This window comes from Jannaschia pohangensis (assembly GCF_900113875.1).
GTDB lineage: Bacteria > Pseudomonadota > Alphaproteobacteria > Rhodobacterales > Rhodobacteraceae > Jannaschia > Jannaschia pohangensis.
The window spans coordinates 274,262-331,932 of the sequence record NZ_FORA01000003.1 but is presented as its reverse complement, the minus strand read 5'-3'; the positions used below and the strand labels follow the sequence as shown (position 1 = coordinate 331,932).

At 65.0% G+C, this 57,671-nt stretch carries 42 protein-coding genes (2 of these 42 running past the window's edge); 16 read left to right on the top strand and 26 right to left on the bottom strand.

The features are described from left to right. On the bottom strand, positions 1-797 hold the 5' portion of the coding sequence (locus BM002_RS12700; protein ID WP_092781576.1) for a lysine--tRNA ligase. It extends 778 nt beyond the left edge of the window; only the first 797 of its 1,575 coding nucleotides appear in the window; its start codon is at positions 795-797; the stop codon falls past the left edge of the window. Positions 798-888: 91 nt separating this feature from the next. On the opposite strand from BM002_RS12700, the gene BM002_RS12695 reads away from it, so the two are divergent. After that, positions 889-1,305 carry a tellurite resistance TerB family protein gene (locus BM002_RS12695; RefSeq protein ID WP_092781573.1) on the top strand — a complete coding sequence of 139 codons (417 nt, stop codon included), beginning with the start codon at positions 889-891 and terminating at the stop codon, positions 1,303-1,305. On the opposite strand, the gene BM002_RS12690 is transcribed toward BM002_RS12695, so the two are convergent. The 5 genes from BM002_RS12690 to trpS form a co-directional block, all read right to left on the bottom strand. Next, a complete protein-coding gene (locus tag BM002_RS12690) occupies positions 1,302-2,093 on the bottom strand; it encodes a hypothetical protein (RefSeq protein WP_092781570.1) in 792 nt (263 codons plus the stop codon). The genes BM002_RS12695 and BM002_RS12690 overlap by 4 nt on opposite strands. A gap of 32 nt (positions 2,094-2,125) precedes the next feature. Continuing rightward, positions 2,126-3,154, bottom strand: a complete 1,029-nt coding sequence (locus tag BM002_RS12685; protein WP_092782190.1) for a fatty acid desaturase — start codon at positions 3,152-3,154, stop codon at positions 2,126-2,128. A gap of 131 nt (positions 3,155-3,285) precedes the next feature. Then, positions 3,286-3,795, bottom strand: a complete 510-nt coding sequence (locus BM002_RS12680; RefSeq protein ID WP_092781567.1) for a GNAT family N-acetyltransferase — start codon at positions 3,793-3,795, stop codon at positions 3,286-3,288. Then, positions 3,792-4,310 (bottom strand): hypothetical protein, encoded by a 519-nt coding sequence (locus tag BM002_RS12675; protein ID WP_092781564.1) that lies wholly within the window; start codon positions 4,308-4,310, stop codon positions 3,792-3,794. Before BM002_RS12675 ends, BM002_RS12680 begins: the two co-directional genes overlap by 4 nt. A 212-nt stretch (positions 4,311-4,522) precedes the next feature. Next, positions 4,523-5,536: a tryptophan--tRNA ligase gene (gene trpS / locus BM002_RS12670; protein ID WP_092781561.1), complete on the bottom strand. Its 1,014-nt coding sequence runs from the start codon at positions 5,534-5,536 to the stop codon at positions 4,523-4,525. A gap of 57 nt (positions 5,537-5,593) precedes the next feature. On the opposite strand from trpS, the gene BM002_RS12665 reads away from it, so the two are divergent. Then, the gene (locus BM002_RS12665) at positions 5,594-6,304 is read left to right on the top strand and encodes a rhomboid family intramembrane serine protease (protein ID WP_092781558.1); all 711 of its coding nucleotides are present in this window, start codon (positions 5,594-5,596) and stop codon (positions 6,302-6,304) included. Here BM002_RS12665 and murJ read toward each other — a convergent pair. The 4 genes from murJ to BM002_RS12645 form a co-directional block, all read right to left on the bottom strand. Beyond that, entirely contained in the window at positions 6,295-7,872 is a 1,578-nt protein-coding gene (gene murJ, locus BM002_RS12660) for a murein biosynthesis integral membrane protein MurJ (protein ID WP_092781555.1), read from the bottom strand. The two genes, BM002_RS12665 and murJ, sit on opposite strands and share 10 nt — an antisense overlap. Positions 7,873-7,942: 70 nt before the next feature. Then, positions 7,943-8,629 (bottom strand): hypothetical protein, encoded by a 687-nt coding sequence (locus BM002_RS19140; protein WP_139212367.1) that lies wholly within the window; start codon positions 8,627-8,629, stop codon positions 7,943-7,945. Further along, positions 8,626-11,388, bottom strand: coding sequence for a [protein-PII] uridylyltransferase (locus BM002_RS12650; RefSeq protein WP_092781549.1), 2,763 nt, complete (start codon positions 11,386-11,388; stop codon positions 8,626-8,628). Before BM002_RS12650 ends, BM002_RS19140 begins: the two co-directional genes overlap by 4 nt. A 31-nt stretch (positions 11,389-11,419) precedes the next feature. Next, positions 11,420-12,613 (bottom strand): penicillin-binding protein activator, encoded by a 1,194-nt coding sequence (locus BM002_RS12645; RefSeq protein ID WP_092781546.1) that lies wholly within the window; start codon positions 12,611-12,613, stop codon positions 11,420-11,422. 102 nt (positions 12,614-12,715) lie between these two features. Here BM002_RS12645 and rsmI point away from each other — a divergent pair, with 102 nt between their 5' ends. From rsmI to gshB, 3 genes are all read left to right on the top strand, one after another. After that, the gene (gene rsmI / locus BM002_RS12640) at positions 12,716-13,570 is read left to right on the top strand and encodes a 16S rRNA (cytidine(1402)-2'-O)-methyltransferase (protein WP_092781543.1); all 855 of its coding nucleotides are present in this window, start codon (positions 12,716-12,718) and stop codon (positions 13,568-13,570) included. Then, on the top strand, positions 13,567-13,920 hold the full coding sequence (locus BM002_RS12635; protein WP_092781540.1) for a YraN family protein: 354 nt from the start codon (positions 13,567-13,569) through the stop codon (positions 13,918-13,920). The genes rsmI and BM002_RS12635 overlap by 4 nt, the downstream gene beginning before the upstream one ends. Before the next feature lie 95 nt (positions 13,921-14,015). After that, positions 14,016-14,969: a glutathione synthase gene (gene gshB, locus BM002_RS12630; protein WP_092781537.1), complete on the top strand. Its 954-nt coding sequence runs from the start codon at positions 14,016-14,018 to the stop codon at positions 14,967-14,969. On the opposite strand, the gene BM002_RS12625 is transcribed toward gshB, so the two are convergent. After that, positions 14,966-16,477 carry a YifB family Mg chelatase-like AAA ATPase gene (locus BM002_RS12625; RefSeq protein ID WP_092781534.1) on the bottom strand — a complete coding sequence of 504 codons (1,512 nt, stop codon included), beginning with the start codon at positions 16,475-16,477 and terminating at the stop codon, positions 14,966-14,968. The genes gshB and BM002_RS12625 overlap by 4 nt on opposite strands. 206 nt (positions 16,478-16,683) lie before the next feature. Further along, positions 16,684-25,332, bottom strand: a complete 8,649-nt coding sequence (locus BM002_RS12620; RefSeq protein WP_092781529.1) for an Ig-like domain-containing protein — start codon at positions 25,330-25,332, stop codon at positions 16,684-16,686. A 570-nt stretch (positions 25,333-25,902) separates the two neighbouring features. On the opposite strand from BM002_RS12620, the gene BM002_RS12615 reads away from it, so the two are divergent. Together BM002_RS12615 and BM002_RS12610 are read left to right on the top strand one after the other, a co-directional pair. Beyond that, the gene (locus BM002_RS12615) at positions 25,903-27,060 is read left to right on the top strand and encodes an acyltransferase family protein (RefSeq protein WP_342707327.1); all 1,158 of its coding nucleotides are present in this window, start codon (positions 25,903-25,905) and stop codon (positions 27,058-27,060) included. A 263-nt stretch (positions 27,061-27,323) separates the two neighbouring features. Continuing rightward, entirely contained in the window at positions 27,324-30,080 is a 2,757-nt protein-coding gene (locus BM002_RS12610) for a S8 family serine peptidase (protein WP_092781523.1), read from the top strand. A gap of 96 nt (positions 30,081-30,176) precedes the next feature. Here BM002_RS12610 and BM002_RS12605 read toward each other — a convergent pair whose 3' ends face one another. Then, positions 30,177-30,869, bottom strand: coding sequence for a sugar transferase (locus BM002_RS12605; RefSeq protein ID WP_092781520.1), 693 nt, complete (start codon positions 30,867-30,869; stop codon positions 30,177-30,179). 599 nt (positions 30,870-31,468) lie between these two features. Here BM002_RS12605 and BM002_RS12600 point away from each other — a divergent pair. Further along, positions 31,469-32,659, top strand: coding sequence for a polysaccharide pyruvyl transferase family protein (locus BM002_RS12600; protein WP_092781517.1), 1,191 nt, complete (start codon positions 31,469-31,471; stop codon positions 32,657-32,659). Here BM002_RS12600 and BM002_RS12595 read toward each other — a convergent pair. The 3 genes from BM002_RS12595 to BM002_RS12585 are packed head-to-tail and all read right to left on the bottom strand — an operon-like array spanning position 32,647 to position 36,854. After that, a complete protein-coding gene (locus BM002_RS12595; RefSeq protein WP_092782187.1) occupies positions 32,647-33,867 on the bottom strand; it encodes a glycosyltransferase family 4 protein in 1,221 nt (406 codons plus the stop codon). The genes BM002_RS12600 and BM002_RS12595 overlap by 13 nt on opposite strands. Before the next feature lie 11 nt (positions 33,868-33,878). Further along, positions 33,879-35,540: a glycosyl hydrolase gene (locus BM002_RS12590; RefSeq protein ID WP_092781514.1), complete on the bottom strand. Its 1,662-nt coding sequence runs from the start codon at positions 35,538-35,540 to the stop codon at positions 33,879-33,881. A gap of 12 nt (positions 35,541-35,552) precedes the next feature. Next, a complete protein-coding gene (locus BM002_RS12585) occupies positions 35,553-36,854 on the bottom strand; it encodes an FAD-dependent oxidoreductase (RefSeq protein WP_092781511.1) in 1,302 nt (433 codons plus the stop codon). 157 nt (positions 36,855-37,011) lie between these two features. Here BM002_RS12585 and BM002_RS12580 point away from each other — a divergent pair, with 157 nt between their 5' ends. The 3 genes from BM002_RS12580 (at position 37,012) to BM002_RS12570 (ending at position 39,745) form a co-directional block, all read left to right on the top strand. Continuing rightward, entirely contained in the window at positions 37,012-37,986 is a 975-nt protein-coding gene (locus BM002_RS12580; protein ID WP_245749239.1) for a glycosyltransferase family 2 protein, read from the top strand. A 22-nt stretch (positions 37,987-38,008) separates the two neighbouring features. Beyond that, the gene (locus BM002_RS12575) at positions 38,009-38,914 is read left to right on the top strand and encodes a sulfotransferase family protein (RefSeq protein WP_092781508.1); all 906 of its coding nucleotides are present in this window, start codon (positions 38,009-38,011) and stop codon (positions 38,912-38,914) included. A gap of 240 nt (positions 38,915-39,154) precedes the next feature. Continuing rightward, entirely contained in the window at positions 39,155-39,745 is a 591-nt protein-coding gene (locus BM002_RS12570; protein ID WP_092781505.1) for a calcium-binding protein, read from the top strand. 66 nt (positions 39,746-39,811) lie between these two features. Here the strand turns inward: BM002_RS12570 and BM002_RS12565 are convergent, their stop codons facing one another. From BM002_RS12565 to BM002_RS12555, 3 genes are read right to left on the bottom strand one after another with little or no spacing between them, the layout of a single operon-like run. Beyond that, entirely contained in the window at positions 39,812-40,885 is a 1,074-nt protein-coding gene (locus tag BM002_RS12565) for a glycosyltransferase family 4 protein (protein ID WP_092781502.1), read from the bottom strand. Then, positions 40,882-41,724, bottom strand: a complete 843-nt coding sequence (locus BM002_RS12560; RefSeq protein WP_092781499.1) for a sulfotransferase family 2 domain-containing protein — start codon at positions 41,722-41,724, stop codon at positions 40,882-40,884. The genes BM002_RS12565 and BM002_RS12560 overlap by 4 nt, the downstream gene beginning before the upstream one ends. A 17-nt stretch (positions 41,725-41,741) precedes the next feature. Then, the gene (locus tag BM002_RS12555; protein ID WP_245749238.1) at positions 41,742-43,202 is read right to left on the bottom strand and encodes an oligosaccharide flippase family protein; all 1,461 of its coding nucleotides are present in this window, start codon (positions 43,200-43,202) and stop codon (positions 41,742-41,744) included. 213 nt (positions 43,203-43,415) lie between these two features. On the opposite strand from BM002_RS12555, the gene BM002_RS12550 reads away from it, so the two are divergent. Then, a complete protein-coding gene (locus tag BM002_RS12550; RefSeq protein WP_139212366.1) occupies positions 43,416-44,837 on the top strand; it encodes a hypothetical protein in 1,422 nt (473 codons plus the stop codon). Positions 44,838-44,846: 9 nt separating this feature from the next. Here BM002_RS12550 and BM002_RS12545 read toward each other — a convergent pair whose 3' ends face one another. The 4 genes from BM002_RS12545 to BM002_RS12530 form a co-directional block, all read right to left on the bottom strand. Next, positions 44,847-46,904 carry a sialate O-acetylesterase gene (locus BM002_RS12545; protein WP_092781490.1) on the bottom strand — a complete coding sequence of 686 codons (2,058 nt, stop codon included), beginning with the start codon at positions 46,902-46,904 and terminating at the stop codon, positions 44,847-44,849. Positions 46,905-46,908: 4 nt separating this feature from the next. Further along, positions 46,909-47,421 (bottom strand): hypothetical protein, encoded by a 513-nt coding sequence (locus tag BM002_RS12540; protein ID WP_139212365.1) that lies wholly within the window; start codon positions 47,419-47,421, stop codon positions 46,909-46,911. Next, positions 47,418-47,702, bottom strand: a complete 285-nt coding sequence (locus BM002_RS12535) for a hypothetical protein (RefSeq protein ID WP_092781484.1) — start codon at positions 47,700-47,702, stop codon at positions 47,418-47,420. The genes BM002_RS12540 and BM002_RS12535 overlap by 4 nt, the downstream gene beginning before the upstream one ends. A gap of 209 nt (positions 47,703-47,911) precedes the next feature. Continuing rightward, the gene (locus BM002_RS12530) at positions 47,912-48,691 is read right to left on the bottom strand and encodes an alpha/beta fold hydrolase (RefSeq protein ID WP_092781481.1); all 780 of its coding nucleotides are present in this window, start codon (positions 48,689-48,691) and stop codon (positions 47,912-47,914) included. Between the two features lie 187 nt (positions 48,692-48,878). On the opposite strand from BM002_RS12530, the gene BM002_RS12525 reads away from it, so the two are divergent. The 3 genes from BM002_RS12525 to BM002_RS12515 are packed head-to-tail and all read left to right on the top strand — an operon-like array spanning position 48,879 to position 51,935. Continuing rightward, positions 48,879-49,712 (top strand): sulfotransferase, encoded by an 834-nt coding sequence (locus BM002_RS12525; protein ID WP_175484891.1) that lies wholly within the window; start codon positions 48,879-48,881, stop codon positions 49,710-49,712. Between the two features lie 17 nt (positions 49,713-49,729). Further along, positions 49,730-51,157: a mannose-1-phosphate guanylyltransferase/mannose-6-phosphate isomerase gene (locus BM002_RS12520; protein WP_092781478.1), complete on the top strand. Its 1,428-nt coding sequence runs from the start codon at positions 49,730-49,732 to the stop codon at positions 51,155-51,157. Positions 51,158-51,200: 43 nt separating this feature from the next. Next, the gene (locus tag BM002_RS12515) at positions 51,201-51,935 is read left to right on the top strand and encodes a metallophosphoesterase (RefSeq protein ID WP_245749237.1); all 735 of its coding nucleotides are present in this window, start codon (positions 51,201-51,203) and stop codon (positions 51,933-51,935) included. On the opposite strand, the gene BM002_RS12510 is transcribed toward BM002_RS12515, so the two are convergent. The 3 genes from BM002_RS12510 to BM002_RS12500 are packed head-to-tail and all read right to left on the bottom strand — an operon-like array spanning position 51,889 to position 56,417. Further along, positions 51,889-53,037: a glycosyltransferase gene (locus tag BM002_RS12510; RefSeq protein ID WP_092781475.1), complete on the bottom strand. Its 1,149-nt coding sequence runs from the start codon at positions 53,035-53,037 to the stop codon at positions 51,889-51,891. The genes BM002_RS12515 and BM002_RS12510 overlap by 47 nt on opposite strands. Beyond that, positions 53,030-54,241: a polysaccharide biosynthesis/export family protein gene (locus BM002_RS12505; protein ID WP_175484890.1), complete on the bottom strand. Its 1,212-nt coding sequence runs from the start codon at positions 54,239-54,241 to the stop codon at positions 53,030-53,032. The genes BM002_RS12510 and BM002_RS12505 overlap by 8 nt, the downstream gene beginning before the upstream one ends. A 10-nt stretch (positions 54,242-54,251) precedes the next feature. Next, complete coding sequence (locus tag BM002_RS12500; protein ID WP_092781468.1) at positions 54,252-56,417, bottom strand: GumC family protein; 2,166 nt, start codon at positions 56,415-56,417, stop codon at positions 54,252-54,254. A gap of 295 nt (positions 56,418-56,712) precedes the next feature. Between BM002_RS12500 and BM002_RS12495 the strand changes: the two genes are divergently transcribed. Then, positions 56,713-57,671, top strand: partial view of a calcium-binding protein gene (locus BM002_RS12495; RefSeq protein WP_139212364.1) — the 5' portion only. 25 nt of this gene lie beyond the right edge of the window; only the first 959 of its 984 coding nucleotides appear in the window; it begins with the start codon at positions 56,713-56,715; the stop codon falls past the right edge of the window.

Sequence of the window (57,671 nt, the reverse complement as noted above, 5' to 3'; positions counted from 1 at the left end):
CGACAGATCCCGCCATAGATCGGCGTATTCGTCGCGTGATCCTTGCCGTAGATCTCGAAATCCACGCCCAGCGCGGCCCAACGCGCCCCGAAATCGGGCTTCCACTGGAACTTCACGTTCCCGCCCGTCACCGGCACCGTCCATTCGCGCCCGTCCTCGTCGTCGAAGGTTACCGTGCCCGCCTTCGCATCCACATGCTTCATCGGCACGTAAAGGACGCGCCCCGTCTCGGGATGGATCGGCAGGAAGATGGAATAGGTCTGCTGCCGCTCCTCGCGCAGCGACTTCAGCATGATCGCCATCAGGTCGTCATACCGCTCCGCCGCGCGCAGCAGCGTCTCGTCGAACTGGCCCGAACGATAGAAATCGGTCGCGGAAATGAACTCGTACTCGAACCCGAAGGTGTCGAGGAACTTGCGCAACCGCGCATTGTTGTGATGCCCGAAACTCTCGTGCGTCCCGAAAGGGTCCGGTACGCTGGTCAGCGGCTTTTGCATATGCGCGCGCAACGCCTCCGGGTCAGGCACGTTGTCGGGCACCTTGCGCATCCCGTCCAGATCGTCCGAAAAACAGATCAGCCGCGTGGGAATGTCCGAAATCACCTCGAACGCGCGCCGGATCATGGTGGTGCGCGCCACTTCCCCGAAGGTCCCGATATGCGGCAATCCCGACGGCCCATAGCCCGTCTCGAACAGGACATGGTCCTTCGATTGCCCCTCCACCCGCTTCAACAATTTGCGGGCCTCTTCGAACGGCCAGGCCTTCGATGTCAGGGCGGCGTCGCGCAAACGTGTCATGATGCGGGGTCCTTCATGGGATGGAAGCGGCCTTCCCCCTATTGCGGCAGTGCCGGGTCGTCAATAAATCCCATCACGTAAGGAGTTCCCGATGACCGATGCCGCCTTTTCCGCCCAGGACGCCCTCGTCGCCCTGATGATCACCGTTTCGGCGTCCGACGCCACCATCCGCACGTCCGAGCTGCTGACGATCCAGTCCATCGTCAACCACCTGCCGATCTTCGCGGGCTTCGACGAGGATCGGATGGAACAGATCGCCCAGACCGTCTTCGACCTGCTGGAGGAGGAGGACGGGCTCGACGCCATCCTCGGCCTGATCCGCGACGCCATCCCCGAAACGCATTACGAAACCGCCTATGCGCTGGCCTGCGATGTCGCCGCCGCCGACGGCAAGGTTTTCCAGACCGAGTTGGAGCTGCTGCGCGAAATCCGCTACGATTTCAACCTCGATCCCCTGCACGCCGCCGCCATCGAACGCGGCGCCCGCGCGCGCCACCTCAAGCTCTAGTCCAGCGTCAGTGTCAGCCCGGTAACTGCCTCGAAATCGGCGCGCAGCCGGGCTGCTTCCTGCGGGGTGGGAATATATCCGAAGGACGATTCCGTGAGGGACGTCGTAATCCGCTGCAACGGGAAATTGTAGCAATAGAACCCGACGCTGACCGGCTCCGCCTCCGACAGGCCAAAGAACCGCGCCGCATGGAAATCGACCGTCAGGCAGATACTGTCCAATTCGTTCGTCGCCGCCACCAGGATCGCGCGATAGGACCCCGACAATCGGCCGTCGCGGTCCGTGGCGATATCGTAGTCGTCTGCCGAAAGGCCCGGGGGGCCAAAGGGGATGGTCGTCATCCGTTGCGACGAATAGTCCGGCATCGCCGCGTCCGGAACGGTGTCGCGGGGACGCGCCGGGTCGAACACGCAATGCTCTCCCTCTGCGGGGCATTGATAGACTTCGCCATAAAGCGTTCCGCTCGCATCGCTCGGGGTGACCACGACCGTCAATCCGGGCGGCACCTCTTCCGGGTATGAGGCGAAAAAAGCGTCCAGCCCCTCGACGACGCCCCCGTCCAGCGGGGCGACGACGTGGACATTGCTCACGGGATAATTCGCTCGGTAGAGCTGCCGCAATTCGGGCGCGGGAAGGGCGCGGATCATGTCGGCGAGCGTATTCGTCCCGGCCAGATCAGGTACCTTCGGGTCGCCCGCATCCTGGGCCAGCGCAGCCGATGCGGACAGGTCCAGCAGCGCGACCAACAACAATCCGGTTCCGACCGTGCGCAGCAACTTTGGCGACATCGAGCCCTCCTCAGTCAGTCGGCCAAACACCCTCAAGCCACCTTAGCATCTCGGAACGACAGCAGCCGCTTGCTCTTCTCGTCCCACAGATGCAGCCGCGCATTGGTCAGGCTCTCGCGAATGGTCATGCGGTTGCCCTCCGACAGGACTGCGTGATCGCGCAGCACTTCGGGCAAGCGATAGAACGGAATGCGACTATAGAGATGGTGGACATGGTGGATGCCGATGTTCCCGCTCAGCCATTGCAGAACGGCGGGCAAAACGTAATGCGAACTGCCGCGCAGCGCCGCCTCGTGCAGGTCCCAATCCGGCTCCCTGTCCCACAGCGTCGCCTCGAACTGGTGCTGCACATAGAACAGCCAGACCCCCGCCGCCGCCGCCAGCAACGTCATCGGCACAAAGATCAGCAGCACGGGCATCAGCCCGCCGAAATAGATGATCGCCACCAGCACGGCCACGATGGCCGCATTGGTGTACATTGCACTCGCCCAATACCGGGCCTGCGCCATCAGGCCCAACGGCACCCGGTTTTGCAGGAAGAACAGGTATCCCGGCCCCAGGCCGAACAGCACGATGGGATGTCGATAGAGGCGATACACGAACCGCCCCCAGGCGCTCAGCTCGCGGTATTCCGCCACGGTCAGCGTATGCACATCGCCGATCCCGCGCCGCGACAGGTTGCCCGATGCGCCGTGATGGATGGCATGGGTCCGCCGCCACACGTCATAGGGCGTCAAAGTGACGACCCCCAGAACCCGGCCCACCCAATCGCTCAGCGTGCGGTTGTCGAAAAACGCCCCATGCCCGCAATCGTGCTGGATCACGAAAAGCCGCAACAGGAACGCCGCGTTGACCGTCGAAATCGCCAGGGTCAGCCACAGGCTCACCGACAGCGACGCCCAGGCCAGCGCCCAGAGAATGATGAAAGGCAGTACCGTCGCCGCCAATTCGAACGAACTCCGCCAGGCGTTCGGGGCGCGATATCCGGACAGGACCTTGATCCAGTCGCGCGCATGTTGCTTGTCGGTCGTCTGCCGATCCAGTCCGCTCGTGTCGCCCATGTACCCGCTCGTTTTGTTGTTGCGGCATTGATAGCGATAATCGCCCCCCGGGCAACGATCATCGCTGTCCAAGTGACGACTTGCCGCGATCCGTCGCCCCAACGGTTCAGGAACGCCACACTCCGGGGCCATTATGGCAGAAGAAGGGTGTATACATTGTTGAGATAGGCCTGATCGTCGATCCGGAATTCCGTCTGGCCGACCTGCACGAAGCCGCGCCGCAGGTAGAACGCGATAGCGGGCGCGTTCTCGGCGTTGGTCGCCAGCCAGACCGAGGTCACGCCCTGCGCCCGACACTGCGCCATCGCCGCGTGCAGCAAACGCGTGCCCACCCCCGTCCCATGGTGGCGCGGCTGAACATAGAAAGTGGCGATTTCCGTGTCGCACGCCCCCTGCACCGGGTCAGGCGTCCCGGTCGACAGGCGGATGAACCCGTCGATTCCGTCGACGTTCTCTGACACCAGAAGCACCTGAGCCGGGTCGGACAGCAGGGCCTCGGTTCTGGCCGCCGTGAACTCCGACAGGACGAAATCGGCGAAATGGGCGTTGATGCCCCGGCGCAGATAGGTCCCGACCCAGACTTCGATGGACAGCGCCGCGATGCTCGATGCATCCGCCAGCGTCGCAGCGCGCACCGTCACGCCCGGACCTCTGCCCGCACCGCCCGGAGCAGCATGCCGACCACCTGCAACACCTCGGCCCGGTCGTCCGCCAGTGCCACAGGCCGGATCGTTGGGGGGCGGTCTCCGCCAGACCAGATCAGGCGGTCGTCCTCCTTGATCCCGGTCATGCCGGGAACAAACTCCGTGTTCACGGCCCGCCCATTCATCCGCTCGAAGTACCAGTCGCGGATTCCGTCATAGGGCAGGCACCCAAAGCCGATGAAGCGCAGAACCTCGCCCCGATTGGGGAAATCCGTCTTCGATCCGGCATCGATATCGGCCAGCACTTCGCAGGCCTGCCCGAACTGCACGGGGGGCATGTCGATCGCGAAATTCCCGGCCGTCGCCAGAAGGTCCAGCTTCACGTGCCCGCAGGCCCACCGCGTCGCCACATCCGCCCAGGCTGCATCGCGCTGCGGATCGCGGAAGGGCAGGCGTGATGCTTCGGTCATCCGGTCGATCTCGGCCCGCCAGCCGGCGGTGCGCGGTGGCATGGGCAACCCGATGGGTGATTCCGTCACGGCCCATTACCCCCGAACGCCTGCCTGTTGCATCCGCGCCCCCCGGCGCGCGCAGGGGGGTGTACAGCCGTATGTACAGGGGGTGTACCGGGGGTGTACGCCGGGTGCCCCCGCCAGACCCCTGCAAAACAAGGGCCGCGCCGTCCGCCCGGCACCCTTCGGCAACACATCCGCAATCATTTCACTCAGCGCACCATACCCACGATGTCATAGACTCGTTCCAGGATCGGAACCGTGATCTCCCGCGCCCTCTCGGCCCCTCGCGACAGGATCCGGTCGATCTCGGACGTGTCCTGCATCAGACGGCTCATCTCGCCCGAAATCGGGGACAGCTTCTCGACCGCCAGATCGGCCAGTTCCTGCTTGAAATAGCCGAACATCTTACCCTCCTGCTCGGCCAGCACGTCGTCCACCGACCGACCCGCCAGCGCGGCATAGATGTTCACGAGGTTGCGCGCATCCGGCCGCCCCTCCAGCCCCGCGGCACTGCCGGGCAGGGGGTCGGGGTCGGTCTTGGCCTTGCGGAACTTCTTGGCAATGGCGTCGGCATCGTCGGTCAGGTTGATGCGGCTGGCATCCACCGGGTCGGACTTCGACATCTTCTTGGTGCCGTCCCGCAACGACATCACCCGCGTCGCCGCCCCCTCGATCACCGGCTCGGTAATGGGAAAGAAATCAACGCCATAGTCGTGATTGAACTTGGTTGCCACATCCCGCGTCAGCTCCAGATGCTGCTTCTGGTCGTCGCCCACGGGCACGTGGGTCGCGTGATAGACAAGGATGTCGGCGGCCATCAGCGCGGGATAGGCGAACAGGCCCAGCGACGCGCCCTCGGCGTTCTCGCCTGACTTGTCCTTCCACTGGGTCATCCGACCCATCCATCCCATCCGCGCCACGCAGTTGAAGATCCAGCCCAGCTGCGCATGCTCCGGCACCTGGCTCTGGTTGATCAGGATGCTCTTCTCGGGGTCGATCCCGCTGGCCAGGAAACCGGCGCACAGCTCCCGCGTGTTGTGGCGCAACGTCGCCGGGTCCTGCCAGACGGTGATGGCGTGCAGGTCGACCATGCAATAGATCGTCTCGTGCGTGCCCGCGTTCTGCATGTCCACGAATTTCGTGATCGCCCCCAGATAGTTGCCCAGGGTCAGCCCGCCCGACGGCTGGATGCCGGAAAAGACGCGCGGTGTGAACTCAGCCATATCGGCCTCCGTAGGTCTGGCGTTGCCGTGGCGCATCGCTTAGCCACCGGGGCCAGCATGGTCAACGAGAGAGACCCGATGGATCCGCGCAACCAGAGCCCCTTCAACGTCCTGCCGCCCACGGTTGTGGCCCTTGCAATCATCATCCTGGGGATCGAGCTGATCTTTCAGGCGGGCGCCCTTGGTCTGGCCGGCGGGCAGCAGGGTCCCGGCTGGCGCATCACGACGCTGGAGCAATGGTCCGTGTCCGAGGTTGTCTGGGACTGGATGTTCGACACCCGCAGCGCGCCGCTCGACCAATTGGCTAGGTTCTTGACCTACCCCTTGCTCCACGGCAGCTTGATCGAAGCCGGGTTTGTGGCCGTCTTCGTCCTCGCCTTCGGCAACGCCATCGCGCCCGTCTATGACACATGGCGTTTTCTTTTGATCTTTTTCGGCGCCTCCATCGACGGCGCGCTGGCCTATCTGATCTTCTTCGACAGTCCGGTGCCGCTGTTTGGCGGGTTTCCGGGCGCTTACGGCCTGATCGGTGCGTTCACCTATCTGACGCTGCGCGGGCTGACCCGGGCCGATCCGTCCAAGGCCTTCGTGTTGTTGGGTTTTCTGATCGCGATCCAGCCGGTCTTCGCCATCGTCACCCTTTCGGGTCTGTCCTTCGTGCCCCGCTGGATCGCGGAAATCGCAGGCGCCGCAACGGGTTACGCGCTGGCGATGATCCTGTTTCCGGGGGCCATCGCGGGCTTCCGCGACCGCATGCGTCAGCGCTGACGCCGCACGGCCCCGCGCAATTCCGCCATCCGCACGGCTCCGAACATCTGGGCAAAGCCGAAATAGCTGACCATCCCGACCAGCACCAGGATGGCCAGCGCCAACCCCCGCCAGGCGCTGTCGAACATCGGGCCCAGGATCAGCATCGTGATGAAAAGCACGCCCCCCATCACCGCCGAGGCGAGCACGATCCGCCACGCCCGCTTGCGCGCGCGGTCGTCCAGCCGGGCCACATCGCCCAAACCCCTGACCCCGCGCCACAGCAGCACGACCATCGCCCAGGCCGCCAGCGTCGTCCCAAGCGCCGCCGCGGCCCACCCGATATAGAACGACAGGCCCACCGCCACGGCGGCATTCACGATCAGCGAAACGATGGCAAACCGCAGCGGACTGCGCGTGTCCTCCCGCGCAAAATACAGGGGTTGCAGGACTTTCTGGAGCACGAAGGCCGGGAGGCCCAAGGCATAGATCATCAGCGCGATCGCGGTGAAAGCCGTGTCGTCCGCATCGAAGGCCCCCCGCTCGAACAGAACCGACACCAGCGGCCCGGGCACCACCAGAAGGGCCACCGCCGAAGGCAGCGTCAGCAGCAGGCTGAACTCGAAGGCGCGGGAATAGGCGTCGCGCTGACCGATCCGGTCATCCGCCCGCACCCTCCGGCTCAGGTCCGGCAGAAGGACGACTCCGATGGCGATCCCCACCACGCCAAGCGGCAATTGGTACAGGCGGTCCGCATAGTTGAGCCAGGCAATCGCCCCGTCGAAATAGCTGGCGACCTGACGCCCGACCAGCAGGTTGATCTGGACCACCCCACCCGCCAGCGCGGCAGGCACCGCAATCACCATCAGGCGCTTCAGATCCGCCGTCATATGCGGCCTGCGACGTGGGAACAGGCGATGCCCCGCCCGCGCCGCCGCCCACCAGACCAGCCCCAATTGTGCCGCTCCGCCCACGGGCACCGACCAGATCAGCGCCTTGCCGACGACCAGTTCGGGCACCGGCGTGGCCATTGGCATCAGGCCCGGGAACAACCAGACCAAGACCATCGCCGCGATGAACACCATGTTGAGCAAGGCCGGCGCCGCCGCCGCCGCCAGGAACCGGCCATTGGAATTGAGCACGCCCGACACCAGCGCGGCCAACGATATCAGGAGGATATAGGGGAAGGCGATCCGCCCGTAGGTCACCGCCAACCCGAAGCGCGCGTCCTCGGCAAAGCCCGACGCCATGGCAAAGACCAGCGCGGGCATGAACACGATCCCGATGACCGAGAACAATGTCAGGATCATCACCATCCCCGCCACTGCATCGCGCGCGAAGGCGTCCGCCTCCTCGCCCTCCGCTTCCAGCTTCTTGGCATAGAGCGGCACGAATGCCATGTTGAACGCGCCCTCGGCAAAGAAGCGGCGGAACATGTTGGGCAGGGAGAAGGCCACGAAGAACGCCTCTGCCGCCACGCCCGTGCCCAGGAACCGCGCGATCAGGATGTCGCGGGCAAACCCCAGAAGCCGCGACAAGAGCGTCCAGCCGCCGACTGTTAGGAAACCTTTGATCAGACGTGGAGCCATCTGGCGTCTCCGTTTGGCGTCCGGGCGTTCGGCCCGGCCTGCGCGTCAGTGGTCCGTCCGGTCCCGCGCGTCAATGTCGTGTCACCACATCGCAGCGTCTCAGCCCCCACCCCCGGGTCAGCTTGGCGGCATTCAGCGCACCCGCCACCCGGTCGGTCAGGAACAGCGCCCCACTCAGGCGATCATCCAACCACATCTCTGCCCCGCCCTCCGCCGGCGGCACGACGACAAGCGGCTCCATCGTGCTGGAAACATAAACCATATGAATGTCCTGCCCATCCGGCGTCCTGTCGACAGGTCTTGGTCCGAGATTGGGGGACTCATCCATCAGGACTTCACGGCGGCAGGACAGAACCTGCATGACATAGAGGTCGGCCCCGTCCCAAAGCGGCTTCGTGCGCGCGGCGTTCAGGACTTCGATCCGGTGAAACCGGAGGGGACCGGGATCGAGTTCTTCCAGAAGAGCCCGCGTTTCACCTGTGACGACCATTCGACTAAAAAGCAGCATGAACGGCTGTGGACCGGCAGGTGTCTTTAGGCCCGTACAAAGCGCAAACCGGGTGCCCAGCTGTGCAGGCTCCACTGGTTGACCAGACCGATAGGCCAAAAAGTTCGCCTTATTTGCAATGGCAAACTGTCGTTTCTCCTCCGACGACATCGATTCCAGATCTTCGTCATGCCATCCGATCGGCCAAATAGGCTTGGGCGAGCGTGTACTCACGCTGCTGCTGGCGAACCAGACGTCGGCCACGGTCATGCCCCCGCGCGTTCCGCCGCGCGGCTGACGGCGGCGCGAAGCTTGGTGTCGAGCGCGTCCTGCTTGGCTTTGGACCAGAGCTTAAGCCCGAACAGGTCCTTGACATAGAAGGTATCGACCACCTGTGCGCCATAGGTCGCGATGACGGCCTGTGCGATGTAGACATTCGACTGCGCCAACGTCTGCGTCAGGTCGAAGAGCAGGCCAGGACGGTCGCGGGTGTCGACTTCGATAATCGTGTAGATTTCCGAGCCTTCGTTGTCGAAGCTGATGTTCGTGGGCACCTCGAAACGCCGCTCGCGCTTCTTGATTTCCTGACCTTCCAGCGCGTCGCGGGTGACGACTTCACCGCGCAATGTCTTTTCGATCATGTTGCGCAGGCGCGGCAGGCGCGACGGCTCATAGGGGTGCCCGTCCCCGTCCTGAAGCCAGAAGACCGAAGTCGCGAAGCCATCCTTGGAGGTATAGGTCCGCGCGTCGACGATATTGGCCCCCACAAGGCTGAGCGCACCCGCCAGCCGGGCGAAGATGCCGGGATGATCCTGACAGGCCATGATGACGCGGGTGGCGTCGCGGTCCTCGTCTGCCTCCAGCTCCATGCGAACCTCGCCGCCCCCCAGATCCTTGAGCAGATGGGCGAACCGCACCTGTGCCGCCGTCGGGATTCCCTGCCAATAGGGGCCGTAGTGGCGACCGATCTCGGCGCGGCGCGCGCCTTCGGTCCAATCGGGCAGCGCCTCGCGGAACAGCTTCTTGGCCTTGGCCTCGCGGGTGTCCCGGTTGACGTCCTCCAGACCGTTCTGCAGCGCATCCGCCGTCGCCCTATGCAACGCGCGGATCATCTGCGCCTTCCAGTTGTTCCAGATGTTTGGCCCCACCCCCCGGATGTCGCAGACCGTCACGACCGTCAGCAGATCCAGCCGCTCGCGCGTCTTCACCGCCTTTGCGAAACCGCGCACGGTGCGGGGGTCGGCAATATCGCGCTTCTGGGCCATGTCCGACATCAGAAGGTGATGGCGGACCAGCCATTCGACGGTCTCCACCTCCTTGGGTTTCAACCCCAGGCGGGGTGCCACGGTCCGCGCGATCCGGGCCCCCAGGACGGAGTGATCCTCGGGGCGGCCCTTCCCGATGTCATGCAGCAGCAGCGCCACATAGAGCACCCTGCGGTTCACGCCCTGGGCCAGGATGTCCGAACACAGTGGCAGGCTTTCGATCAGCTCGCCCCGCTCGATTTGCGCCAGATTGGAGATCACCTGGATGATATGCTCGTCGACGGTATAGGAATGGTAGAGGTTGAACTGCATCATCGCGACGATAGGCGCGAACTCCGGGATGAAGGCCGACAGCATCTCCAGCTCGTTCATCCGCCGCAGGGCGCGTTCGGGGTTTCCATGCTTCAGAAGCAGCCCGAGGAACAACTTGGCCGCCTCCGGATCCTCGCGCATGTCACGGTCCACCAGGTGCCGGTTCGCCGCCAGCAGGCGCATCGCATGGGGATGCAGCAGCAGCCCGGTGCGCAACGCCTCCTCGAAGATGCCCAGAAGGTTCAGCGGGGTGCCCAGGAACGCCGCCTCGTCGGCCACGTCCAGACGCCCCTGCCGCTCGATATATGGCTCGCGGACCTTGCGGCGACGCTTGAACAGACCGAGAAGCCCCGGTTCCTGCTTGGTGTTGTCCGCCTCGAGCGCGACCAGAAGGATGCGCGTCAATTCCCCCACACGGGTCGCATGCCGGAAATAGGCCTGCATGAAATGCTCGACCGCCCGCCGTCCGCCACTGTCGCGATAGCCCATTCGTTCGGCCACCTCGACCTGCATGTCGAAGGTCAGCATGTCCGCCGCGCGGCCCGTGGCCAGATGCAGGTGACACCGAACGCACCACAGGAATCGCTCCGCCGCCTCGAAGGCCTCGAATTCCTCGGCCTCGAAGACGCCCAGTTTCAGAAGGTCGGCGGCGGAATGGCTCCGATAGCGATACTTGGCGATCCAATAGAGCGTTTGCAGGTCGCGCAGGCCGCCCTTCGCCTCCTTGACGTTCGGCTCCAGGATATAGCGCTGGCCGCCCTGCTTGTGGTGCCGGTCGGCCCGTTCCTTGAGCTTCGCTTCGATGAAATCGGGCACCGTCTTGCGGAACAGGTCGGACCAGAGTTTGTCGCCAAGTTTGCGGCCCAGACCCGCGTCGCCGCAGATGAGCCGACGCTCCAGCAGGGCGGTGCGGATCGTGTAGTCATCCGCCGCATAACGCATGCAATCGGAAATGCTGCGCGTGGCATGGCCGACCTTCAGCTTCAGATCCCACAGGATATAGAGCATCGTTTCGACCACGCTCTCGACCCAAGGGGTGACCTTCCAAGGGGTCAGGAACAACAGGTCCACATCGGAATGGGGGGCCATCTCCCCGCGTCCATAGCCGCCCACACCCAGAACGGCGAAATGCTCGCCTTCGGTCGGGTTCGGGCAGGGATGCAGCAGGCGCGTCGCCACCATCCAGGCGCATTGCACCAGGCGGTCGGTGAGGAAGGCATAGGAATGGGTGACCCGCCGGGCGCGGGTCGGGTCGGCCTCAAACCCTTCGCGGATTGCCGCGCGACCGGATGTCTGCGCCCCGGACAAGACGGCGACCGCGGCGCGCCGCACCGCCATCGGATCGGACAGGGGCAGATCGCGCACGGCCCCTTCGAGCGCCGCCAAAGTGGCGACGCCATCGAAAATGTCGTCCGCCGATGCGATCAGCGTTTCGGCCGGCGCATCGCTCAGGTCGCTGTGGGGAAAAAGGGGCGCGAGGGTTTTAGGACCCGGCGCCGCCGAAGCTCTTGGGGGCAGGGCTGACCACCTGTATCTGTCGATTCACGATCTGTGCGACGGCCAACGCCCGATCAACGGTGCCGTCGCCGCGCAGTCGGAATACCCCGCCCGTTCCGGCAAAGCCAGCGCTGCTTGTCAGAGACGTCCGGCCAACGGTGCCGCCCCGGCGGGAAATGGCGCCGATGGCCGCCATGCCGTCATAGGCGAGGTTGGCCAGGGGATGCGGCTCGCTCCCATAGGCGCCGACGTAGCGGCTGCGGAACTGGGCCAGTGGACCGGGGTCCGGAAGTGCGAAATAGCCGCCCTGAAGACCCGGCTGTTGCAGCGTCTCGGCGGGAATATCCCACCGGGTCAGACCCAGAAAACGGAATGCATCGCCCGTGATCCCGCTCTCACTGAGCAATTGCGCCATGACCGGCAGGTCACCCGTGGGCGTGCCGGTCAGGAAGATGGCGTTCGAACTGGTGGAGCGCGCCTGCGACACGATCCCGGGAACGGCGGCAGAGATGCCCGCCTGGCTGAACTCATAAGGCACGCTGCCGGTGATCTGAGCGCCCGATCCGGCGGCGGCGGACACCACCGCAGCATTGGCGATCTGGCCGTTGGCGTCGCTGGAATGGGTCACGAGAACGCGGTTGCGTCCCTGGCTGGCGGCATAGCGCAGCACGCGGCGGGCCGTATTCTCGAAGGTGTTGCCCAGAACCCAGACGTTGCCGCCCGCGATCGAGGTGTTGTTGGAAAAGCTGAGAACCGGAACGCCCGAGCCGGAAACCGCAACACCCGCCGCCGCCGCATTGTCTGCGTAGAGCGGGCCGAGGATGACCTGCGCGCCCTCGGCCACGGCGCGCGAGGCCGCGGCACTGGCGCCGCCGGGGGTGCCTTGCGTCGGATAGACGGTCAGCGTGACGACGCCCTGTCCAAGGTCGGCCGCGGCAAGGCGCGCCGCATTCTCGAGGCTGCGCGCCAGGGTCGCATCGGTGGCCTGCGCCGATCCGAGCGGCACCAGAAGGGCCACCTTGGTCGGGCCGGAGCCGCCCCGTCCGTCGCCGCCCGAGCCACCGCCCGGAAGCGCCACGTTACAGGCCGCAAGCGCAACGGACGTGGCCACGATCGTCATGGCCTTGCGGGCCGGGCGCGCGAATGAAACGAGGGTGGCGCAGAGGCTGCGAATGGACATGGCTGAGAACTCTCCCGGACTTGGGCCAATGGGCCCGAAATTTGGGGTGAAACTAGTCTGCGCATCGGTCAGAGTAAACGACCGAAGAAGAGGGGTCGCGAAATGGCAGACATCGGCAGGATCGAACCTGGGCTCCATCTGGTAGCGGTTCCCATCGGCACGGCCCGGGACATCACGTTGCGCGCCCTCGACATCCTGGCGGGGGCCGATGTTCTGGCGGCCGAAGACACCCGGTCGCTGCGGCGGCTGATGGACATTCACGGCATCGCCCTGGGTCAACGCCCGCTTGTTCCCTATCATGACCACAACGGCGCTGCCGCCCGGCCTCGCCTGCTGGCCGCGCTGCGCGATGGCAAGTCGGTCGCCTATATGTCCGAGGCGGGCACGCCGCTGGTCGCGGACCCGGGGTTTCATCTGGGGGTCGAGGCGCGGGCGGCGGGCCTGACGGTGCGCGCGGCCCCCGGGGCCAGCGCGGTGCTGGCCGCGCTCTGCGTCGCGGGCCTGCCGACGGATCGCTTCTTCTTTGCCGGTTTCCTGCCGCCCAAACCCGCTGCCCGCCGGACCGAACTTGCCGCGCTGGCGGCCGTGCCGGGGACGCTGGTCCTCTACGAATCGCCCAAGCGGCTGGCCGCGATGCTGGCCGATGCCGCTGAGCTTCTGGGCCCGCGCGAGGCGGCAGTGTGCCGCGAGCTGACCAAGAAATTCGAGGAGGTCCGGCGGGGGACGTTGGAGGCGCTGGCGGCCGCCTACGCAGACGATACGCCCAAGGGCGAAATCGTCGTCCTCATCGACCGCTCGGCCCGGCAGGCCGCTGACGAAGATACCATCCGCGCCGCCCTGACCCAGGCGATGGAGGCCGACTCCCTAAAATCCGCGGTAAAATTCGTTTCCGAAACCTACGACCTGCCGCGTAAGCAGGTCTATGAAATGGCCCTTGCGATGAAAGACGGTGGATGAGCGGATCGATGTCCTATCACGCGGGTCTTGCCGCCGAGGATGCCGTTGCCCGGCACTATGTGCGGCTTGGCCATCGGGTGATCGCCCGACGCTGGCGCGGCATGGGCGGCGAAATCGACGTCATCGTCCAGTCGGGCGATGACACCGTTTTCGTCGAAGTGAAGCAAAGCGATACCCATGCCGCCGCCGCCACTCGCGTCAGCCCGCGACAGATCGGTCGCCTTTTCGATTGCGCCGGTGAGTTCATGGGCACGCTTCCGGACGGAATGAATGCGTCCGTCCGTTTCGACGTGGCGCTTGTCGACGGGACGGGCCGGATCGAGGTTCTGGAAAACGCGCTCATGACCTGATCGCCGGTGGCAAGGGGGTTCCGCATCTGCGCACATTGCCCCGGTCACCCGGTTGCGGCATGCAGGTCGGACGCATGTCCTGCCGAGGAGTCACCATGGCCGCTTCCAAATCCCTTCGCGTCGGTTTCCAGATGGACCCCGTCGAAGCCATCAACATCGACGGCGACAGCAGCTTTCGCATCGGGCTGGAGGCACAGGCGCGGGGCCATTCGCTGGTCTACTGGACGCCGGACAAGCTGGCCTATGTCGAAGGCCGGGTCGTGGCACGGGGCCAGGCGATGGAGCTGCGCCGCGAGAAGGGCAATCACGTCACCCTTGGCGCGATGCAGGACATCGATCTCGCCGACCTCGACGTTGTCTGGCTGCGTCAGGATCCGCCCTTCGACATGGGCTACATCACGACCACGCATATCCTCGACATGATCCACCCGAAGACCCTCGTGGTGAACGACCCGACCTGGGTCCGGTCCTGGCCCGAAAAGCTGATGGTCCTCGATTTTCCGGACCTGACGCCGCCAACGGCCATCGCTCGCGACTTGGGCACCTTGAAGGCGTTCAAGGCCCGCCACGGCGATGTCATCCTGAAGCCGCTCTATGGAAACGGCGGGGCCGGTGTGTTCCGCCTGACGCCCGAAGACCGGAACCTGAATTCGTTGCATGAACTGTTCTCGGCCATCAACCGCGAGCCGCTCATCATGCAGAAATTCCTGCCCGCCGTATCCGCCGGCGACAAGCGCGTGATCCTGATCGATGGAGAGCCCGTGGGCGCGATCAACCGTGTCCCTGCCGAGGGCGAGACGCGGTCGAACATGCACGTCGGAGGCCGACCCGAAAAGGTCGCGCTGACCGACAGGGACCGCGAAATCTGCGCGCGGATCGGGCCGCGCCTGCGGGATGCGGGCCAGATCTTCGTCGGTATCGACGTGATCGGCGACTGGCTGACCGAGATCAATGTGACCTCGCCCACAGGTTTGCAGGAGCTGGAGCGGTTCGACGGCACCAACGCGAGCGCACTGATCTGGGAAGCGATCGAGGCGCGGCGGGCTTAGCCGGCAGGTGTGACCAGCCGGTAGGCCAGGGCCTCGGCGATATGGGGCCGCCGCACCGCGTCGGACCCCTCCAGGTCGGCGATGGTGCGCGCGACCTTGAGGACGCGGTGATAGCCACGCGCCGTCAGACGGAATTTCTCGGTCGCCCGCAGCAGGATGTCTTCGCCTTCCGCATCGGTGGCCGCGACCTCGTGCAGGTAGTCGCCGCTGACGTCGGCATTGACGGTGATGTCGGGTCGATCGGCATAGCGTTTGGCCTGCACCTCCCGCGCTTTCGCCACGCGCTCGGCGACGGCAGCGGAGGAGTCACCCGACGCCTCCCGCGTCAGGTCCTTCACTTCGACGGCGGGCACTTCCAGCCGCAGATCGAAGCGATCCATGAGCGGGCCCGACACCTTGCCCAGGTATTCCGCCCCGCAATTGGGTGCCCGCGAACAGGCCTGTGCCGGATCGAAGAGCATCCCGCAGCGACAGGGGTTGGCCGCCGCCACGAGCAAGAACCGGCAGGGATAGCGGACATGGGCATTGGCCCGGGCGATGGTCACCTCGCCGGTCTCGATGGGTTGGCGCAGGGTTTCCAGAACGGCGCGGGGAAACTCGGGGAATTCATCCATGAAGAGCACGCCGTTATGCGCCAGGCTTATCTGACCCGGCCCCGCCCGCTTGCCGCCGCCGACGATGGCGGCCACCGACGCGGTGTGATGCGGTTCCTGGAACGGGCGGCGGTGCAGTATGCCGCCTTCCTCCAACGTGCCCGCCAGAGAATGGATCATCGAGGTTTCGAGCGATTCCATGGCCGTAAGCGGCGGCATCAGGCCGGGCAGGCGCGCGGCCAGCATCGATTTTCCCGCCCCGGGTGGCCCGAGCAGGAACAGGTGGTGACGCCCCGCGGCCGCGATTTCCATGGCTCGCTTGGCCTTTTCCTGCCCGCGCACGTCGCGCAGGCACAGACCGCCTTCGGGGGCCGCCACCCGGCCAGCCCGCGCTTCGGTCAGGGGGCGGTTGCCGGTCAGATGGTCCATCAACTCCTTGAGGGTCGCTGCGGCATAGACGGACGCCGCCCCGACCCAGGCCGCTTCGGGGCCGCAGGCTTCGGGGCAGAGGAGGTCGGCGTCGAGGCTGGCCGCCGTCATCGCCGCGGGCAGGGCACCCGCCACCGCGACCAGCCCGCCGTCCAGCGACATCTCTCCCAGGCTGACGACCCGCGCGACGGCACTGGCCGGGACCAGTTCGAGCGCGGCCAGAAGCGACAGCGCAATCGGCAGATCGAAATGCGCGCCTTCCTTGGGCAGGTCGGCAGGCGAGAGGTTGACGGTCACCTTCTTGGACGGCAGCGCGATGCCCAGTTCCGACAGGGCGGTGCGGATCCGGTCCTTCGCCTCGGACACCGCCTTGTCCGGCAAGCCCACGATGGAGAAGCCGGGCAACCCCGGCGAGACGGCGCATTGCACATCGACGGGCCGTGCCTCCAACCCTTCGAAGGCAACTGTGATCGTCCGTGCCAGCATCTCTGAATCGCCCGTCTCATCCCCGTGAAATGGTTAACGATCCAGGGGGTTCCGCTCGCCGGGCCCAAGGCCCGCGATCCGGTGAATCGCCGTTCGCCATCCTTGCCCGATGCAGGGGGAAATGAAAATGGAAAGGGCGGGGCCCTTCGGGGCGCCCCGCGCGGTCGACGGCCCGACGGGCGACCCGGGGGGCCGCCCGCCCGTGGTCACCCGATGCTGATCGGGTCGTCGAAGGTGACGGCCGAGACGTCGGTGATCCCTTCGAGGATGACGAGGTCGCGGTCGCTGTTCAGGAGGATCCGCAGATCGCCGTCCTGCACCGTGATCCGCAGAACGTCGTCGGAACTGATCCCGCGCAGGACTTCGCCCGCCTCGTAGTCTTCAATGAAGAGCACGTCGCGCGACCCGTTCACCAGAAGCGCCGAGAGATCGAAGGTGTCGATGCCGCCGCCGCCGCTGACCCGGTCATAAAGGCCGCCGAAGAAGACGAACACATCCGCATCTTCGGTGCCCGACAGGTCGTTGGCGACGCCGGGCACATCGCTGATTGCCCCATCGTCGAAGTTGACCAGGGCCACATCGTTAACCCCGTTGAGGAAGATGACGTCGCCATCCTGCACCAGATCAAGGCGCAGGCCATCTGCCGTCTGGGTGATCGCCGCCACTTCGCTTTCCGACAGACCCTCCAGCAGTTCACCGATCTCATAGTCGTTGATCGTCAGGCTGTCGGCGGTGCCGTTGGTCTGCAGAGCCGAGACGCCGAAGACATCGGTGCCGCCAAGGGCGTCGATGGTGTCGCCGATGCCGCCCGCGATCTCGAAGATGTCGGCGTCTTCGGTGCCGGTCAGAGCATCGGCCTGCCCCCCGACGTCGGTGATCACGGCGGTATCGAAGGTGATCTGCGAGATGTCTGTGATCCCCTCGAAGATGATGACATCGCGGTCGCCGTTCAGCAGAAGACGCAACTCTCCGTTGCGCACGGTGACCCGCAGCACGTCGTCGACCGTGATCCCGGTGATGACTTCGCCTTCCTCGTAATCGGTGATCCGGGTCACGTCCCGCACTCCGTTCGTCAGGAGCGCGCCCAGATCGAAGCTATCATTGCCCGCGCCGCCGGTGACCCGGTCGATCACGCCACCCAGGATGACGAAGCTGTCGTCGCCCGCCGTGCCGGTGACGATATCGCCCTGACCCGCCACATCGGTGATGACGCCGCCGCCGCCCTCGAAGACATCCGAAACCGTGATCTCGATGTCCTGGCTCACGGTGACGAAGCCGTCGGAAACCTCGACGGTCACGACATAGACGTTGTCGCCATCCGCATCGCCCGGCATCTCGAAATCGGGGGCCGCGACGAAGGTGATGTTGCCGCTGGCGTCGATGCTCAGCAGCGCGCTGTCGTCGCCGGAGAGACCGTAGGTCAGCGCCGCGTTCGCGTCCGCGTCGGTGGCGAGCACCTGCCCCACATCCGTCGTGTTTTCGGCCAGCGTGAAGGCGGCGGCGGAGCCGATCACCGGCGCATCGTTCTCGCCCGTGATGGTCACCGTCACCTGCCCCTGGTCGGTCAGGACGCCGTCGGTGATGACATAGGTGAAGGTCTCGGTCGTGGTCTCGCCTTCGGCAAGGGCGCTGAACTGGCCATTCGGGTCATAGTCGAAGGTGCCGTCCCCATTGTCGACCAATGTTCCCAGCAGCCCGGTGTCATCGAAGGACACGACGGTGACGGGCGTGCCGTCGGGGTCGCTGTCGTTGCCCAGAACGGTGACGTTCGTCAGCGTGCCGGTTTCGGTGACAGAGACGGCATCGTCACCCGCCACGGGTGCGCGGTTGCCCGAAGCCTCGACGGTGATGGTCAGGGTGCCGGTGTCGACGGCCCCCGCGTCATCAATGATGTCGTAGCTGATCGTCACCTCGCCCACGAAGCCTGCGGTCGGCGTGAACTCGACCTGCCCGTTGGCCAGGACCGTGGCACTTCCCGCACCGGCGGTCGTGACGGAAGCGCCGATGACCGTCGGCGCGCCGCCGTCCACATCGGTGTCGTTGGCGGCGACATCGACCGTGATCGGTGTGTCGAAGGCCGTGGTTGCGGTGTCGGCGACGGCGACGGGGGCATCATTGACGCCGTCCACCCGGAAGGTGGCCGTGCCGATGTCGGTGCCGCCCTGGCCGTCCGAAACGGTGTAGGTCAGCGTGACCACCGGGCTGGATTCACCTTCAGCCAGCGCCTCGAACGCGCCGTTCGGGTCGAATGTCCCGGTGCCGTCGGCCGAGATCGTCAGGATCCCGCCACCCGGCAGCGTGACGGGGGTGTCGAAGGGGATCGGCGCGCCGGTTGCGTCGCGGACTTCGGTCAGGGTCAGCGTGTCGTCATCGCTGTCGCTGTCATTGCCCAGAAGGTCGACGGTCACCGCGGCTTCTTCGGTGGCCACGATGCTGTCGTCTCCGGCCGCCGGGGCGGCGTCGTCATTCTCAATCATATGGGTGGCGGTATTTTCGGTGATCGCATGGTCGGCGCGGTCCAGTCCGGTGATGGTGACCGTGATGGTCTCATCGGGCTCCAGCAATGTGTCGCCGTTGACAGTGACCGTGAAGGTCGCCTCCGAGGCACCCGCCGGAATGGTGACCGAGGTCGGAACGCCGCTGGCGTCCGCGCCATCGGCGGTGCCGCTCCGGGCCAGATCGACCGTGACGGCCTGACTGGTGTCGCCAGTGCGCGTGACGGTGAAGGTGACGCTGGTGGTGCCGCTGTCGCCTTCGGGGGCGTCCGGGTCGGCCGAGATCGAGACCTGGGCTGCCGCCGCCTCGTTCACATCCGTCACGGTGACGGTCATGTCGCGGGTGACGGTTTCCGCGCCATCGCTGACCGAGACCTGGACGTCATAGGCGTTGTCGCCGTCAGCATCGGTCGGGATCTCGAAGTCCGGCGCATCGACGAAGCGCAGCTCGCCGCTCGAGGCATCCACCTCGAAGAGCGCGGCATCGGCCCCGCCCGATATGGCGAAGGTAATTTCGTCGGTCGCATCGGGGTCATCCCCCGTCAGCGTGGTCACGGCGGTCGTGTTCTCGAGCACGCTTGGCGTCGCATCGAAGCCGGTGAAGACCGGGCCATCGTTGGTGCCGGTGACGGTCACGGTGACCGTCTCGACCGAGGATGTCGCGCCCTGGGCATCGGTCGCCTGGATTTCGACCGTGACCTCGCGGGTCTGGCCCGCAGCAAGATCCTGGAAGTCGGTGCCTGGATCGAAGGTGAGCGTCGTTCCCGTGATCGTGGCGGTGCCTTCGCCGGGCTGCGTGACGACCGCATAGCTGAGGGTCGCGCCATCGTCTTCGTTGTCGGCATCATCGCCCAATGCGGACAGGTCCACATTGACCGAGGGTCCGTCCTCAACCGCCGCTGCCGTCGTCCCGACGAGGGTCGGCCCGTCGTTCGCACCGGTGACGGTCACGGTGACGGTCTCGACCGAGGACACGGCACCCTGGGCGTCGGTGGCCTGGATCTCGACGGTGACCTCGCGGGTTTCGCCTTCGTTCAGGTCCTGGAAATCGGTGCCCGGATCGAAGGTGAGCGTCGTTCCCGTGATCGTGGCGGTGCCTTCGCCGGGCTGCGTGACGAGCGTATAGCTGAGGGTGGAGCCATCGTCTTCGTTGTCGGCATCATCGCCCAATGCGGACAGGTCCACATCGACCGAGGGTCCGTCCTCAACCGCCGCTGCCGTCGTCCCGACGAGGGTCGGCCCATCGTTGGTGCCGGTGACGGTCACGGTGACGGTCTCGACCGAGGACACGGCGCCCTGGGCGTCGGTAGCCTGGATTTCGACGGTAACCTCGCGGGTTTCGCCTTCGTTCAGGTCTTGGAAGTCGGTGCCCGGATCGAAGGTGAGCGTCGTTCCCGTGATCGAGGCGGTGCCTTCGGACGGATCGGTCACCACGGCATAGCTGAGGGTGGAGCCATCGTCCTCATTGTCGGCATCATCGCCGAGGACGGACAGGTCCACGTCGACCGTGGGGCCGTCCTCAACCGCCGCAGCGAGCGCGCCGGTCAGGGTGGGCCCGTCGTTCGTGCCGGTGACGGTGATCGTGGCGGTGCCGCCGGTGGTCACGGCGCCGAAGGCATCCTGCACATCGAAGGTGACGGTGATCTCGCGGGTCTCGCCCACGTTCAGGTCCTGGAAGCTGGCGTCGCCCGCATCGACGGTCAGCGTCGCGCCCTCGACCGTGACGCCGGCCGGCAGGGTGCCGAGGTTGACGACCGACAGGACGTCCTGATCGTCCACATCGGAGGCCTGCGACAGCAGGTCGAGGATCAGCGTCGCGCCATCTTCGGTCGCCGCTCCGGTGACGTCGCCCGCGATGACCGGGGCGTCGTTGACGGCGGTGACGGTGATGTCGACCGCGCCTTCGTCGGTGTCGCCGGTCAGGGTGCTCTCGACGGTATAGGTGAAGCTCTCGACCGCCGATTGGCCGAGCAGTTCGCTCAGCGCCTGAATGCCCGAGGCGGCGGTGCCGTCATAGGTGAAGGAGCCGTCGGATTGCACCGTCAGGGTCGCGCCCGAGGCAAAGCTCGCCGTCTCGCCCACGGAATAGGTCACGCCCTCGACAGTGAAGTCGATGACGATCAGGTTGGTATTGCCGAGCGACGCCTGGGCGTCGATCTCGATATCGGTGAAGCCGAAGGGGGCATTGCTGTCGAGGACGTTGCCCGCCTGGGTCTGATCCTCGGTGATGGTCCAGCTTTCGTCGAGGGCATAGACCCCGTCCTCCAGGATCACGTCCGAGATGTCGAAGTCGGAAATATCGAGGCCGACCAGCACCATGGAGCCGCCCGAGGTGAACGTCAGGACGGTATTGCCGTTGCCGTCATCCGAGGCCGTCAGGAAGGCCAGGATGGCCGCGTCGCGCGACAGCCCGCGCAGGTCCACCCTGTCTGCGCCATCGGCGAAATCGGTGATGGTGTCGTCGCCGTTGGCGACGCTGGCCACGATGGTGTCGTTGCCGGTTCCGGTCGTGATCGTGTCATCGCCACCCAGACCGTCGATGATATTGTTGGCGGCCGCGTTGGTCCCGCTGATGCCGGTCAGGTCATCGGCAAAGTCTGAGCCGGTCAGATTCTCGAACCGCGTGATGATGTCGCCCTCGGCAAATCCGCCCGACGCCGTGTTTGCGCCGATGTCGACGGTCACCCCGGCGTCGGAGCCCGCATAGGACAGCGTGTCCTGCAACCCAAAGCCGCCATCGAGGTTGTCGACCCCGGACGATGCGATGACGCGCACATTGAGGTTGCTCACAAAATTGTCGAATTCCACGGTCTGATCGCCCGTCCGGGTGATGCCCGACAGATCGACCGTCATTTCGAACGGGTCGGCAGAGGTGCCGCCGTTGTTGGTGCTGATGTAGATATTCTCGTTTTCACCCAAGGTCAGATTGCCGAAATCGGCCGTGTTCGTCCCGTCCGCGATCAACCGCAGGCTGGCATCCGCGAACGAGCCGGTCCGCGTGTCGAGGATCGTGAGGGCGCCCAGGTCGGCAATTTCATCGGCGTCGATACGAAGGGTGCCCGCGGTAGTGATCGTGGTGCTTTCGATGCCCTCGAAATCGGTGCCATCGAACGTCCCGGCAGCCAGGTTGAGCTGGTCGTCGCCGCCGCCGCCATCGATGGTGCCGTCGCGCAGCGTGACGCTCGAGAAGGTCAGCGTATCGTCGCCCAGACCCCCGGTAACAGTCGATCCGTCGCCCTGAACGCTGATGACAGAGATTTCGTCGTTGCCGTCGCCGCCATCGATGTCTGTCGCGACAAAGGCCCCGTCTGAGGAGAAGGCTGTGGACTGGCTGATGGTATCGTTGCCTGCGCCGCCCGATATGATGCCCGCGGTATTGATGCCGATCAGCGAGTCGTCGCCTGCACCGCCGTCAAGTGTCGCAAAGCCGGACGTCGCGCGCAGCGTGTCGTTGCCCGCGCCGCCCGACAGATCGTCTTGGCCGCCGTTGCCGGTGATGCTGTCCTCGCCTGCGGTGCCGACGACGGTCTCGTTGGCGATCCCGCCCGTGTAGCTGAGCAGGGAGTTCACGACGCCCCGGGTGATGCCCGAGAAGTCGACGGTCACATCCTGCCCGACGGTCTGGCCCAGCTGGGTGATCTGCACGCGGATTTCGTCGCCGATCTCGGAGACGCCGCCGGTTCCGACGGTGATCGGTCCGGTCAGGCCCGCGTAGTTCAGCGTGAGATTGGCGTCAAAACTGGTGCTGCCGACGGTCGCGATTGTGTTGGTGAACGTGAGCGCGCCCAGATCGTCCAGTTCATCCGCGTCGATGCGGTTGGTGGAGCCCCCCGTGATGACGGTCCGTTCGATCCCCTCGAAATCGGCACCATCGAGAGTGCTTCCATTCAGGTTCAGCAGATCGTCGCCGTCGCCACCATCAATGATGCCGTCGACAACAGTCGCGAAGGTGATCGCGATCGTATCGTCGCCCAGACCCCCGGCAATTGTCGATCCGACCCCCTGGGTGCTGCTGACGTTGATTTCGTCATTGCCATCGCCGCCGTCGATATCCACCGCGATAACGGCGCCGCTTTCGGAACGGCCCGTAGATTGGGTGATGGTGTCATTGCCCGCCCCTCCCGACAGAACGCCGGATGAGCCGCTGGCCAACAGGACGTCGTCGCCCGCGCCGCCGTCGAGCGTGGACACGCCGCTGGCGCTGCGCAGCGTATCATTACCCTCTCCGCCCGAGATGTCGTCTTGGCCGCCGCCGCCGGAAAGGCTGTCGTCGCCTGCGCTGCCGATAATGGTCTCATTGGCGAGCCCGCCGTTGTAGCCGAGGAAGGAGTTCACCACGCCCCGGGTGATGGCGGAAAAATCAAGGGTGACGTCCTGACCCGCCGTCTGGCCGATTTGCGTGATCTGCACGCGCAGTTCATCGCCGATTTCCGCAACGCCGCCGGTGCCCACAGCGATGGGGCCGGTCAGCCCCGCATAGTTCAGTTGGATATTGGCATCGTTGTTGGTGTTGCCAGGGGTCGCGAAAGTATCGGTGAAGGTGATGTCGCCCAGATCGTCCAGTTCATCCGCGTCGATCCGCAGGAAGCTCTGGCTGGTGAGTGTCGTGCTCTCGATCCCTTCGAAGTCGACGCCATCGAAGGTGCTGTTGCTCAGGATCAACTGATCGTTGCCTGCGCCGCCGTCGATGGTTCCGTCGCGCATCGTGGCGCTGTTGAAGGACAGCGTGTCATCCCCCAGACCGCCGGTCACGGTGGAGCCGTCGCCCTGAATGCTGCTCACGGTGATGTCGTCGTTGCCGTCGCCGCCGTCGACTTCGGTCGCGACATAGGTGCCGCTTTCGAGCCGGCCCGTGGACTGGCTGATCGTATCGTTGCCCGCCCCACCAAGAAGCCGTCCCGACGACGTTGTCGCGACCAGCGAGTCGTCGCCCGCACCGCCGTCGAGCGTGGCCAGTCCGTTCCCCGCACGCAACGTGTCATTGCCCGCGCCGCCCGACAGGTCGTCCTGACCGCTGCCGCCCGACAGACTGTCGTCGCCTGCGCTGCCGATGATCGTCTCGTTGGCGACCCCGCCGTTGTAGCCCAGGAAGGAGTTCACCGTTCCCCGGGTGACGGCCGAAAAGTCGAGGGTGACATCCTGGCCGGCGGTCTGTCCGATCTGAGAGATGAGCACGCGGAGTTCGTCACCCACGGCGGTGACCCCGCCGGTTCCCACGATGATCGGCCCGGTCAGACCCGCAAAGTTCAGCTGTACGTTGGCGTCGTTGTTCAGGCTGCCACTGCCGAAGACATCGGTAAAGCTGATGGTGCCCAGATCGACCAGCTCATCCGCGTCGATGCGAATGGTGGCCGACGTCGTGACGGTCGTGCTCTCGATCCCCTCGAAGTCGGTCCCTTCGTTGAAGGAATTGCTGATTAGCAGGACATCGGTTCCGTCGCCGCCGTCCACAAAGCCGTCGCGCAGCGTCCCGCCGTTCAGGGTGATCGTATCGTCGCCCAGACCCCCCGTGACCGTGGTGCCATCTCCCTGGCTGCCGATGACCGATATGGCATCATTGCCGTCGCCGCCGTCGATGTCGGTCGCGATGAAACCGCCGCTTTCGAAACGGCTCTGCGACTGGAAGATGATGTCGTTGCCTGCCCCGCCCGAAAGGACGCCCGACGTTCCGCTGGCGACAAGGGAATCGTCGCCCGCACCGCCGTCGAGGGTGGAATTGCCACCCGTGGAGCGCAGCGTATCGTTGCCCGCGCCGCCAGACAGGTCGTCATCGCCGTTGTTGCCCACGATGCTATCGTCGCCCGCAGTGCCGGTGATCGTCTCACTTGCATTGCCGCCGACATAGCTGAAGAACGAATTGACCGTGCCCCGCACAACGCCCGAAAAGTCGATGGTGACGGCCTGGCCGAGGGTCTGCCCACCCTGCGTGACGAGCACATTGATATTGTCGCCGATAACACCGAAACCCGACGCGTCGACGGTGATCGCGGGTCCCGCATTGGTATAATCCAGCGACAGCCGGTTGTCGGCTAGCGTCGGCGCCGTCGGGAAAAAGTCGCCAAAGGTAATCGCACCCAGATCGCCCAGTTCGGCCGCATCGATGTTCACGGTGCTGGAGCCGGTGAATTCAGTCGCCTCGATGCCCTCGATATCGACGCCGATCAGATTGGCCGAGTTGAGCAGCAGCGTATCGAAGCCCCCCTGACCATCGATCAGGCCCGCCGTGGTCCCGGGCAGGTTGAACGTGACAAAGAAGAGGTCGATGGTGTCATCCCCGGCCGTGGTCGGGTTGGATGTCGCCCCGCTGATCTGGGTGATACCACCAATGATTTCACGATCGTCACGGGTCAGGTCGGCCATGGTACTCTCCGGAGAAATGGTAAAAAATGTAGGCAACTTTGGTTAACCTTCCCTAACCCTAGGTCAAAATAAAGCCACAATTTGCCAAAGAACCTGTTCACAAGGGGTTACCCCCTCGGCGGAGGGGGGCCGTTTTCCGCGTTCCCGAACAATCTGCTGGACCTTCGCCTTCTGTTCCCATTCTCCAACCGAATCAGTTGGCGATCCGGGAACGGCGTCGTCGATGGTCGCCCGGTTGAGGGGCCGTTCTCTGGATGCGCCAGTCCGCCGGATCCCTGTCTTAGACCCGGTCCGCACGCGCCCACCCGAATTCTGGGGGCGGCTCTGCAGGGGCCGGAACCGCGACACACGTTGTCTGGCTGACACGAGATCTGTGGAAGGCGTTCCGATCTGTGCGCGCGCCGACCGCACAGCGAAATCAGGCCGCCGGTCAGGCTTCCCGGTCATTGCCGACCCAAAGCTTGTGAAAAACGTGCCGAGACGGACGCCCCCACATCGCTTGTCGGCGAAAGGCCGATAGTGGCAGTGTAATGCCATGACCGATGCGATCCTCATCCGAAAGCCAGGGACCTGACCGAGATATCCGTTTCCGCCGCCCGGGCTCCCGAGCCGACTGAGCGCCGCGACGGCGTCCTGGGGATCGATCTGCTCCGTCTGTTCGCGGCCATTGCGGTCATGGTGTTTCACCTTGGCTTCAAATCTTTTTCCGACCCTGGCAGCGAGGTTCTGGCCCTGACGGGACAGGAGCCGGGCTGGCCGGGTGGGTGGCCCTGGACCTGGTGGGGATGGGTCGGGGTGCAGATCTTCTTTGTCATCTCGGGACTGGTGATCGGCTTTTCGGCCATGTCGGCGCGGGCAACGGCGGGCCGCTTCCTCCGCAAGCGGATCCTGCGTCTCGTGCCTGCGGTCCTGATCGCGGCCTGCGTTGCGCTGGCAGTCGAGATCACGATATTCGGCACACCTGTAACGCAGGCCGGCATCGCCTGGATCCGGACCGTCCTGTTCTTCCCGACAGGCCCCTGGATCATGGGGCAATTCTGGACCTTGGGGATCGAAGTCTTCTTTTATGCTCTGGTCTTGATCTTCATCGTCGTGAAGCGCACCGCGCTTTTGCCGATGGTCGGGCTGGCGCTGATCTTGCTCTGCGGTCTCTATTGGGTTGTGCGGAGCCTGGGGGACGGGAGCGATCCCCTGGGTTTTGGCCGGGGTACGCAGCTTATTCTGCTTCAGCATGGGATCTATTTCGGCATCGGCATCCTGTTGTCGGACACTGCGCGAAGGGGTTGGCAGTGGTGGCACGGTGTGGGCATCGCGCTTGGCTGCGCCATAGCCGGGGTACAGATCCGCCAGGCGGCCGACGGGGAGGCCGGGGCGGCTGGTCTTGCAGGACTTTGGCCGATAGCCTTCGGGTTCTTTCTGCTGGCCATCGGCCTTGTGATTGTCGCGCTGCACTGGAACGACCGGATTGTTGCGCGTCTCGGGGCGTCGGCTGGCACAGTTCGGATGGCCGGTTTGATGACGTATCCGCTCTATCTGCTCCACAACCACACCGGAAAACCGACCATGGCCTGGGCCATTGACCTTGGGGCGGGCCCGGTTCTTGCAACCGGATTGGCCATGGCGGTGACGGTCCTGGTGTCCCTCTGGGTGGCAGCCCGGCTGGAACCGGCGCTTCGCACAAGGATGGATGCGGCCTGGGACAAATTGGCGTCGAAACGCTCCGTCTGAGACGGTTTCGTGACGTCACTGTTGATCAGACCCTGAACATTTTCGAGAAATCCGAAAATCAGTGCCGAATTAAGGCTAAATTAGTCATTTTCGACCAATTGTGCGCTGCATATTGCCATCAAGAGTTCCCGGCACCGCCTAGGCGCTGCCACTTTACCGTCCGAAAAACAGTCTGAAAACCTCCTCCCTTCACTCAGGGGAGTGCCCTTTCGACTGCCAACCTGACCTGTCCGGCGAAATCCGGGCAGCCCCGGAGACATGACATGCCGATTCCTACCGATTCGACGCATTCCGTCGAGTTTCTTCTGTCCGACCCCCGTACCCGCAACTCGTGGTTTCTCGAAAACGGTCGCTACTCCGATCTGCGCCTTGATGTGGAAAGCGTCTGGCTCGACTATTCCGGCGAGGGCGTCACGGTCGGCGTGATCGACTCCCAGATCGATTTCCTTCACGAGGACCTTGTGGCGGCCTATGACCACAGCCTCGATTTCAACTTCTCTCAGCGCAGCGATACGCCCGATCTTGGCGACCGGCGCTATCTTGATGACCACGGCACTCTCGTGGCGGGCGTGATCGCCGCAGAAGGGGGCAATGGCGTCGGAGGTGTCGGGATTGCCCATGGTGCCACCTTGGTCGGGCTTGCCATGAGCTATGCGGACTCCGATGTCGTTGAACAGGCCATCGCTGCCCTGCGCGCCGGGGCCGACCTCGACGTGCTCAACGGAAGCTGGAGCTTCACGACCAATTTCGAAGACAACTTCCGGCGGGGCGCCTTCTCCGATCTTGCGGACGCGTTGGAATTCACCGCCACCACCGGCCGTGACGGCCTTGGCACCGCCATGGTCTTCTCGGCGGGCAACGTCGGGACACGCGGGTCCTCGAACTACCACAACGTCCAGAATTCGCCCTATGTCATCGCCGTCGGCGCCGTCTCTCAGGATGGTTCCGCCGCAAGCTTCACCAGCATCGGGGCCAACGTTCTCGTCTCGGCCCCGGGCGTGGATATCGCAACCACCACCGTCAATGACCGCTATGACGCCCCGGATGGCACATCCTTCTCGGCCCCCATCGTCAGCGCGGTAATTGCCCTGATGCTGGAGGCGAACCCCGACCTCGGCTATCGCGACATCCAACAGATCCTTGCGATTTCTGCCAGCCGCGAAGGTCTGGGCGAGGGCGCTGCCATGGGCGACGGCTGGCGCACGAACGGCGCCGACAACGTCAACGGCGGCGGCATGCACTACAACGACGCTTTCGGCTTCGGGATGGTCAATGCCCATGATGCCGTTCGTCTGGCGGAAACCTGGAACCAGCAGCAGACCGCCGAAAACCGCGCCAGCGTCGAGGTGACAGGCCGTGTGTCGGAGACGATGGTCGCGGGTGAAAACGACGTCGTCACCTTCGAAATCGAGGTCGAAACGGCGATCCGCGCCGAACATGTTCAATTGGCCATCGATCTGCGGTGGCTGAACACGGCCGATATCGACGTCTATCTGATCAGCCCCGACGGGACCTCCGTTCGTCTGATCTATGACCTGCCCGCAGAGGGGCGCGCGGGATCGGCAACCAACTTCACCTTCACCTCCGTGGCGTCCATGGGCGAGATGGCGACCGGGACCTGGCGTGTCGAGATCCACAATCGCGACCCCGAAGCCGCGGATCGGGACGGCAACCCGATGACCGGTCTTGTCGACGACTATCGCCTCACCGTGCTTGGCAATGACCGCGACCTGAACGACGACACCTATTTCTTCAGCGATCAGTTCTCCGAGATCGTGGCGGCCACGGATACGGCACGCCAGAGCCTGCGGGACCGCGACGGCGGCACCGACACGATCAACGCCGCGATGGTCACCAGCGACACGCGGATCGACCTGACGGCCATGACCGTCACGATGATCGACGGTCTGGCCATCAACCTGATCGCGGGGCAGATCGAGAATGCGGTGACCGGCGACGGCGACGACATCCTGATCGGCGACGACGGCGACAACTTGCTATACTCCGGGCGCGGCGACGATATCGTTATCGCGAGTTTCGGCGCGGACATCGTCGATGGCGGGGCCGGGATCGACATCTACCAGATCAACGCACCGCTCAGTTCGGTTCAGATTTTCCTGTCGGAGACGGGTGACTTCCTGATCAGCCTTCTGAACAGTCTCTTTGCCACAGTGGCGAACTTCGAGTTCTTCCATTTCGCCGATATCGAGATTAGCGCCGCCGACCTGCGCGCCAGCGTCGAGACGGGAACGCCTGCGCCGACGGATCCCGTGGACCCGGAGCCGGACCCCGAACCGGAACCGCAGCCTGAGCCCGAACCGCAGCCTGAGCCCGAACCGGAGCCCGAGCCGGAACCTGAACCGCAGCCCGAGCCGGAACCTGAACCCGAGCCGGAACCTGAGCCTGAACCGGAACCCGAGTTTGGCAACGTCTACATTGGCGACCGGGGGGACGATACCTACCGCGGTACTGCCGAAAACGATCGCATCGTCGGCGGCTCCGGCCATGACACGCTGGGTGGTCGTAGTGGTGAAGATCTTATCGATGGCGGTGCGGGCAACGACAACCTGGTGGGAGGCGATGACAATGACGTCGTCATCGGTGGCAGTGGACACGATACGTTGTCCGGCGATGCCGGCGATGACATCCTGAGTGGAGACAGCGGCTATGATGTGCTCCGCGGAGGCGATGGTGACGACACCCTGGACGGCGGCATGGGGCGCGATACGCTTTCCGGCGGCGACGGGGCGGATACCTTCGTCTTCAATGTGAACGACATCAACGCCATCGACACGATCCGCGATTTCGACGTGAGCGAGGGCGACCGGATCGTCGTCAGGGGACTGGCCGAGAATTCCGATGCCGATATCCGCGTGGTTCAGGATGGTCGCCATGCCCGTCTCGAACTGCATGACGGCGACGATATCCAGGTCGTGGCGTTCATCCAGAACGGCGGCCGGATCGAAAACCTGGGGATCACCACCTTGACCGACGATGGCGATACATTCGTCTACGGCTAGGGTCGCCCCGGTCGCTTTTCAAAACAAGGGCCGCCGCAGTTCTCACTGCGGCGGCCCGAACTCGTTACAGAAAACCAAACCTATCGGCCAGCGGCGCTATTGACCCGTACGCCGCAGCATCACGCCGGCGGTCCGCGCGATGATCGAGATGTCATTCAGCAAGTTGTGGTTGCGGAAATAGGCCACGTCCATCGCAACGCGGGTATCGTAGTCCACCTCGCCGCGGCCAGACACCTGCCAGACCCCCGTGATACCCGGCTTCACCGAAAGATAGCAGTGCTTGTATGTCCGGTACTTGCCCAGTTCTTCGGCCGTCACGGGCCGGGGTCCGACAAAGCTCATTTCACCGCAGAGCACATTCCAGATCTGCGGCAACTCATCGAGGCTGGTCCGCCGCAGGAATCTGCCGAGCGGCGTGATCCGGGGATCATCGGCCAGCTTGAAATCCCGGGCCCATTCAGCAGCAGCATCGGGGTTCTCGGCGAGATGTTTGGCCAGCGCGCTCTTCGCATCCACCACCATGGAGCGGATTTTCCAGCACCGGAATTCTGCGCCATCCTTTCCGATCCGTCTGTGGCCGAAGAACCCCGGCCCACCGTCAAGACGGGTCAGGATATACAGAACCGCAATCACCGGAACCAGAATCGGCAGCAAGACGATTGCGAAGGCCACGTCGAATGCGCGCTTGAGCGGCGACGCGATCCCCGCGTTGCGATCATATCCGGCAATTGGACGAGTTGATAAAGCGCCCTCGGCAGACGAGGACGACCAGACATCGGCAGTTTTCATCGAATTTTACCCTTACACACCCCCGAGGCCTACGAAGACCCCGCAAAACCAAGACTGGCATACGCTTCCAGCGGCCTTCCGTAAAGGAAAGTGGCGGAAGTTTGTCACGGACTCGTGACAAGCAATGGTTTTTCGTGAATTTTTAATCGTTTTGCACCTGCAGCAGAACGATAAATAGGCAGCCTTTTCCTCAATCCGACATCGCGAGAATCGGCCGATTCTGACGAGAATCGCTTCAATTGGCTGTTTTTCAATAAAGATTACCGAATCGCCCCCTCATGCGAGGGGGTAACTGCAGAGGAGACGAGAGCCCCCCGAGAGCTCGGACGATGATGACAAAAGAAGCATGCTGCACATGCAACCGCCGCCAGGGGCCGAACAGACTGGTTCCGGCACCGCGTCAGGGGAAGACTTTTGCGCAGTCGCCGTCGAAGCCGCGCCTCGGGACGCCCTGCATCGGTCCGATCCCAAATTGTGCTCGCCAGTCGGTCTTTACCTCGATGTTTCGATAGCCCTATGAACGGACGAACTCGTGTGGCGAAGGTCGTGTCCGGCTTGGCCGATATCCTGTCCCGCTCGCTGTTTGAAAGACCCGCGCCATGACGAACGCCCCCGCCGTCGCCTGCATGAACGTCAAGTTCAGTCCCAATCTGGGCGACGGGCTTCTGTCGGAATGTCTGGAGCAGGCGCTGATCGCGGCCGGGGCCGACCCCGGGACACGCTCAGTCGATCTTGCCGGGCGCAGCACCTACGGCGATGCGATGGCGATGCGGGGGACGGCCCTTGCGGTCCTCGACGCGCTGCCCGGTCCGGTCCGGCGTCAGGCCGTCCGCCTGCCGCTGCGCCTGCAATCGATGCGCAAGTGGGGGCCGCATTATGACCGGGAACTGGACGCCATGGGGGCCACGGCCATGGTGATCGGGGGCGGCAACCTGATCGCCGATCTCGACCTGAACTTTCCCACGAAGTTGGATCTGGCCATGAGACATGCCGCCGCCCGCGCCCTTCCCGTGGTGATCTTCGGGTGCGGCATGGGGTCGTCGTTCACCGACGAGGGCCTGCGCCGCCTGCTCCGGGCGTTTTCACGCCCGAACCTGCGCGCGGTCTTCCTGCGCGATGCAGCGTCGGTAGCGACATGGGACCGGTTGATCGGGGCCAAAACCGGTTTGATGGCGCAGGTCGTGCGCGATCCGGGTCTGCTGAGCGCCACGGCTCATCCCGCACCCCCGCGCTCCGCGCGCGACACGCCTGTCATCGGTCTCGGCCTGATGAGCCACGTGGCGATCCGCTATCATTCGAAGGCGCAGGTGACCGAGGTCGGCCTGCGCGCCTGGTATCTCGACGTGGCCCGTGCACTGCGTGCGGCGGGCGCACAGGTGCGTGCCTTCACCAACGGCAGCCCGGAGGATGTGGCCACCGCCGAACAGATGCGCGCCGACCTCTTGGCGATGGATGTGCCATTGGACCGGCCGACGACCCCGACCGAACTGTCGACCCTGGTGGCGGATTGCGATGCCATCGCAGCCTATCGCATGCATGCGGTCATCGCGGCCTATTCCCACGGCGTGCCGGCGCTGGCCCTTGCCTGGGATGCCAAGGTCGCCAGTTTCATGGCCTCGGTCGGACGCGACGACTGGCTGGCCGACCCCGCGACATTGCCCGCCGATGCGGCGGCGCGGCGCATCATGACGGCGGCCGAAGAGGGGCTTGATATGGATGTCCACGCCACGGTTCTGGCCGAGGCGCAGGCCGATGTCGCCCGCGCCTTCGCGGTGCTTCAGTCCGCCTGAAGCGCGCCGCGCCAAAGCTCAATCTGCCCGTCGATCCAGGCGTCCGGTGTGGTGCAGACCGGCGTTTCCGCGTCAAAGCCCCTGCGGCTCATGTCTGCGATGACGTCGGGCGGGGTGTCCATCACGGCGCGCAGGCCATCGGCAAAGGCCACCGGGTCGCGCGCATTCACAGACCAGCCAAGCCCTGTTTCCGCCAGTTCCCGGGCCAGAAGCGCGCTGTGCGAAACCATCGCGGGCAGGCCCGACATCACGGCTTCGGCGGCAACCAGCCCGAAGGGTTCGGGATAACGGGACGGCATCACGAGTGCGCGCGCCGTGGCCATCTCGGCGGCCAGGCCAGCGCGGTCCATCCAGCCGGTGAAGCGCACGCCGGGGTGGGCGGCGCGCAGCGGCTCCAGCAGGGGACCATCGCCCACCACGGTCAGGGGCGCTCCCGCTCTGGCGGCGGCGGCGACCAGATCCTCGATCCCCTTTTCCGCCTCGACCCGCCCGGCAAACAGAAGGCGCGTCCCGGCCTCGGCCCGCACCCGCGTCTCGGTCAGCCTTTCGGCGGGGTTGCGCAGCGGATACAAGAGGTGGCCCGGATAGCCGACCTTCTCCAGATAGGGTCGCATTCCCGGATGGATCATCAGAATGCCACCCCAGGGCGCGTCCGTCGGCATCGTCCGCCGCAGAATGGCCTGCCGCGTCACGCGCCAGGCTTTCTGGGCGCGGCTGCGCTTGTCGCAATTGCTGGCAAGGCAGGCAGGCGACAGGGGGCGCAGCTCGCAGGGGCGCATCGCCGGATAGTTCATGTAACCGCCGTTCGGGCAGGCCAAAAAGAAGTCATGGGCATGGATAAAGACCCGCGCCGCCACCGGGCGCAGCGCCGAAAACAGAGACGGCGTCAGGGCCTTGGACCAGGAATGGACGTGATAGACCGTCTGCGCGTCGTCCTGCCGGGCAATGAAGTCGGCGATACCATCGCGCATCGCTGGATCATAAAGGCCCAGCGTCGCGGCCCGGAGCGGATGGGATTTCATCAGGGGCAGGCCACCTAGGTTCACATGGGTTGCCCCCGTGGCGGCAAGATCGGGGTTGTCCAACGCGTCGCCCGCGATGAAGGTGACCGGGATGCCCCGCTCCCGCAGAAGCCGCGCCTGCAGCAGTGACAGGCCCGTGGCCCCGCCGCGCGCGATGCTGGCGTCGTTCAGGATGACAACTTTCATGTTCGCCCCCGTCATTCGTGCCGCAGGGTGATGCGATAGCCGATCACATCCCCCCGGGGCGTTCCATTGGGGCCGACCGCGATGTCCAGCGTCTGACCTTCGGCAAGGGCGATGCCGTTGCGGGTGATGTCGAAAGGGTCCTTGCCCGATGCCTCGGCCAGAACCTCGCCATCGAGCGAGATGGTAACGGCGATGCCGTCGGCGCTTCGGTCCGGCACGTCGAAGCGCGCCTCAAGGGTCAGAACCTGGTCGACCGGCGCGACATAGCGGTGCAGGATCTCGACCGGGTCGGCGGGACCGCCGCCGGGCACCAGTGTCTCCGCGGTCAGGCGCAGGGGGCGCAGGGCAGGGACGCCCAGATAGGGGAACCAGGGCGTGCCCGAAGCCTCTTGCCCCGGCAGGGTGACCAGATCAATCCGCGTGCCGCCGCGTCGCGCGAACCGGTCGAAGCCGTCGCTCGGAGCCGGGTCGCCGTTCGCGGCCGGATAGGCGAACTGGTGATAGCTGTCGGCGGCGATGTCTGTTCGGGCGGCGATGGCCTCGGCCCCATCGGCGTGCAGCAGGACCAGGGGTTCCTTTTCGCTCAGGGTTGCGGGGGCGGTGACCACCGCGCCTTCGGCATCCAGAACGGTGACCCCCTCGGGCAGGTCGAGGCCGCGCGGCGCGCCCCAGACAATGGTCACGTCGCCGCCGAAGCGGCAGGCATAGGTGAAGGGGTCGGGCGCGGCATCCCTGACGGGCCGACCCTCCATCCGCTCGGCGATCAGGCGGAAGGCCCGACCCGCCGATGTCACCCGTCCGCCGTCCGCCACCAGCGGCACCAAGCCGTCTCCTCGCTCATTGAACGGATACCAGACGGCCCGCGTCACCCCGCCAAGCGCCATCTGGCAATAGTTGCGCAGGAAATGCCCCGCGGCGCGGGCCGGATCGGGATGGCCGAATTCCGTCACCTCGATCGGCAGGCGCGCGGCATCCGGATGGCGACGCAGCACGGCCAACTGCCGGACGAGTTGCTCGGCCGGGGTGGTGTAGGGGTGGATGGCCAGCGCGTCCATGTGCTCGGCTCCGCCCGCGTCCAGCACTTCCCAGAGCCAGCCCGCCGGGATCGAATGGGTCGCCCCGCCGAGGATGCGCAGATCGGGGCGGACCGCGCGAACCTGTGTCGCCGCACTTGCCAGAAGCGGCACATAGGCGCGGGCACGTTCCAGCGGCGACATCTCGGCCAGGGGGCCGCGCACAAAGTTCACCCCGTTGAATTCATTTCCGATTTCCAGATGGTCGAGGTTGGGGAAACGGGTCGCCACCTGCGCCGCGAAACCGCCGAAGGCGTCGATTGCGGCGGGGGTATGCGGCGTGTCCCCGTCATCAAAGAGCGGATTGCCCCAATTGAGCACGATGCCCGCCGCGATCCCCATTTGCGCCATCTGGTCGGGGAAGGTCAGCCGCGCACCGTCAAAGCGGATATCCCCCGCCCGTTGCTCGGCCCGGGTCCAGCTGAGCCCGTCGCGCAGGTCGCGCACACCCAGGGCGGTTGCAAGACGAGTCAATCGCGGCGTGATGCCCTGGCCCATGTTCGACGCCGCCCCCAGACGCGGCCCGGTCACTTCCTGGCCAGAGGCGGGGGCGGCCAACAGCAGGGCGAGGGCAAGGCAGGCAAGGCGCATGGCGTTCATGGTCTTTCGGGCTCAGGTCGGGGCGTCGGCCAGCACTTCGGCCACCCGCCGGATGACGCCGCTGGAAGTCGGAAGATACTCGAATCGGCCCTGGCGTCCCACCGGAAGCACCGCCGCAGCCGTGACCCGGTCAAGAACCGCCTGCGCCCGCGCCTTCTGCCCGCGGGCATAAAGCGGATAGGCCCCGGGTAGCAGGCCATGCCCCTCGAGCCGCAGATCCTTGCCGAGACCGCAGTCGTCGAAATGCGCCACCGTCTGGGCAAAGGCATCGGCTGGATCGGGAGAGGCGCCGGGCGGCAGGGTCACTTCGACGGTAAAGAATGCCCGGTCGATGTCGGGCGTGGGATAGATGCGGGAGTAGATCGTCGCACGTTTCCAGCGACCCTTGCTGTGGAAGTTGTAGAGGACGTTGCCCGTTTCGGGATGCAATGTCTCGGCCGAGACGAAAAGTGACATCAGGTCCAGCGAGACGAGCCCCGAGTCCACTCCGAAAAGCATCCGATGCAACGCATCGAGCGGCATGGCCCCGACCACCGCATCGGCCCGGAACGCGCCGCCCGATGTCTCCACCCGCGTCCCCGTTGTGTCGCGGGACAATCCGGTGACGGGGGTATTCAACTCGAATTGCACGCCGCGCGCCCGTAGGGCGGCAACAATCGGATCGAAGATCGCGCCATAGCCGGACCGGGGTCGCACGAGAAGGGACGGACGGGACTGCGGTATCGTGTCCTGCTTGCGGAGCATCCGGGTGGCTGTTCGGGTCAGTGCCGCAAACTCGGTAGATTTGGCGACAAAGGCCATCCGGTGCAGAAAGAACTCCTCGTCGATCTGATCGGCGGGGACGTGGTGAAAGCGAGTGACGTAGTCACGCAACCCGGTCTCGCGGTAGATCGTATCGCCCAGACGACGGCGGCAGATCGTCTCCAGCGAGCCATCTCGCTGCACCGCGAACCGCTGCACCAGCAGATCGCGCAGCGCCCGCAGCTTTCGCCCGGCGGGCCAAGTCATCACGTCTTCCGGCTGGATCGGATAGTGTCGCAGGCTGCCGTCGGGCGTCAGGCGGCGCTGCTGTCGTTGCACGGTCGGACACATGTCTGCCTTCGCCCCCGGCAGATCGAAGAGCCGGGCCCCCGCCTCATAGAAGATGCTCCCGAAATCGAAGGTGTAGGGGCCGATGGTCTTGCTTCGGTGCGCGCCTCCGACCCGGTCGCCCATTTCCAGCACCGTGACCCGTGCGCCCGCCGCCGACAGCCGGTCCGCCGCCGCCAGTCCCGCAATTCCGGCGCCCAGAACAACAACGTCCGAGCAGGTCACGTGTCCTTCCCGGAAATGGAAACGGCCAGACAGGTACGCCCGAGCGCCCCGCGATTTGCATACGCAGCATTCATTGTACCGTACCCTTACCCCGCGCGAAGGCTAGCGCGTGCAGGCCTTTCCGACAATAGGTTTCACCCAGGCCTGTCGGTGTTGATTGACACGCTTGTCCGCCGTCGCCATCGTGGAGCCGCCCGATTGCGCCGCGCTGCAGAAAGTTTTCATGTCGAATCCAGCATCCCGATTGGCCGTTGTCATCTGCTCTGCCGGTCGCCCCGATTGTCTGGCCGATCTGGTCCCGTTTCTGGACAATCAGAGCCGCCCCGCCGACCGGGTGATATTTTCGGTGCCGGGGCCGGAACACATCGGGTTCGATCCCGCTCCGCGCTTTGGCCACGGCACGCGGGCCGAGGTGATCCACCCCCCCAAGGGCCTGCCGAGACAGCGTAATGCCGGGCTGGATGCGCTCGCCGGGGATGCCGACATTGTGGTCTTCTTCGACGACGACTTCCTGCCCTCGCGCCACGCATTGGCCGGGATCGAACTGGCCTTTGCCGCCCGGGGGGACGTCGGGGGCATGACGGGTCATCTGATCGCAGACGGCATCAACGGGCCGGGTTTCGATCACACGGAGGCCGCCGAGATGGTTGCCCGGTGGGACAGCGATCATCCCGAACCGACCGAGGGCCGCGTCCTGCGTCGCAACCTGGCGGGGCTTTATGGGTGCAACATGGCCTACCGGGTGTCCAGCATCGGGGATGCGCGGTTTGACGAGGCGTTGCCGCTCTATGGCTGGCAGGAGGACATCGACTTTGCCGCCCGGATCAGCGGCGCCCGGATCAAGACCGATGCCTTTGCCGGTGTTCACCGCGGGGCCAAATCGGGCCGGGAAACCGCCGGTCAGCGCCTCGGCTACAGCCAGATCGCGAACACGTGGTATCTGTGGCGCAAGGGCACGATGACCGCGCGCTTTGCCTTGCGGCTTGCCACGCGCAACATGGCGGCGAATCATCTGCGGATGCTGCGACCCGAGCCTTGGATCGACCGGCGCGCCCGGGCGATCGGCAATTGGCGCGCCCTTTTCGATGTGGCCCGGGGTCGCGCCGACCCTGGACGAATCCTGACCTTGTGACTCGTATCCCGAAGGTGACTCGATGACGAACGACAGCCCCGCCGTCTCCCGACCCGAACTGATGCCGAACCTCTTTGTCATTGGCGCCTCAAAATCTGGGTCGAGCGCGCTCCACGCCTATCTGCGGCTGCATCCCGAAATCCGGATGAGCGACGAAAAGGAGCCCTGTTTCTTCGTCGATCAAGGCGATCTGGAGGCCGCGTGGCCGGTCATGGCGCACCGGCCCTGCTCCCATGATTGGGAGGCCTATCTGGATCTTTGGGCGGGTGGCGAGGGCGCACGCTACCGTGGCGAAGGCAGCGTCTATTATTCCCAGGCCCCGCATCGGTCGGGCGTGGCGGGGCGGATCGCGGCCGCCTGTCCCGACGCCCGGATCATCTACATCGTCCGAGAGCCCGTGGAGCGCGCCATAGGTCACTATTGGCAGCGCGCCAAGGAATTCCAGGAACCCCTGCCGCTGGATGAGGCGATCCGCGACAATCCGATCTACCGCGACACGTCGAACTATGCGCTGCAATTGGACGAATACCTGTCTCATTTCCCCGCCGCGCAAATCAAGGTCGTGGTGGCGGAGCGGCTGCGCGCCCGCCGCCGCGAGACGCTGGACGATCTTGTGGACTGGCTTGGGCTGACGCCGTTTTCGCCCGGGGAGGAGGATCTGCGCGCGCGCCATCAGTCGCCGCCGACAAGCCGCAGGGCGCGGTTGCCGGGTGTCAAGATGATCCGGGACTCCAAGGCCTGGCAGGCGGCTCGCGGCTTTCTGCCCAAGGCCGCCGTGGACAGCCTGCGGGCCCTTGGAAGTCAAAGCTTCCGCAAGGACGAGGTGGATGACACGGCCGCCCGCGCGGCATTGGCCGCCAGCCTTTCGGCGGAAACACACCGATTCCTTGCCATGACAAATGAATCGATCCCCGAGTGGGAGAAATAAGACTCAGTTGCCGATTTTTTTGGCATTTCGCTATTACGCATTGATTTCGATGGCGATATTGCCCGACGTCCAGCCTAGCAAGGGGCCGCAAAGGCTGGTTCATCGGCAATCTACGGCCGATCTTCGTTGACATTCTGTTAATTTGAAGGCAATTCTCCGCCATCGGCAAGAAATTGCCAAGCGATAGAATCCTGCCATCAAACGACCACGCAGACCGAGCCTGGAACTGGAGTAACAAGTATGAGTACACCCATTCAATCCGACCGCGCCATCGGCGATGACGGCGACAATGAAATTCTGACCGGCAACGGTTCTGACCTGGTCCGCGCGGGGCTTGGAAACGACACTGTCAAGGCCGGCGGCGGCGATGACAATGTCTATGCCGAAGGTGGCGACGACAACGTGCAAGGCGGCACCGGTCGCGACAAGCTCGACGGCGGAGAAGGTAACGACTACATCGACGGCGGTGCGGGCGCTGACCGGCTTTACGGCGGCGAGGGCGATGACACCCTGCGCGGTGGTCAGGGCGACGACGTTCTCTACGGCGATATTCGCGGTGATCGCACCGGTGGCGCGACGGGCGCCGATGCCTTCCAGTTCGACAGTGACGACGGCAATGACAAGGTGTTCGACTTCGTATCCGGCGTCGACCGTATCGAGCTTCTCGATGACGAAGTCTTCAGCTTCGAATACACCGCCAGCGGTAATACGATCATGACCTACGGTGACACGACGGTCACATTCTACGACTCGACGGTCACGGCCGCAGATGTGGTTTACCTCGAAGGCGCACCGCAGATCGAACAGATTGTGGTAGAAGAAGCCTTCTGATCGCATCCGCGACGATAGTTTGGGAAGCGGGGGCCTTCGGGCCCCCGTTTTCATGTCTGGCCACGCTCAGAGCAGGGGCGCGATCACCGACCACAGCCGATCTCCGGCGGCTTGCCAGCCGAGCTCGGCGGCGCGGGACCGCCCCTGTGCGACGAGTTGTCCATGGGCGTCGGGATCGCCGAGCAGGTGGCGGATCGCCCTGACCCAGTCGTCGGTGTTCTCCGGGTCCACCAATTCGGCAGCCGCGCCGCAAACCTCGGGCATGGCGCCGGCCCGCGCCGCCACCACCGGACATCCGCAATGCATGGCCTCTACCGGGGGCAGGCCGAACCCCTCGGTCAGGGACGGGAAGGCAAAGACGGCCGCCCCCTCGTAGAGCGCGCGCAATTCGCCGTCAGAGACGAAGCCGGTAAAGATCGTGCCCTCGGGCGGGGTCCAGCCTTTGGCACGATAAGCCGCCTCGGGCGCGCCGCCCGCTACCACCAGCCGCACATCGGCCAAGGCGGGGTCGGACATGGCGGCAAAGACCCGGCGGATGTTCTTGTAGCCCTTGGTTGATCCCAAGGACAGAACATAGCGTTTCCCGTCAAGGCCATAGCGCGCCAGTGTGCCTGCGTCGGCAGGCGTGTCTAGGATATGGTCGGTTCCGTTGTGAACCACGTCGATCTTGTCGCGGGTGCCGATGCCATGGTCGGCCAGCGACCTGCGGGAAAAGCCGGACACCGTCAGGATCCGCCGTGCCCGCCGCCCGATCCAGGGCGAGAGCGCGCGGTAGCCGCTGGCCTGCCGACCCGAATAATCCTCGGGGTGCAGGAAGGTCTGGGCGTCGTGGATCATCACCACCGAATTGCCGTGCAGCAAGGGGGCGAGGTTGCAGAAATTCACCAGCAGCGCGCCGCGCGCCAGGCCGGGAAGGGTCAGCATTTCCCACCCCTGCCGGACGCCGAACCGGCCCGGACAAACCTCGGGGGCGAGCGTCGGAAAGGCCGGGTCAACCGGCACGTCGCGGGGTGCCACGAGGCGCACATCGGCGACGCCTGCGGCCCGGTCCATCAGCAAACTGGCGTAATGGGCGGCGGTGCGATGCACCCCGTTGAGCGGCTCACCCAGGAATTTCCCGTTGATGACGATGCGTTTCATGCCCGGGCCTCGCTGGCGGACAGGGCTTCGGCGTGGAGCGCCGCGTCGCATGCATAATGGTCGGCGATGAATGCCTCGACATCCGCCCCCAGATCGACCCCGGCATAGCTGCCCCTTGCGTTGTCGAAGACCGGGCTGCGGGTCCAGAGCGGATAGATCGCCTTCTTGACCGCCCGCGGCATCAGCCAGCGACCGGCAAACCGTGCGGCAGGCTGCAAACCCCGTGCCCAAGCCTTCGGCTGGCGGCGGACATGGGTCTTTTCGACCGTCAGCGACAGGCCGAGAGCCTCTTCCAACCAACGCTCCAAAGCAGCGGAAGCATCCATGGGGAAAATCGCGGTGACCTGCCGCCCGCCGTCCAGATCGGTGAAATCCGTCTGACGGCCAAAGTGGATGTACTGCGCCTCGATGATCGGTCCGTCCTGCCGGGCAAGCCATTCGCAAACGCGGGCGGCCTCGGCGGCAACGCGCGGGTCATCGACGGTCAGGGCGCCCGCATCCTCGAATTCGCGGAGACGTTGCAGCAGAGCCGACAGGAATCGGTCGCGCGGCGCCCGCGTCAGACAGAAGGACCGGCAGGCCGTAAAGGCCGCCCAGGAGGCTGTGAAATGCGTCCGCATGGTGGCCAGGGGGATATGCGCGGGATGGATGGGCCCAAGGTCGGGGTGGTCCCAAGCAGCCTGAATCGCGTCTTCCACCTCGGCTTCGGGGATATTCAGGTCAGCGGCAAGTGGGCGGTGATCGGCAGGGCCAAGTCGGCTCAGGGCGGCGCGCACACTCTTGCCCGCGTTCTTGGGGATATGCAGAAAGCAAAGCCGGTGGTCAGGCAGGTATTCCATGGGTCGGCCTCCTTGGTTCAGCCCGAAAACACGCGGAGAGTGAACACCCCGGATCGCGCGGCGATAACCGTCGTCGGTGCGGCCAATACCAGTGACCAGATCAGCCCGACCGTCAGACGCGCGCCCGGACCATCGGCAAGGGCCTCGGCGACGTAAGGCCAGCTCCAATTGAGCACGAGGCCGTAAACCAACACCAGCGCGGTGGCCACCATCAACGTCCGCACGGCACGCCCGATGGCGACGCCGCCAATCCGCCGGATCACGACAAGGCCGCTCGCAATCATCCCCACACCAATGGCCGCCTGGGACCAGGCCAAAGTCTCCAGGCCGAACTGCGCGGCCACAAAGACCGAAGCGACAGTGATCACGGCCCAGACCAGGTTGAAGACCATCACGACACTTGTTCGCCCCAAGGCCGAGAAAACCGGCTCGATCATCAGGGCGCTATTCACGACGGCGCGGGTCGCCATGGCATAGGTCACGGCCACGGCTGCCAGGTAGGCTGGATCGAAGAGCGTTTCGATCATCGGGCCGGCAAAAACGATCAGGACGGCGGCGGTGCCCCCGGTCAGGAAGGCTGTGGTCCCGGTAAAGCGGGCCAAAATGGGGGCAAGGTCATGCTGAGCCCGTCCGCCCGCGCCGAACTGGGTCAGCGCGAAACTGCGCAGCGGTTGGCCCATGACATCCACCGCCCCGCCGGCGATGCGGGTTCCGAAGCGGTAAAGCCCCGCCTCGGCCGTGGTATAGATCGCCCCGAGCAGCAGATCTCCGGCATAGCGCGACAGGAAACTCATCAATCGCGCGCCGTAGAGCCCCCCGGAAAACCCCGCCGCCTCCCGGGCCAGAGTCCGGTCGAAGGTCATCGCGGGCCGGTCTCGGGTGAGCACCGCAAAGAGCAGCAGGCCCGACACGATTCGCAGATAGCGAAAGGCGACCAGCGCATAGAGCGATTGCCAGGCCCAAAGCAGGATCACGCCGCCCACCAGGGCCGTCAGGTTCTGCACGAACATGATGACGAAATGCCGTTCGATCCGCTGTCGCCGCAGCAGCACCGCCGAGGCCCAGGCCACCGCCCCCGCAACGGGCTGTGCAAGGGCCAGAAGAATCAGGACCGGCGCCAGTTCGGGCGCGTCGAAGATCCACGAGATCGGCACTGCGAGGACGACCAGCACCAGCGCCGCGGCCGTCGCCAAACCGCAGATCAGCCAGAAGCTGACCGATAGGACGCTGCGGTCATCGGCCCGCGAATTGATGACGAACTGATAGAACCCCGTGTAGGTCAGCGTCTGGATCAACAGGACGAAAACGACGCCGAGGGCATAGACGCCGTAATCGGCCGGCGCCAAAAAACGCGCCGCCAGAAGCGTGATGACGAACGTCGAAATCTGCTGGAGGGAGCGCGACAGGAAGGCAAAAGCCGCCATGCCGCTCCGCTTCATGCGGCTGCCCCCCGCCCGATGGCCGTCCGTATCGTTCAATGCGCGGATCCTCGTCACATTTACCGGTCTTCAACCTCGGGGCGAGAGGAAGAGGTCTCACCCAAGGAGTCCTGCGCGTGTTGACGCTTGCGGTCAAGGCGCGGGGGGCGAGTTGCGCATTCATCCCGTCTCGACCAGTGTCATAGTGATCGTTTCGCTGGAGTGCGCCACCCGATGCAATTCGTACAGAGCTCAATTCCTGTGCTTCTGGCCATGGCCGTGCTTCTCGTGGCCTGGCGACGCTTCGGTCTTGCGATCTTCCTCGGATCGGCCCCGTTCGGGATGTTGGCCGCGTTCAACCTGCCCGCTGTCGGGGGGACCACGATCATCGCCATCGACCTGGCGGTGCTTGCGATGCTCGCGGTCATGCTGACCCTGCCCCGGGGGCTGCCCATGACCTTGGGTGTCGTTGCCCCGGGGGGGCCGGGTGTCCTGCTCATGGCCTTCCTGGGTCTCGCGGCCATCGCCACCATCTTCCTGCCACGCGTCTTCGCCGGCGATATCGAGGTGTTCAGCATCGGCCGCGTCGCCAATCAGATCGGCATCGTGTCGCGCCCGCTGCAACCGGGTGGGGGCAACCTGTCGCAATTGCTGAGAATGATCCTCTCGGTCTTCGCGTTCATCGCGCTGGCCGCCTATGCCCTGCGCCGTCCTGATCCGGGGCCGATCCTGCAAGCGGTCAAAGTGATGACGGCCGTCCATGTGGGACTTGGTTTGGCCGACATCCTGACCAATGCGGCCAATGTGGAATGGATGATGTCGATCTTCCGGACGGCGAATTATTCGCTGACGCTCGGGCAGCAGATGGCGGGCCTGAACCGGATGATCGGCGGTTTTCCCGAAGCCTCCGCCTATGGTTACATGTCGCTCGGTCTCTTCGGCTTCTGGATGAGCTACTGGACGCGGACCCGCAGCACCGGCACCGGCGCGGGGATCTGGCTGGCGGCCTCGACCTTCGTGTTGCTGCGCGGCACATCGTCCTCGGCCTATGTCGGCGCCGTGCTTTTCATGTCGGTCTTTGTGGCTGTCCGCCTCGCGAGGATGCACGGCGGGTCACTGCGCCCCCGAACAATCGTCATCGTGATGAGCGTCCTGGCCCTGCTGCCCCTGGGCGCGATGGTGGCATTCACGCTCTATCAACTCGTCCCCGCCGTCACCGAATTCGTCGACCGATCGCTCCTCGACAAGCTTTCGACGACTTCGGGCGTGGAGCGGATGAGCTGGAACGTTCAGGCCATGGGAAACTTTCTCGATACCAACCTGATGGGCGCGGGGCTCGGTTCGGTCCGTGCGTCGCAATGGCTGATCGCGACATTGGCCACGACGGGTTTGGCCGGAACGGCGGTTTTCGTGTGGTTTCTGACGCGCCTCTTTCGCCTGCCGCACGGGCATCTCCCCGAGGCGACGGCCGATCTGGTCGTGTCGCTGAAGTTCGGCTGCCTGGCCTTTCTCGCGCGGGCCCTCGTGACAAAGGCGACCCCCAATCTGGAGATCGCCTTCTTTGCCTTCGCCGGGTTGGCCGCAGGTCTCTGTCTGGCCCATGCCAAGCTGAGGGCATCTGTTCGCACCGTCGCTGAGGTCGCGTCGGGGATCCCTGCCTTTCGATCGGCGAGACCCCCGAGGACATCCGGCTGACCCTGGGGGTCAGACCGCAAAGGCGGCGTGGAGCGTCTGCATGGTCGTCGCCAGATCCTGCATCTCGGCAGGGCTAAGCGCGGCCCCCGCCGCAAAGGCACCAAGGAAACTGGCAGTGGCCGAGTGGATCCCCGAGGTCAGGTTCCCGATTCCGGGATTGCCCAAGGCAAGTGCCGTTCCCGTGGGTGCAACACTGGCCGTGGCGGACGACGCGATGACCGACCCGTCAGGACCGTGCAGGGACAGTGCCGTGGGCCCACTTCGGACGATGGCACGCAGGCCCGGAGCCGTCGACAGGCCCGAGGCATTCGTATTGGCCGCGCTGTTGAGCAGATACCGTGCGGCACCCCCGGTCGTGGCCCGCAGGTAGATGCCGTTGCCGCCGTTCAAATCACCGCGGGTATCCTGCGACAGGGCCGAATAGAAAACACCCACGGCGCAATCGTCCTGCGGCAATTGGGTCGAGGGGTCGACCTTGAGGTCCAGACCGGTGTTCGAACTTGCCTGGGGCGACCAACCTGCCGCTGCCGTCCATTGATAGGGCGGATCGTTAGGGGCCACACTCGTCAGGCTCGTGGCCTGGTCGATCAGATCCAGAGACGACGATACCGCATCCCCAAGGCGCCCATAGAGGCGGAGCATCTTGGGCCACCAGGTCGTCGCCGTGGCCGTCGCAAAGAATGCATCCAGCGCCGCGGCCTGTTGGCCGCTCAGGCTGATGCCGCCATTGGCTGCAGCCGTGTTGATGAACGCTTGGGTTTCGGGCCCGTATGACGGAACAGATGCAAATGTTGTCACCGACCAGTCGACGGCAAGCCCGCCCACGTCGAGGCTGACAATGTTGGTCTGGCCCTCGGTCGCCGATGCCGTCGTGCGGATCTGAAGGCGATGAAACTTGTCGATATGGCCCGCCGAACTGGTCCAGTCCTGAACCACGAAATCGGCGTCCAAGGCATTAAGCGCCCGCCACTGACCCCCTGAAATGGAGACAGGCGCGCGCCGTTCGAGGCCCGCGATGGTCACGGGCGCCGCGGCGATCACATCGCCCGGGGTCACATCGGTTGCGTTCGGGATGGCAAACGGCACCGGGGTGGTCCGGGTGATGGGTCCGAAGGTCGCGTCATAAGTCCCGGTCCAGGCCGCATGGGCACGCAGGCCCTTGCCTTCGGTCCAGGGCTCTCCAGGATGGATGCTGTCGAAGTTCGAAAGATCGAAATCCGTATCGACCACCGTGCCGTTGCCGTCGGCAACCACTCCTGCGATCGTCGCTTCGCGCACGGCGCTCGCGTTGATGAACCCCTGGGAATTGTCGGTGATGCTTGCGCCCTCATAGCCAAGGGGGCGGATGCGCTCGGCGACGAAAAAGGCCGTGGCCGAAACCCGCGCCCGGAACGCGGTCAGGAAGGCTGTCCAGTTCGCCGCATAGGCCGTCGAGAAATCGATGCGGTTCGCATCGGCCTCGCCCTGATTCCAGAGCATGACCTCATCGCCGAACGTGCCCGCAAGGGTCCGCGCGCGGGCAACCTTGGCCTCGAGAAAGGCAAAATTGTCGCCGCTGGTGCCGGGCGCCCACTGAATGGCCAGATTCTGACCGTTCTGGCTTTCCTTGACCACATAGACGGGCCGCATGTCCCCCGCCTGCCGCATCTGCCAGATGAACTCCGCTTCCGAACCCCAGGCCGTCCCGCTGTTGTCGGGGTCGGCATTGGCGGTGATGTCGTAGGGCTGAAAGTCGCCGGCCGCGATCTGCGCCGAGATATTCGCGCCGGGGCCTCGCACGAAGATGAACACATCCGCAAAGACCGGGCCGGTGGTGTACTTGGCGGCCGGAATTGCCCCCGAATTGCCCGCCGTGCGGCTGTTTGACTGGCCCGCGACCATCAGCAGAAGCGGGTCCTCGCTGGCCACCGCGTCTGTCACCTCCGCAGGGTCGGGCGCCCAGGACAGACGCCCCACTTGCCAGCTTCCGGCTGCGAGGCCGGTGATGGTCTGCGGCAGGGCAGTGTCTTCGTGGAGCGTCGCGTTCGACAGGTCGGTGTCGCCCGACGGACGAATGATGATCGGCATGGGTCTACCCCGTGATTTGAATGGAAAGTGTGCCGCCCGTCACAAGCGGCGGGACCAGGTCGGGGCGCGACATGATCGCAATTCCGCCGGCCTCTCCCGAGATGTCGAAGGTCGGGGCACCACCCGTCGGCGTGGCCGTCTGCGTCGCACTGGCCAGACCGGCGCCCGCCGCGTTTACGGCGCGCAGGCTGACCCCGACCGGGTCGCCATCCGTCAGGCCTTCGATCTCGACCGTACCGGGTGACGTCAGGCCAAGGTCAAGCCAGGGACCGTCATCGATGCGCCAAGCGTAGCCGGTGATCGGGCTCCCGCGACCATCGGCAGCCACAAGCAGCGTCAGCAGGAGCGTCCCCCCCGTGCCCGCATCCGTCAACGACCAGTCAGACGGAGAAAGACGACTCGGCGTGGACGGCCCTGCGGGCGGCAAAGCCCCGCCCGAGACATTCAGGATCTGCGTCCGCCCGGCAGGCAGCCGCAGTTTCCCGACGAGGAATGGCGTGCCGAGCGTGCGGGTCACGGAAGCGTCTCCGCGGTAACGGCGACGGCCTGTGTGGCGGTGCCTTGCACCCAGAGGATCCTGCCTGCGGGCACATTGATCCCCTCCGCGCCCGACCGGTAGCCGCTGGCTGCGGGCAAGCTGTAGCCGCGCAACGTCGCGTCGGGGCCGGACGCATCCGACAGCGCCCAATGCAGGACATTGCGCGAATCGAGGTTCTCAATGAAAACGCGGCCCGGTCCTGCGACCGGGTCCCAATCGCCGCTACAGGCATGGTTGAAGGTTTCGTCGTTTGTCGGCATCTGCGCCTCCTCTAGGGGTTGTGCGGAGACGACCGCACGAGGAGGGGCCATGCAGAGAGCGCGCAAGCGCCCCGCTGGCGGTCGAATTTCAGGACTCGGGGGATGTTTCGAGGTTGAAGCTAGGCATGAGCACTGCCCCGGCCAAGCGCAAAGACGCGGCACCGCACGGGGACGCTTCGTATTCAGACTTTGTTAAGAAACGCGCAGAATCAGGTCGCTTGAAACCTGACGCCACCTTCGGTCAACACAGCGCCCACATCCCGTCCTGAAAGACAGGCGTCGATCACCGGATAGAGCAGGCCGCGTGTCTTAAGATAGCCTGCCAGTTCATGGCCACCCTGTTCGATCCGGAAAAGATCCAATCCACCGACGTCTTTGGGAAAAGCCTCGAATTGGGCGCTGTCGAGCAGGTGATCTCCAAAAAAAACGTGATGTCGGCAATCAGCCGTGAAGGCACCGGACAGGTCTGGATGGACGAAGGCTCTGATCTTCTCGCGATATTCGACCCACCTTTTCTCCCATGGGACAAGGGCCGGATCGACGGACCACTGCGGGACGAAGGCGAGCGCATGGCGGGCGCCAAATCGCGTCGCCGCGAGGATCGCAAGGAACCCGCCCATGGAATTGCCAAGCGTGATGATCCGCCGCCCGTCGCCAAGGCGTGCTACGATCTTGTCCAATCGGCTCCAACCCAAGCTATTTCCCCAGGTGCGATTCTTGTCGATCACGAAAATCTTCTCTGCATCCCCGCCGGACCGGGTGAATTCCGGCGTCTGCAGGTCAATGCCTCCCATGGCACGACCTATGCCGGTGAAGGAAACGATACAGTCTTTACCAGTGCCGGGACGCCGCAAGACCGTCATATCCGCGTCGTCGTAGATGATCTCATTGTCGGGATCGTCCCGAAGCGGCGAATCCCCGGCTTTCATCTTGCGACCGGTCAGAAGCGACTGGATCCGCTTTCGGTTGATCAAATCGTTGATGGCCATTGAAGAATCCTCCTTGTGTCAGGGGAAGCATCAGCCAGCCGTCTCGAACGACCGCCTGTCGCTCGACTTTTCATCAAATATTCCTTTATTTTTCGTTAATGCGACGTCGCCATGGTCTCCGCCTTGCCGCCCCTCGTCCCTCGGCCCATGATCGTGCCGACCCGGACGCCGAAGGACGACACTATTCATGCGCGAGCGATTGAAGGGCCTTCTCGGGGGGGCCGCCCGGACCCTGAACCCCCAATGCCGATTTCCGCGCGCCCTCTTCGTTCTTGCCCATATGCGCTGCGGCTCGACGGCGCTCTCGAACATCCTGTGCTCGCGTCCCGACATCAGCGGCTATGGCGAGGCGCATGTGCGCTATGATCATCCGGATGCCCTGGGTCGCCTGGTGGTAAACCAGATCCGCCGCGGCGCCTGGACGCCGCAGGCCCACTACCTCTTCGACAAGATCCTGCACGACCGGCATGATTTGGATCCAGACCCGGGTTTCTATGATGCCCGCGCCATCTTTGTGGCCCGTGAACCGGCGGCCGCCATCCGATCCATCCGCAAACTCTATGCAGGATTGGGCCGGACCGACGAATACCGCAGCGATGTGGAAACCGCGCGCTACTATATCGACCGTCTCGCCACCCTGAGCGGCCATTGGGACCGCTTCGCACCGGGGGCGCGGGTCGGTCTGACACATGCCGCGCTCCTGGCTGATCCCGATGCCGCGTTGGCCCGTATCGGCACGGCTCTGGGGCTGACGCCACCGCTGGAAAACCGCTACCGAAGCCCCGCCGCGTCGCAACGCGGCGGCGGTGGCGACCCGACGGCCAGTGGCCAGTTTACGCGGATCGAACCTGCGACCCCGGACTCCCAAGCCGACCGGGCCATCCCCCTGGACATCCCGGACGCCCTGCGCACCGAAGCCGAAACCGCCTACGCGGCCTTCGAAAAGATGACCGGCGTTGACAAGGTTGCGTCCCCGGCGTCCACGGCGCAGTCTGGTCCCGTTCCTTCCCAGTACGATTAACGACGGTAGATCGATCCATGCCCCTGCTTTATCCCGTTCTCCTTGCCGGCGGATCCGGCACTCGCCTCTGGCCGCTGTCGCGCAAGAGCTATCCCAAGCAGTTTTCGCGCCTCACCGGCGACGAGACCCTGTTTCAAAGCTCCGTGCGCCGCTTCAAGGCCCCGGGATACGCGCCGCCGCTTGTGCTCACCAACGAGGATTTTCGCTTCATCGTGATCGAGCAGTTGGCCGCAAGCCACACCGATGCCTCCGGCATTCTGATCGAACCCGAGGGACGCAACACCGCGCCTGCAATCCTGGCCGCCGCGATCTGGCTGTTGGCGCGCGACCCCGATGCGGTCATGATCGTGGCCCCGTCGGATCACGTGATCCCCGACGATACTGAGTTCCGGGCCGCCATCGACGCAGCCCTGCCGCGTGCGCTGGCGGGCGATCTGCTGACCTTCGGCATCCGTCCCGACCGCCCCGAAACGGGTTACGGCTATCTCGAACTCGCCTCGCCCGATGCCTGCAATGCGTCTGAGCCGCAGCCCTTGACGCGTTTCGTGGAAAAGCCGGATCTGGCCGCCGCCGAGACCCTGCTCGCGGCGGGCAACGTGCTCTGGAACGCGGGCATCTTTCTCTTTACCGCGCGTGCAATCCTTGAGGCTTTCCGGGCACACGCCCCCGAGCTGATCCCCCCGGTCGAGGCGGCGGTGGCAGATGCGAAGGACGATCTGGGCTTCTCCCGGCTGGCCGCCGATCCCTGGTCGCAGGTCGACGACATCTCGGTCGACTATGCCATCATGGAGCGGGCGAAAAACCTGCGGGTCATGCCCTATTCCGGCGCCTGGAGCGACCTGGGAGGGTGGCAGGCCGTCTGGCAGGAAAGCGAGGCAGACGAGACGGGAACCGCGCTCTCGGGCGAGGCCTACGCGATCGATTGCCGCGACACGCTCCTGCGCTCGGAAACCCCGGGGCTGCGCCTTGTGGGGATCGGTCTTGATGACATCGTGGCCGTGGCCATGCACGACGCCGTGCTTGTGGCGCGCAAATCCCAGTCGCAACGCGTCCGCGAGGCCGTCGATCTGCTCAAGGCCGAGGGTGCCGCCCAGGCAACTACCTTCCCGCGTGATCACCGCCCCTGGGGCTGGTTCGAAAGCCTGATCGTCGGCCAGCGGTTTCAGGTCAAGCGCATCCACGTCAAACCGGGCGCTGCGCTCAGCCTGCAGTCCCACCACCATCGGTCCGAACACTGGATCGTGGTCGAGGGCACCGCCAAGGTCACCATCGACGACGAGGTCAAGCTCGTCACTGAAAACCAGTCCGTCTACCTCCCGCTCGGGGCCGTGCACCGCATGGAAAATCCCGGCAAGGTGCCCATGGTCCTGATCGAGGTCCAGACCGGGGTCTATCTGGGCGAGGACGACATCATTCGTTACGAGGACGTCTATTCCCGGACCTGACCCCCATATCCCGCGCTGGGGGCTCGGGCGGTTTCTTCACCGCTTGCGACCCACGTCGCGGGATGTTCCGCTGCGCCTGCCGCCGGATCAACCGACGGTCCAGGTCGTCGGCGACATCCACGGTCGGGCCGATCTGCTGGCCGTGCTCATGCGGCGGCTGGACCTGTCGCTGCCACTCGTCTTCGTGGGCGACTACGTCGACCGGGGCCCCGATACGCGCGGCGTGCTGAACCGTCTTCGCATCCTCGATGAACGGACGACCGTCACCTGCCTGATGGGCAATCACGAATACATGCTGCTGGCGTTCCTCGACGAGCCGCGCAAGATGGGCCCGACCTGGCTCGACTACGGCGGTCTCGACACGCTGCGCAGCTACGGGGTGGAGGGCATCGGGGCCGATGACCTGCCAACGCTGCGTGACCGGCTTCGCACTGCCATGGGGTCCGAGACGATCGCCTGGCTTCGAGGCCTTCCGCTCTGGGTGCAATTCGGCACGCTGATCGTCGTCCATGCCGGTGCTGATCCGGACGTGCCGATCCGCTCACAGCCCCACAGCACCCTGCTCTGGGGCCATCCGAAATTCCTGACCGCCCGGCGGACCGACGGGATCTGGGTCGCCCATGGACATACGATCGTGGAGCGCCCCGAAACCAGCGCCGGACGGATCGCTGTGGATACCGGCGCTTTTGACACCGGGCGGCTGACGGCGGCCCGGATCACCGAGGGCAACGTCAACTTCCTGTCGACCCGCCCGCCCGAGGCTGCGCCAGATCCGTGACGCCGATATCGGCCAGCGACGCGCGAATTCCATCCGCGAAGGCGGCCTCCGAGAACTTGCCGGCATGGGCGACCAGCGCCGCCGGGTCCAGCCGGTCCAGCCCGTCGGATTCGAACCGGCGGACCGCGTCGATCAAGGCCTCGGTGCTCTGCTCGCGGAACAGAAGCCCGGTCTCCCCGTCGATCACCGTATCGAGAATCCCCCCGCGACCATAGGCGATGACGGGGCGGCCGGACGCCATGATCTCGACCGGGACGATCCCGAAATCCTCCTCGCCCGGAAAGATCAGCGCCCGGCACCGCGCCATGTGATCCTTGAGCACATCGAACGGAACCTTGCCCAGAAACCGCGTCTTCGGCCCGGCCTTTACCTGAAGCGCCTTCACCGTAGCGTCAGGCCCGCCGATCACCACCAGCGGCAGGTCCAGCTTGGCAAAGGCCTCCACCGCCATGTCGGGCCGCTTGTAAGGAGCAAGTTCCCCTGCCCAGAGGTAGAAATCCCCAAGCTCACTTGCGGAAACGGGGGCGAAATCCTCCACGGCCACCGGCGGTGCCACGACCCGCGATTGACGCCGCCAGTATTTCTCGATCCGCGCCGCCACGTGATGCGAATTGGCGGCGAAACCATCGACCCGCGCTGCGCTCGTCACGTCCCATTGGCGCAACCGATGGGCCAGCGGCGGCATCAACGCGCGGGTCACTGCTCCGGCCCCGTTGCGATAGACGTGATACTGGTCCCAAAGGTAGCGCATGGGCGAATGGCAATAGCACAGATGCGGCGCGTCCGGGGGCGCGATGACCCCCTTCGCCGGTCCCGCCTCGCTTGAAATGACCAGATCGTAGCCGGTCAGGTCCAGCTCCTCCAGCGCGCGTGGCATGAGCGGCAGGTACTTCTGATACATCCGCCGTGCCATCGGCAGCCGCCCGATCCGCGTCTCGGTGATCCGGTGTCGCAGCAACGTCGGGCTCAGCTTCGACGGGTCGCTGACATGGGTGAAGATGTCGGCCCCCGGGAACATCCGGCACAGCGCCTCGACGACCTTTTCCCCGCCCCGCATCCCCACGAGCCAATAGTGGATGATCGCGACCCGCCGCTCAGTCATTGCCGGGCACGGCCACGTCCAGAGTCACGACCAGCGTATCGCCGGGCAGGAGTGCTGTCTCCAGGTCGATGCGGGGCTTATCGGCCCGTCCGGCTCGGGGGCTGACGATCCGGAATTCAGGCACGATCGCTTCGGCTGCCAGAAGACTGGCGACGTTGCCGCCTTGCAGGATCGCCTGCTGCTCCAGCGCGCGCGCATGGCGCAGCAGATATTCCTGATAGCGGGCGCGGGCCGCACGCAACCGTCCCAGGGTCTCGTCATCGCTGTTGCGCAGGAAGCGGGCGCGGGCGCGGCGCGCTTCCGACAGGTTGCTCTGGATGGCGAGTCCGAGCGACTCCAGCTCCAGCACGCGGGCGCGGGCGTCCGCATCGGCCTGCTGCACACGCGTGATGGCTGCTGCCGTCTGCAAGCCCCTGTCCTGCAGGGTTTCCGAGTTTTCGAGGTTGAGCGCTGCCTGGGCCACCAGCTCCCGTTGCACCGCCAGCCGGTCTTCCAGAAGGGCCGCCTGACGCTCCAGATTGCCGATCTCGGACTGCCAGAGGGTCTCTTGTTCGTTGCGGTTGGCCAGCGCCGTGGCCAGAACCTCCGATTCCAGTTCCAGAAGGTCGGGCAGGCGCGCCTGGTCGCGTCCCGGAACCCCGGCGCGCAGGTCTGGCGATAGGACGATGCTCGTGGCCTCGGCCCGCAGCGCCTCGAGCCCCGCGATCTCGGCGGCGGCCCCGGCCAGCTCCAGCCCCGTGATCTGAACCTGTTCAGCCACTTCCGCCGCGGCCCGCTCGATCTGCAGGGGGTCGATGCCGTCCGCGCGGCTGCCCCCCGACAGCCCCAGGGCCGTCGCCACCGACATGCCCGGGATGTAGTCGAACCGCCCCGGCCGCGACACATCCCCCATCACGACGACGGGGGCATAGGCACCGATGGACACCGTCGAGTTCAGACTGAGGACCAACCCCGCATCTTCGAGCGTCGCGTCGAGCCGCGCCTCTACTTCATCCAGCGTCAGGCCCACAACGTCCACCGACCCGAGGTCGGGCACCCGCAGCCGCCCGTCGAGATCGATCTGCACGTCTTCGGGCCCCTCGGCTTCCATGAGCGTGACCCTCAGCACATCGCCGGGGATGACGCGATATGTCTCGGCCCCGGCCACCAGGGGAACCGTTCCCAGAAAGACCACCACGGCGACAAGGCGGAGAGAGACAGTCATCATCGCAGCCCTATTTCTTGATGTAGGGCACGTAATCCCCATAGCTTTTGCCCCCGTCGCGCCGATCCACCATGGAGAAGGCGAGGCTGATCTGACGCGCGCCCATGTTCCGCAATCGCCAGAGCGTTTCGGTCACCGACCGCCGTTCCGTCGAGCGGGCCCGCACCAGCAGGACCGTCGCATCCACGTGGCGCACCACCGGAAGCGTATCGGCCACGGCCAAAATCGGGGCCGTGTCGATGATGATGGTGTCATAGCGCCCGATCAGATCGTTGAGCAGGGCATCCAGCTGATTGCGCCCGACCTGATCGAACAGATGCGGCACAGCCGTGCGTGTCGTCAGAAGGTCGAAGCCACGGCTTTCGGACCGGCAGATCGCCTGATCCAGCGGGCAGGTCCCATAGAAGACATCCGCCAGATCGCCGCCCTCCGGATCATAGGCCAGATCCTTGGCCAGGCTCGACTTGCGCATGTCGAAATCCAGAAGCAGGCACGACTTGCGCGACATGGTTTCCAGCCGCGCATAGGAGACGCAAAAGGTGGTCTTGCCTTCGTTTGGCTGTGACGATGCCACCAGGATCGTGCGCGGCGCGCCGTCTGCCGCCAAGGCCGTTCGCACCTGTCGGAGGCGTTCCACATAGGGCTGGTAGGGTTGCCCTTCGATGGACTCGAGCAGTTTGCGGACCGTTCGCCAGCGCCCCACGGGCAGAGCCGCGACCACCGGCAAACCCGTCGCTCGCTCCAGCTCCGAGACACGCGCAAACCCCGGCCCCAGGATCGACAGAAGCGTCGCCAGCACCAGCCCGATCGCAAGCCCCACGGTGCCGCCGAGCACTGTGAACAGCATCACGCGCGGGGCCGAAGGGGCACCGGGAATGGTGGCGCTTTCGATGACGACGGCGTCGGCGCGCTGCAACGACTCGATCGACTGGGTCTCGCTCGCCCGGATCAGCGCTGCTTCATAGCTTCCGCGCACGGCCTCTGCCTGTCGCTCAAGTTGGCGGAGCGCCAGGGACGCGCGCGACAAATCGGCGGCGCGGGCTTCCAGCCCCGCGAGACTGTCACTCAGGGATTGCTCGCGGATGGCGGCCACCGAAACCTCGTTCTCGAGACTGGCGATGATTTTCTGGACTTCGTCGGCCAGGGTCTGGGAAATCGCCTCGATGTCATTGCGGATGCGGGTGCGGTCTGGGTGTTCGGGACGCAGCCGTGTCGAAAGCGCCAGGTCCTCGCGCTCAAGCTCCGACTTCTGTTCGCGCAGCGACAGGACGAAGGGCGACGACAGCAATTCCGCCGCTGTCTCAAGACCCTCGGCCTCGACCACGGATTGGATCTGTCGGGCACGGGCCTCGGCCGTGGCCAGATCGGCGCGCGCCAGGGCAATTTGCGTACTCAGATCGATAAGCTGACGGTCCAGGCTTTCGGCAGAAGCCCCACCCGAGGCCAACTGGTCCCTGCGGAAATCCTCCACCGCGGTCTCGGCCAATTCGACTTCGGCACGCAGGGTGTCGGCGCGCGCGCTCAGGAAATCGTTGGCCCCCCGCACGGCCCGTGTCCGGGAGTCGACCTGTCGGGCAATGTAGACTTCGGTGATGCGGTTCGCCAGCAACATGGACAGTTCCGCATCCTCCGTCTCGACCGAGACGGAAATCACGTTCGACTGCCCTTCGCGCCAAACGGTCATCGCCCGGCGCAGCGCAATCGTGAGCCGCCGTATCCGCATTTCCTCCGGCGTCATCAGCGCAGGTCCGGTAGCGGCATCCGGCGTGCTGCTTGCAGGCAGCAGGTCTTGCAAGGTCCCCATGATCCGCGCCCGGAGCGACGGTTCGTCGAGCGCCGGGTCCAAGGGTGCAAGGCGATCCGCCTCGAAACTGCGAAGGACATCCATCAACAGCAGGTTCGACCGCAGCACCGTAACTTCGGAATCGAGCACCGGGTTGTTCAGGGTCAGATCAGACACGACCTCGACCGACTCGAGCACCTGAATCGAGCGACCGTCCAGCATGACGGATGCCCGAGCGGTGTAGCGGGGCGGGATCTGCGACACCACGAGCCAGAACAGCATCGCCATCCCGATCGACAAAGCCGCGATGAGCCACTTGCGTCGCCACAAGGCCGCGAAGATCGCAGAAAGCTCGATCCCCTCTTCGGCCAACTGCCCCTCGGGACCGGGCATGGTCTTATCTGGAGAAACCTGTGTCAGGGAACCCTCGGAATATCTGGCAACATCGTTCAAAAAACCACTTACCGCAAAGCTCCCTTGGGAGCGACTATCGACGCCTCGCCGCACGATGTCTAGGCCGCGCGGCGGCCTTGCTTCGGTTCATGCGGTCGGGAACCCCGTTCAAGATCAGCCTATTGTCCGGGCGACCAGCCCAAAAAGCGCCGCAATTCTTTGGCCCGTCGCGATCCAATCACCTGCATGGAGCGAAGAAAAAGTTTCGATTTGTTAAAATGTGTTAAAAAGTGGCATGAAGGAGCGCGCCGCCGCGGCGCCGCGAATCGGTTTTTGTTGCTGTTTGGGGGTAAGTATCATGTCATGGAATGGTTTTTGGGCGGGTTGGTTCTGGGGTGGATGGCGTCCACCGGCACCTGATCCGAGGCCCGAGCCCGAGCCCGGAACGCCCGTCGACGACAAAGACGCTTTTCTCGACGAAGTGGACCACTTCTATTCTTCCGTACGGCTTTGGAACTTCTATCATCAGAAGAACGCTCTTCTCGACCGCCTGGAAGAGATGTTCGAGCCGGGTGACGAGGCCATCAGGGATGCGTTCCTCGACAAGGTCAGCGACATCATCGGCGACAAGTGGAGCTTCCTGTGGAACAAGTGGACTATCTCGGTAAAGCTTGAAAAGGCGATCTGTGATGTCATCGAGCAGATGAATCCGCCCATCGGCTCCGATGATGACGACTGTCCCGAAGGACCGCCAGAAATCACCGTGCAGTTCAACGGGACCGTCGACGACGACATCCTGACCGTCGCGGACAATGCTTCGGGGACGGTTGCGGGCAACGACGGCGACGACTTGATCAACGGCGCAGGCTACGACGATTTCCTTCTGGGCAATCGCGGCGACGATCAACTCAATGGCAACTGCGGCAACGATACCCTGCACGGCGGTCTGGGCGATGACCTGATCGACGGTGGCAGCGGCGATGATGTGATCCTTGCGGGCTTCGGGTTTGACACGATCACCGGTGGGTCCGGAGCCGATACCTTCCGCCTTATCGACCGTCTGACCGCGGAAGACAGCTTCGACATCGTCCAGGACTTCAGCGCTGAAGAGAATGACCAGTTCGACCTGGCCGATATCGACGCGTCGCGTGTCACCGTCACGCAGAACGGCGACGACGCCGAGATCCGTGTCGACGGCGATGTTGAGTTCCTCGTGCTAGACTCGGATGTGGCGCTCATCGAGGCGGCCATCAT

What these genes read in the sequence shown, in the direction of transcription:
- BM002_RS12665 (WP_092781558.1), top strand. Translation starts at nt 5,594, where the DNA reads ATGGTCAACGAGAGAGACCCGATGGATCCGCGCAACCAGAGCCCCTTC.
- BM002_RS12535 (WP_092781484.1), bottom strand. Translation starts at nt 47,702, where the DNA reads ATGCCGACAAACGACGAAACCTTCAACCATGCCTGTAGCGGCGATTGG.
- BM002_RS12560 (WP_092781499.1), bottom strand. Translation starts at nt 41,724, where the DNA reads ATGGAATACCTGCCTGACCACCGGCTTTGCTTTCTGCATATCCCCAAG.
- BM002_RS12685 (WP_092782190.1), bottom strand. Translation starts at nt 3,154, where the DNA reads ATGGGCGACACGAGCGGACTGGATCGGCAGACGACCGACAAGCAACAT.
- BM002_RS12545 (WP_092781490.1), bottom strand. Translation starts at nt 46,904, where the DNA reads ATGCCGATCATCATTCGTCCGTCGGGCGACACCGACCTGTCGAACGCG.
- gshB (WP_092781537.1), top strand. Translation starts at nt 14,016, where the DNA reads ATGGCCGCTTCCAAATCCCTTCGCGTCGGTTTCCAGATGGACCCCGTC.
- BM002_RS12600 (WP_092781517.1), top strand. Translation starts at nt 31,469, where the DNA reads ATGACGAACGCCCCCGCCGTCGCCTGCATGAACGTCAAGTTCAGTCCC.
- BM002_RS12610 (WP_092781523.1), top strand. Translation starts at nt 27,324, where the DNA reads ATGCCGATTCCTACCGATTCGACGCATTCCGTCGAGTTTCTTCTGTCC.
- BM002_RS12590 (WP_092781514.1), bottom strand. Translation starts at nt 35,540, where the DNA reads ATGAACGCCATGCGCCTTGCCTGCCTTGCCCTCGCCCTGCTGTTGGCC.
- BM002_RS12570 (WP_092781505.1), top strand. Translation starts at nt 39,155, where the DNA reads ATGAGTACACCCATTCAATCCGACCGCGCCATCGGCGATGACGGCGAC.
- BM002_RS12510 (WP_092781475.1), bottom strand. Translation starts at nt 53,037, where the DNA reads ATGACTGAGCGGCGGGTCGCGATCATCCACTATTGGCTCGTGGGGATG.
- BM002_RS12675 (WP_092781564.1), bottom strand. Translation starts at nt 4,310, where the DNA reads ATGCCACCGCGCACCGCCGGCTGGCGGGCCGAGATCGACCGGATGACC.
- BM002_RS12500 (WP_092781468.1), bottom strand. Translation starts at nt 56,417, where the DNA reads ATGCCCGGTCCCGAGGGGCAGTTGGCCGAAGAGGGGATCGAGCTTTCT.
- rsmI (WP_092781543.1), top strand. Translation starts at nt 12,716, where the DNA reads ATGGCAGACATCGGCAGGATCGAACCTGGGCTCCATCTGGTAGCGGTT.
- BM002_RS12565 (WP_092781502.1), bottom strand. Translation starts at nt 40,885, where the DNA reads ATGAAACGCATCGTCATCAACGGGAAATTCCTGGGTGAGCCGCTCAAC.
- BM002_RS19140 (WP_139212367.1), bottom strand. Translation starts at nt 8,629, where the DNA reads ATGACCGTGGCCGACGTCTGGTTCGCCAGCAGCAGCGTGAGTACACGC.
- BM002_RS12605 (WP_092781520.1), bottom strand. Translation starts at nt 30,869, where the DNA reads ATGAAAACTGCCGATGTCTGGTCGTCCTCGTCTGCCGAGGGCGCTTTA.
- murJ (WP_092781555.1), bottom strand. Translation starts at nt 7,872, where the DNA reads ATGGCTCCACGTCTGATCAAAGGTTTCCTAACAGTCGGCGGCTGGACG.
- BM002_RS12505 (WP_175484890.1), bottom strand. Translation starts at nt 54,241, where the DNA reads ATGACTGTCTCTCTCCGCCTTGTCGCCGTGGTGGTCTTTCTGGGAACG.
- BM002_RS12525 (WP_175484891.1), top strand. Translation starts at nt 48,879, where the DNA reads ATGCGCGAGCGATTGAAGGGCCTTCTCGGGGGGGCCGCCCGGACCCTG.
- BM002_RS12625 (WP_092781534.1), bottom strand. Translation starts at nt 16,477, where the DNA reads ATGCTGGCACGGACGATCACAGTTGCCTTCGAAGGGTTGGAGGCACGG.
- BM002_RS12690 (WP_092781570.1), bottom strand. Translation starts at nt 2,093, where the DNA reads ATGTCGCCAAAGTTGCTGCGCACGGTCGGAACCGGATTGTTGTTGGTC.
- trpS (WP_092781561.1), bottom strand. Translation starts at nt 5,536, where the DNA reads ATGGCTGAGTTCACACCGCGCGTCTTTTCCGGCATCCAGCCGTCGGGC.
- BM002_RS12595 (WP_092782187.1), bottom strand. Translation starts at nt 33,867, where the DNA reads ATGAAAGTTGTCATCCTGAACGACGCCAGCATCGCGCGCGGCGGGGCC.
- BM002_RS12645 (WP_092781546.1), bottom strand. Translation starts at nt 12,613, where the DNA reads ATGTCCATTCGCAGCCTCTGCGCCACCCTCGTTTCATTCGCGCGCCCG.
- BM002_RS12530 (WP_092781481.1), bottom strand. Translation starts at nt 48,691, where the DNA reads ATGGCCATCAACGATTTGATCAACCGAAAGCGGATCCAGTCGCTTCTG.
- BM002_RS12575 (WP_092781508.1), top strand. Translation starts at nt 38,009, where the DNA reads ATGACGAACGACAGCCCCGCCGTCTCCCGACCCGAACTGATGCCGAAC.
- BM002_RS12695 (WP_092781573.1), top strand. Translation starts at nt 889, where the DNA reads ATGACCGATGCCGCCTTTTCCGCCCAGGACGCCCTCGTCGCCCTGATG.
- BM002_RS12520 (WP_092781478.1), top strand. Translation starts at nt 49,730, where the DNA reads ATGCCCCTGCTTTATCCCGTTCTCCTTGCCGGCGGATCCGGCACTCGC.
- BM002_RS12635 (WP_092781540.1), top strand. Translation starts at nt 13,567, where the DNA reads ATGAGCGGATCGATGTCCTATCACGCGGGTCTTGCCGCCGAGGATGCC.
- BM002_RS12620 (WP_092781529.1), bottom strand. Translation starts at nt 25,332, where the DNA reads ATGGCCGACCTGACCCGTGACGATCGTGAAATCATTGGTGGTATCACC.
- BM002_RS12550 (WP_139212366.1), top strand. Translation starts at nt 43,416, where the DNA reads ATGGCCGTGCTTCTCGTGGCCTGGCGACGCTTCGGTCTTGCGATCTTC.